This window comes from Candidatus Nitrosopumilus sp. (genome assembly GCF_029882185.1).
GTDB lineage: Archaea > Thermoproteota > Nitrososphaeria > Nitrososphaerales > Nitrosopumilaceae > Nitrosopumilus.
Window position 1 is genome coordinate 1 of record NZ_JAOULD010000005.1, and the last position, 57671, is coordinate 57671.

The following is a 57671-nucleotide window of genomic DNA, read 5'->3' on the forward strand; positions in this document are numbered from 1 at the left end:
AATTTCAAATTTTTAGATTCAAGCCATTTGCGACTTGAACCTTCATAAGAAGAAACTGTTTTGTTAGGCATAAAATGTAGTAAATTTTGTATCGAAAAAAGGACATGGGCCCACGGGGATTTGAACCCCGGATCTTCGCCGTGTAAGGGCGACGTCATAACCGACCTGGACTATGAGCCCAGAAATCTACCTTGTTAAAATCCATTTAAACTTTCAGACAAGAGAAAATCTAGAAATTTGATAAAAAATTAAGAAAATCATGGATGTTTTCAGTTTTTTTTCTAGTCCAATTGGTTTAGGTCATGTGACTCGTGATATTGCAATTGTGAATAATTTTGAAAATATTTCAACAAATTTTGTCACAGGAAGTGGTGCTGCAAAAATTCTAAAAAAATTAAATTATAATGTCCAAGATGCATACAATCCTCCTTCATTTATTATTGAAAATGGATCTCTAAAGAATCCTGCAAAATGGTTATGGAATTATTATCAATATTATAGAGACTGTAAAAATATTTCAGATAAAATCCTGCATAAAGACAAATCCAATTTAGTTATTAGTGATGAAGATTTTGCATCGCTCATCATGGCACAAAAAATGAAAATTCCAACAGTACTAGTTACAGATATCTTAGAAACTCATTTTACTAAAGGAATTGGATCGTTTATAGAAAAAAAGATGAACAAATCAATGCAAGACATTATTAAAAAATGTGACATGGTAATTATTCCTGAAATAGGCAATGATCAAGACAATATTAAGAGAGTTGGACCTATTGTTAGAGAAACTAATAACACTAGAGACGAGTTAAGGAAAAAATTTTCTTTTGAAAAAAAGACAATAATTATTTCTGTAGGAGGAACTGATGCAGGATTGTTTCTAATTGAAAAAGCAATAAAAGATATTTCAAAAATCAATCAAGACATAGATGTGGTTTTAGTTTCAGGTCCAGCAATAAGTAAAAAATTTGATAATGTGAAAAATCTGGGATTTGTTGATAATTTACATGAATTAATTTTTGCAGCAGATTTGCTTATTTCATTAGCAGGAAAATCAACCATAGATGAGGCAAATGCATATGGAACTCCTGCAATATTCATACCAATCAAAGGGCATTTTGAACAAGAAGATAATGCAAAAGAAGAAGGATTTGAATTCGAAGACATAAACAGATTAGAAGAATTGATTTTGGAAAAAATAGAGGCCAAAAGAAATCAAGTAAATACAAATGGTGCTAAAGTTGCAGCTGAAATTATTCAGAAATTGATGGATTAACAACCTAATGCTTAATAGAAGGTCATTTAGTTTTGATAAAATACTATGACTAATCTAATAGTTGCCAAATTTGGCGGTAGTGCTATAGGTAGAAATGGTGAGACAATTCCAAAAATTATTCAAAGAATTTTAGATTTAAGAGTAGATTCAAAAGTAATTGCAGTTTTTTCTGCACCTTTAACGGTTCATAATGAAAAAAAGCGTTCATTGACGGATGTCATTTTAGAACAGGGCAAAAATGCAGAAAATGGAATAAAACCATCTTTAGATATTGTAAGATCAACTTATCAAAAAATTCTAGAGATGGTTGATGAGAATAATAGAGAAAAATGTAAGAAAACGATTGACTTTCACCTAGAAAAGGCACAAAAAGCACTTGATGAGGCATTTAACAATAAAGAATTTGTCAATGAGGTACGTTCAAAGGCATTAGCATTTTCAGGAGAAATTTTGATGTCGCATGTAATGGCCTACATTCTAAGAAGCAATGGTATCAAAACTGAAGCAGTAGAATTTAAGGATTGGCCAATAATCACTGATCATAATATAGAATTTACAAATTTTCTCGCAGTAGAATCTAGAGAAAGAATGGACAAAGTAGCAGAATTGGTAGAAAACAATCAAGTAATAACCATCGGGGGATTTATTGGTAAAACAGTTGATGGTATAACTACGACATATGAGCGTGGGGGTTCAGATAGAACAGCAGCTGATTTAGGCATATTGTTTCATAAAAAATATGAAACCAGCATAGATTTTGAAAAAGATAGTGCAGTAGTTTCTGCAGATCCAAAAGTAGTAGATTCTAAATTAAGAGAAGTAGTTCAATTATCATATAATGAAGCAAGATTGGCAGGAATGTTCGGAATGAAAATTTTAGATCCGATTGCAATTAAAGAGATTGTCGAGAATGGAGTAGACATGCCAATTATAATTACAAATATGAAAAACCCTGAAAAAATTACTATAATTAAAAGAAATCTTCAAGAGCAAAAAGGACATCCAATCAAAATAGTAACAGGGAAAAAAAATTGTGCAATATTTAGAATTGAAACAAACTCAATTCAGAGATTATTGACATCTTTAGAAAAAGACAAGCATTATAGTGAATTTGTCATTTTGTCACCATTTACAAAAGACGGGATAGAATTCTCCAGAATATTATTCTTAGATGGGGAATATGTTAAGAGAAACGAAAAATATCTTTTAGCGTTTGATTCACTTGCCACGATTACATACAACAGAGGAGTCATTACATTGATTGGAGATGAGATGTGGAGGGTTCAGCAAGTAGCTTCTAGAACCAGTGCAAAGATTGGTGAATCAGGATTAAACATTTTGAATATGGATGCACAGGAAGAAACATCACGAATAATCATTGTTGTAGAAGATTCACATGATAACATCACAAAAGCTATCAAAGCAGTCCACCAAGAAATTTCAAAGATTAATTTTATTTAATGTAAAAGTGGCGTTACGGGCTTTCACCTGTAAACGCCATCATGGGTTTGTTCTTGGACCTTTATCTAGAGTTAGTCCGGCGTTACCCAAAACACGCATACTATTGGTTACAATTCATAGTATTTAGAGATGATCTATATAGATCCATTCACATACGCTCAGCTGCAAACCACAAAATGATTCCAATTCCTAGTATGGCATACCACTTGAAATTTTTCTTATTCATGAAAATATTGGATGAGCCTAGATCTTCATCTTTGTATGCAGTCAGACGGATTTTCCTCATTTCAAATGCCTGACCAACCAGGCCTACAACAAGACACACAATACCAGCAAAACCCAGAATCCACTCCATACTTGAATTAATGATTAATGAGATATGAAGTTTGAGATTCTTTAACAACAAAAAAAGATAATTCTTTAAATTAGCATTGTTTTTTTGCTCTCCTATGCAAGAAATTGGAAAAATATGGATGAATGGAAAACTAGTTCCATTCAAAGATGCCAAAGTTCATGTATTAACTCATGCCTTACATTATTCAACATCAATTTTTGAAGGGATCAGATGTTATGACACACCAAATGGATCAGCAATTTTTAGATTGCCTGAACATGTTGATCGATTTTTCAAATCTGCTAAACTCTATTCAATGAAAATGCAGTTCTCAAAAAAAGTAATTTCAGATGCAATCATTCAAACTGTAAAAGCAGGAAGACTCAAAGAATCATACATTAGACCATTAGCATATTATGGATATGGAACAATGGGATTGACACCTACTACCAATAATGTAGATGTTTCAATTTCATGTTGGGAATGGAAGATGGGAGAATCAAAAGCAGGTAAATTTTCAGGAGCAAAATGCAAAGTATCAAGCTGGACAAAAATTGATTCAAGATCCCAACCAATGCAAGCAAAAGCTGCATCAAACTATGCAAATGCAGCTCTTGCAAGAATGGAGGCATTAGACAACGGGTATGATGAAGCAATAATGCTAAACTATCACGGTAAAGTTGCAGAAGGTAGCGCAGAGAATATTTTCATAATCAAAGACGACATTATTCAAACACCACCTCTTTCAGCAGGAGGATTAGAAGGAATTACTAGAGATAGCATTATACAAATGATTAAAAAGAACGGAGGATTCGTAATTGAACGTGATCTAGAGCGAGATGATCTTTATAACGCAGATGAAGTTTTCATGACAGGAACAGCAGCTGAAGTAAAATCTGTAACTCAAATTGACAAAGTAAAGATTGGAAACGGGAAAATGGGAAGTATCACCAAAGCATTACAAAAATCATTTTCAGATGTAGTGATGGGAAAAGATGAAAGATTCTTGCCATGGTTGACATTTATCTAGATTCCACGAGGTTTTTTACCCACAAGATAGACTAGAAAATATGGATTCATGTGCAACTGGAGATACACAAGAAATATGCTGGTTTTGTAGAAAAGGTCGTCATGATGATTGTATGAAAGAGATTCCTACTCAAGGAAAATCAGATGGACCTCATGATTGTACTTTTGATACAAAACTTGTTCTATGCAAATGTCAGCATTAAACAACTAGTATCAAATACAGCTTTGTTTGAAAAATTTTATGAATTATAATGAAGAATTTTGGAACAAATACTCTGATGAAAACGAAGTAAGGTATAATGAAGAATTTTCTAAATTTGTTCGAGATTTAGCAACTTCTTTGAGATGTACAAGTATTCTAGAGATTGGGTGCGGTACAGGAATTGATTTAAGGCTATTTCCGAATACATTTCAAGTCCATGGTGTAGATTTAAATGATAATGCATTAAGCATTGCAAAAGAAAAACAACCCATTGCAGACTTTAAAAAAGGATCTATTACTGAATTGGCATTTGATGATAATTCAGTAGACTTTGTGTTTACACATGGATTAATGAATTACTTGGATGATGATACACTTGAAAAAGGAATTGCAGAGATGTTTAGAGTTGCATGTAAATACATAATGAATTGTGAAAAGTTTGAAGAAAATGAAAAACAAATCGACGAAAATCAAAAGTTTCGTAATATGAAAAAAAGATGGCTTGAATATAATGTGAAATTTATTAGTAATGTAGACATGCATGAAGATATAGAACCTGAAAAGTCCAGATTCACTTTATTAAAAAAATTGTAATTTTATCTATTTTTACGTTCAACAGAAGATATTTTTGGTAGTATTATAGTAAAAGTTGTAGGATTATTTGTTATGCTGATTTCTTCTCATGTTGTTTAATGGTATTTTTACAACTTGCCAAACCTAATCCATTATAGAAAAGTAGGTAATTATACAATAACTTAGGTCTCGATACTTTACAGAAGAAAATTACAAGCCTTGTTGACTTTACAGTACCATAATGAGCAATATGTAATAATCAACACTGACTTGTTCTTTAATAATAAAGTATGATTGTATTATTTAGGCATGAAAGATACTATTTTAGTTGTAGAAGATGATTCAGATCTAATTATAATTTACAAAGAGATTCTAGAAATGCATGAATTTAATGTTGAAACGGCATTAGACGGCATATAAGGAGTAAAAAAATTCAGAATTCAAACCACACCTAGTAATCATAGATGGAGACATGCCATTTTAGATGGATGCCAAGCATTCAAATCAAAGAAATTGACAAAAAGGCAAATGTGGTAATTGTTACTGGATTTTCAGAATTTGACTCAAAAAATAAAGATGTAATCAAACAAAGATTAATCAAAATCATTTCAAAACCATTAGGAGTAAACGAATTGCTTGCTCTTGCAAAAAAATACAATCAGATTAAAGCTTGAAAAAGAATTCAACAACATTATCAAATCTAAAAATTTATTTCAAAATTAAAGAGCGGGTCTAAAGGGATTCGGACCCTTGACAACCGGATTAAGAGTCCGGTGCGCTACCTGGCTGCGCCATAGACCCACCAAAATAGATAGGCCTAGAGTTGTTATTAATCTTAAGATTTTAAAATAAATGAAAATTTTTAGTTTTGTGCTTTAGCTTCAATTTCATTGTACTTTTCAATGATTGCTGTAAGTGCAGTTGAAACTGGAACATCGTTCATCTTTTTCTTTTCGGCTAGAAGTTTTTGGTATGCATCTAGTGTAATGTATACTGGAATTGAACCGTTTCCTTCTAGTAGTCCTCTAACGTTGTATAGAGCAGTTTCCATTCCTTTCTCAGCAGATTTTGCAAACTTTGCTTTATCCAAAATTGCTCCTAAAGGACCAAATGGCATCTCATAATCTACTGACATGGTTACTCTTGTGAGATTATTACCTAATGCTTTGAATTCGTTGGTAATTTGCCAGTTCTTGAAAGGACCTTCAATTTGTTTGGCAGTGATTTTCTCATTTCTGATGAATTCAGTTGTTTCACAATCCCACTCTAAACGTTTTCCGCTAAAGTCACCGATAACTCTAAAAGTTGTACCAACACCCATGCCTTCTTTGATGTCCATAGGAACTACAGTCATACCTACAGTGTCATTTTTGATTTGATCAGAAACATGTTCTGGTCTTGCAAAGTAGGTAAAAACATTCTCTACAGGTGTCTTGATATCGATTGATTTTGTAACGAGGGTCAACGATTGAGTTTCTTGCCAATAAGGATTTAAAGGTTTTGAAGATTTTCCTGAAGAAATAGACTTACAATATATTCATCCATAGCATACAGTAAATTGAATGACTAAAAAGCGATCAGGTTTTTTGATCTTTATTTTGATATTTTCATCATTTTCAGGATTTAGTTCAGCATATGCACATTCCATGTTTAATTCTGCTGAGCAGTCATATGGCAATTATAGAGTCCAAGTGGCCACAGCCCCAGAATTTCCACAAATTGATGAACCATCTCAATTTCTCATCAAAGTCACTAAAGGATTTGATTATGAAGAAGTAGATCGTTTTACAATGGGGATCAGAGTCTTTTATCATGATCAGCAAGTAGATGCCATTCCACCTACCTCAATAGAGGGATCCCATTGGGATTTTGATTATGTTTGGAGGAATGTGGGAAATCATATTGTTAAAGTGGATTTGTATGATATGGAAGGAACTGAGGGGGTTTTGACTTATACATTTAACATGGGAACACAAAGTCCATTTGGAGTAATATTCATTGGTGCAATTACTACAGGCGCTTTGGTATTTGTAGGGGTAATGTTGTATATTTACTTGCCAAAAATACTAAGAAAAGCTAAGCAGTAATTGTTTTAGAAGACTTTGTAATTCTAAATGCAAATATCACAGTTAACAACACCATAGCAAATAGCCATATTCCAATGCCCAAGTGAATTGCAACTAGTACTGCATGTAGTTTTGTGTCAATGACTAGAGCTCCTAATGTAATTTGTGTAATTACTAAACCTGTTGCAAGTGAACTAGTAATTTTTATTTTCGAGTCTGAATTTTTGTTGATTAGACTTGCAACCATAGTAGCAATAATCAACACCCCAGTAGTTGCAGCAACTGTTCTATGAATCCATTCAATAAGATATTCTTCAGAGGGCATTACTCCATTAGGACATAGAGGCCATTCAGGACAAGTCAAACCTAGGCCAGCTGCTGAAATATATCCACCAATAAACATCAATGAATACAAAACAATCAATGTTGCTAATGCTAGATATTGAATGGCCAAAATTTCTCTACTAGTTTACTGTAACAATACCTGTCATCCATGGATGGACCATACAAAAGTAAGGGTATTCACCTGCTTCATCTAATGTAACTGAGAATGTGCCACCTGCCATAAACAAACTGCTATCAAAGATTCCATCAGGACCGCCTGCTGGTGTTCCACTTGTAACTGTATGAGCTGCTGAATCATCATTTGACCAAGTAATTTCTTCACCTGCTGAAACTATAACATGGTATGGAATGTAACATTCGTTTGTTGCATCACATCCAGGAACTCCAGAACCTTCTGGTAGAGATATCACTCCATCATATGCTACTGGTTCTGATACTGCAACTTCTTTCTTTACCTCTGGTTCTGGTGCCTGCACTTCTTGTAGAACCTCTGGTTCTGGTGCAGCTTTCATAATCTCTTCTTCAACTGAAACATCACCTACAATGATTTTACCTACCATTCCTTGTTCTCTATGACCTGGAACTGTACAAATGTAATAATAAACTCCTTCTTCACCTGCAACAAACTCGGATGTTCCAGCCTGGCCTGGTTTAAGAGGATTGGATGCAGTTGCAACTTCACTTCCTGGAATAATTCCTCCAAATCCTTCTTCTTGGGCAGTCACACCAAAGGAGTGGAATGATCTACCATCATTGACAACATCAAAGACAACCTTGTCTCCAACTTCCATATTGATTGTTGGATTGTTATCAGGATCTCCTGGTAATGCGTTAAATGCCAAAGTCCTAAAGTCTGATGATTCAATAAATGAAAGAGCAGACATTATAGTTGCTCCAGTGTGTGCTGCTGGACCTGCTGACGCAGAATCTCCAGCCATCATTGCTACAACTGGGGCTGGTTCTGATATCCAATAGTCCCACATTCCAAAGAAGATTGCTCCACCTACAATGCAGATACCCAACATGATTATCATCATTTTTCCAGTTCTAGCTGGAGTTGTTCTGTAAATTTGGGAATTATCGTGACTCATTTCATAAATCTCCTAATGTGATGGGTTCTTTGCCTCAAATGGATAATAGTATTTCCCACCGACTCCAAATGGATCTTCGGTATTTGCAGGTTTTCCTCTTGCAGAACTGTAAATCATGTTTGCTAAGAATATTGCCATACTGACACCAATAATCATTGCACCAACTGTTGCAATTTGGTTCATAGCAATCCATTCTGGGATTGGTGGATAATCAAAAATTCTTCTTGGCATTCCATACAAGCCAAGTACGTGTTGTGTAAAGAATACCAATACAGTACCAACAAAGGACATGATAAAGTGAATCTTACCCATTGTTTCATTGTACATTCTTCCAGTCACATATGGGAACATGTAGTATAGGAATCCAATTGAACCAAATGCAATTGTTCCCATCACAAAGAGATGGAAGTGTCCAACTACCCAGTATGTATCGTGTGTTGTAAAGTCTAACGGCATAGCGGCATTTGCAACACCACCTGCACCTGCAGAGAAGAATAATGCAATACCACCAACAGACCACATCATTGGTGTTAAGAACTTGATTCTTCCATTCCACATTGTTGCTACAAAGTTGAATACGTGCATCGCAGATGCAGGAACTGCTGCTAGAGTTCCTACCATGAATACGGTTTTTTCTGTAAATGACATTCCGGTTGCATACATGTGGTGTGCCCATGATGAGAAACCGACAATAGATAGCAAAACAAATGCAAAGACACCAGAGTTGTAACTGTAAATTGGTTTTCTTGAGAATCTTGGAATTATTTCATACATCATACCAATTGCAGGAATTACCAGTACATACACCTCAGGATGGAATGTAAACCAGAACAAGTGTGCATATGCTATTGGATCTCCTCCCATTGCAGGATTGAAGAATCCACTTACACCAAGTCTGTCAGTAAGTAGCATTAAGAGCGCTGCAGCAAATGTTGGAATTGCGACAAGGATAATCAAAGATGAGGATAAGAAAGACCATGCCAACAATGGAACTTGTCCAATTGACATGTCTGGATGTTTACATTTTAGAATTGTAACGATAAAGTTGATTGCTCCTAATACGGATGAAATACCTAGAATCTTTAATCCAAAAATCCACATGTCAGCAGCTGGACCAGGAGCACTGATGATAGAGTATGGCGGTGTTGCATACCAAGTAAAGTCTGCAAAGCCTAGCCAGATGAGTGCTCCACCAGGAGGAATCATCCAAAATGCAATTGCATTGAGTTTTGGATATGCCATGTCTTTGTATCTAACCATAATTGGAACATAATAGTTACCAACTGCAGATGCAAATGGAATGATAAACAAAAAGATTAACGTTGTTCCATGAACTGTAAAAATTCTGTTAAAGGTCATTGCATCACCAATAATTTGTGCACCTGGTAAGAACAACTCTGCTCTGATTGCAAGAGCCAATGCTCCACCTAAGAACAAGAATCCTAGGGATGTAATTAGATAAAGTAAACCTACATCAGTATGATGTGTTGAAAACATTATTTGCCAAATTGGACGTGGCTTTTGTAATTCAAGAACCATTAGTTAATCTCCTCAATGTTTACCAATGAAAGTTGTGATAAAAGCGTTGTCAAGATGATGGATCCTCCACAATCAATTTTCCTCTCATGTTATAGTGAATCAATCCACAGTATTCTCTGCATTGAATGTCATGTTCTCCTGCATCAGTTGGAGCAAACCACACTGTGTTTACTCTGCCAGGAATCGCATCCATCAAAACTACATAATCGTGAATATTAAAAGAATGATTAACGTCTTTAGAGTGAATTTCAAATTTGTAAGCTTTACCAACTTCTACATGTAGTTCACCGGTTTCTTTAGTTCCATCTTCATGTTCAAAAGTCCAGAACCATTGCTGACCAGTTACAATAATCGTTTCAGCATCTTCTGGGGAATGTTCAACTAATCGTTCTGCTTCCCAAGCTTCGGCACCTACCCAAACCATTAGAGCTACAACAACACCGATGTAAATCCATTCAGGCCAATTAGAGTGTCCTCCCATGATTACCAGTCCGTGCCCTCATATGGTGTTGGCTTTGCTTTAGGATGAGATTCTCTGAATCTCCAGCATTGCCAAATAATTGTTCCAGATACTACTGCACCAACAGTAAATCCGACTGTCATTAATCGATAAAATAAATTCCAAATAACTACTCTACGATCAAGATATTCACCAGGCTCATCACCAGCTGCAAATACCAAGTCTACAGCTGGAACTATCATTAAAACTGCCAATACCAAAAGCAACCCAACGAATTTCTTCATAGTAATTGAATGACGTGAACTATAATTTCTATTTAAGGGTTTTCAAGATTATTAGCTACCAACCCTGATCGAATCGAGAAGGATGCATTACATTCAATCCAGAAAGGGAGAATTTCCGTTCTTTTTCCCTAAAGATGTTAAGAGAGGCATTTGCAATGATCAGTTCAAAGAGATTAGTAGCAGATAAATCGACAATTGTTGAAAGCATTGCTTTTATTGGATCCATATGGGTCACTAGGACAACATTTTCGTCTGGATGTTTTTCAGCTACATGATTTACTATTCCTAAAACTCGTTTTTTGACTTGATCAAATGTTTCTACTCCATTGTGAGCAATTTCCAATTCACCTTTATAGAATTTCATAAAGACATTACCATGACTAGTAAAGATCTTATCATAAGGCATTCCAGTAAATTTTCCCATATCAAGTTCAATTAAACGATCATCAATTGTTACATCAATTGAATTATGTTTTCCAACAATTTCAGCAGTGTGTTTTGCTCTTTGAATGGGACTAGAATAAATTGCTGAGACATTCATGTGTTCAAGTAATTCAGCAGTATGTTCTGCTTGTTTGATTCCAGTTTCAGTTAATGGGATACCTTCTGTTCGTCCAGCTAGAATTCTTTCAGTGTTATTTTTAGCTTGTCCATGTCTAAGAAAGATAATCTGTCCCAATTTGATCGATTTTCAAATAAAGATAATAATAACATTGTTAGATAGATAAATCATGAAAATAGGAATTATCGGTGGAACTGGTGGAATGGGTAAAGGATTTGCTTTGAGATGGTCACAAAACAATGATGTAATAGTTGGCTCTAGAGATGCTGCAAGAGCATCAGATTCAGCTGTAGAATATACAAACTTGGCAAAAGAAGCATTTGGTGAAATCAAAGGATCAATTACAGGAAATGATAATGTTTCAGTTGCAAAAGAAAGTGATGTTTTAATTTTATCAATTCCATATGAGAATATTGATTCTGTATGTTCAGGAATTTTATCACAAGTCAAAGATAGTTGTGTTGTAGTATCACCAATTGTTCCAATGACAAAAACAGATGTAGGGTTTGAATGCGTTTCAATTAAAGAAAACAAACCATTCTCATACAAACTTGTCTCAGAACATATGAAAGATAAATCAAAACTTGTTTCAGCATTTCATGTAATTTCTGAAAAAAAACTTGTCAATCCAACTCTAGAACTAGATTATGATATCTTTGTTTGTGGAGATGATATGGAATCAGTTACAGTTGTAAATAGCTTAATTGATCAAATCAAAGGATTAAGATCAATATACTTGGGACCAATCGAATTATCATATCTTGCAGAAATGTCTACCCCATTGTTGCTCAATGCGATGATTAGAAACAAGATAAAGAATCCAGGCATCAAAATTATCTGAGTCTCATTTATCATGAGTCACGAGTATTATAGACGGGGCAGAAATTGGTTTACAGCCATAGGTGTGTTGTTTTGCGTGATGGGAGGAATAGTTCTTGTTCAACAATTATTGATTTGGGGAATAGATTTTGTGGGAGATTTTTTGTTTAATGCTGAATTTACAAACGAAAAAGTTTCAGTTGCAATGATATGTTTTGGATTTTTTATGATAGCATTAGGATTTAGAAAACATGAACAAAAAATATGAATTTCTATCAGAACAAAAAATATTACATTTAGCTACAATAGGCAAGAACAAAACCCCCCATATCTCACCAGTTTGGTATAGGTATAGTAGTAAAAAATTCTATATTGGGACAAACACAAGCAGGCAAAAAATTAAAAACATCAAAAAAAACAGCAGAGTTTCATTTTGTGTAGATGTAGGGATTAATGCTCCAAATATCTATGGAGTGATGGGGCAAGGAAATGCCAATCTTATTTTAGAAAATTCCAAAGTTAAATCAATCGCAAAAAAGATTCTTTTGCGATATTTTAAGACACTTGAGAACAAATCAGCAATAGAATTACTAGATGATACTGATTGTATTATTGAGATAATTCCAGATAAAGTTACAGTTTGGAATTACTGAGTTACAAATTCTTCAATTTTATTCATTGCTGAATCTAATATTTTGAGATCAGGAAGATATACTAGTCTGAAATGTCCACTGCCGTATTTTTCTCCAAATCCAGAACCATGAACAGTAAGCACACCTTTTTCTTCCAATAATTTTGTAACAAATTCTTTGTCAGTTCCAAATCTAATATCTTCAATTTTTGGAAATGCATAAAATGATCCCTTTGGATTCGGACATGATAATCCAGGTATTTCATTTAGTCGTTTAACAACAAAATCTCGATGTTTCTTCATTTCTGAAACAAAGGTGCCAATGTAATCCTGAGGTCCGCGAAGAGATTCCAAAGCTGCATATTGTACAGGAAGACTAGTTGCAATTCTCACTCTTGCTAATTTTGGAAGATGTTCACGTAATTGTTCAAGTTGCGGTGATTGATTAAATGCAATGTAGCCTATTCTCCAACCAGACATTAGGTGTACTTTTGAGAATCCGTTTAGAACAATAACTGGAGAGTCTCCGGCAACTTTTCCAATTCCTACAAATTTTTCATCAAATACGATTTGATCATAAATCTCATCACAGATGATGTAGAGATTGTGCTGATTTGCAATATTTACTAGTTCTTTGAGTGCATTTTCATTAAACACAACACCTGTTGGATTATTTGGGCTGATTAGACATATAGCTATAGTCTTTGATGTGATTTTGGATTTTATATCTTCAATATCAGGAGTTGAATTATTCAGATCTACTGCAAACTCTACAGGAACACCACCATGTAATCTAACGTATGAAGCATATGGAGGATAGTAAGGTCCTGGAAGCAATACCTCATCTCCTTCTTCAACAATCGATGAAATCACCATATCAAGTCCTTCTGAAACTCCATTAGTGATCAAAATATCATCAGCTCCAATTGATAGTCCTTTTACATTTTCTTTTTTAGCGATCTCTTGTCTTAATTCTAAAAGACCTTCAGATGTCGAATAGAAATTATCTCCTCTGTTAATTGCATCAATCAAAGCTTGTTTTACATTATTTGGAGGTTGAAATCCAAACTGGACAGGATCACCAATGTTAAGATAATCAACTTGTATTCCTTTTTGTTCTACTTTTCTAGCAGCAAGTACGATATCTCTAATTGCATATTCTACTCCAACAACTTTTTTTGATACCTTCAAAGTATCTAGACAGATATTTACACCTGTTAAAATCTTACTTGTTTGGACTCGTTGCACAGTCTGGATAGTGCGAGCGGCTTCGAACCGCTAGGTCGAGGGATCGAAGCCCTCCGAGTCCTTTAGATTATCTTATAAAGTAAATAATTTCTCAGCATGATGAATTGAAGATATCTCCATTCAAAATTGGATTGATATTGATAATAATAGGAATAGTTTGGACAGTGATTATTTTTGATGAGACTGGAAAAAAATATGATGCAGTAGTTCTCAAAGAATCAAGTTCTTTTCAAACAAAACAGGAATTTTCAGGTATAGGTATAGGATATTTCAAATTATACATGCCTGAATTTTCAGGAGAAGAAGTGTTTGTTCAGATTTTAGATACGAAAGATAATGTGATTCAAGAACAAATGGTTCAGACAAAAATGTCAGTAGGATATTTTGATTTTAATGAAGACGGCAAATATACAATGAAAATTACAAACATTGGAAAAAACCCAATTAATCTAAAAACAGAATTTGGAAATACAAACTCTCAGAAAATGTTTGCATCAGGGATAATGATATTTGTTGGAGCAATAATCATTATGATAGTATCATACGTTAAAATTAAAAATTATAGTATAGAGCAACCAGAGGAAAATATTTCATAGATTTGGATACATTGGATTGTATGTCCAAAGAATAATACTAGATTAAAAATCAGCCAAGTTGTAAAAAATAAAAATGCTATAATCGAGAAAGGCAAGAATATTTTGAGTCTTGTATGCTCTCTATTTTTTAATATCAATACTGCCCCCAATGATGCAAGAACTAGTCCTAACTCTAGTGGTTGATGCGACCATGAAATTAATCCATCAATTCCAAAAACATCATGAGACAAAGAATCACCAAAGCCTGAAACAATCTGTAAGATAGATCCTAAAATTACCAGTTTGATTCCAGTTTTTAGAGAACCGCGAACTGATTTTCTAATTACTAGTATGCCTCCCATTATTGCTGCACAACTAGTCATGGAAACTCCAAAATACACTACAACATGAGAAGGACTCCAAAAGAATTCAGGTTCTTTTTGAATATGAGATATGGCATCCCAAAATCCCGCTGAAACAATCACAATAGGACCAATTACTGCTAAAATTGATGCAAGTGAAACAAGCGTACTAGATTTTGCAATTGCTGAATTTGATAATTTTTGAATCAGTTTCATTTTGTTTTTATAATATTATTGGATTATTTGAGATATTGTAAGAGTAACATTTGAAAAATTCAACATGATAGGTAATTTTATGAATTAACTATATTAGATGAGACAATCTAGTCTGATTATGAGTCCAGGTATAGGATTGATGAAGAGGCGCCTAGAAAAAGAAAAAGATGCAATTGCACTGGCAATTTCAGGCATTGCAAAAAAATATGATGTAAAACCAGAAGATATCAAAACATTGGAAACAAAGTATCATAATGATGCAGGGGATTGGTATGTTGCATTAGGATGGAATGAGAAAAAGGCGATAATTCAGATGGATTCAGTGTTAGGTATAATAACAGAAATCAAAGAAATTTAATTATCAAGAGTTTTTTAAAATATTATGAACAGAGCAATTGTTCTTGGAGGTTCCCGCGGAATAGGAAAAGCAATTTCTGATTCACTAAAATCAATAGATATTGATGTTTTTGCAACATCAAAAAATGATATTGATACATCAAATTTAGACAGCGTTAGAAAATTTTTAGAAAAACATAATGAAACAGAGATTCTTGTTTTAAACACAGGAGGGCCTGCGCCAAAACCTTTCTTGACTGTTACAGAAAAAGATTGGAAACTATACCACAATCAACTATTTCTGGGGTTTGTCACCATTCTACAGAAAATCAAAGTTAATGATGGAGGATATATCTTTTTGATTAGTTCTAATGTAATCAAAGAGCCAAATTCAAAATTGATAATATCTTCAGCATACCGTGCTGCATTTGCTGAAGTTTTCAAGGTATTAAGCAAAGAATATGCTCAAAAAAACATCAGTTGCATCAACATTGCACCAGGTCCAATCAACACAAATAGAACTCAGGAATTAATTGAGAACATACAAGAATTTGAAAAGACATTGCCTATGAGGAGACTAGGTGAGCCTGAAGAGATTGGAAATTTTGTAAAATCTATAATTGAAAACAAAATAAAATATCTTTCAGGAGTTACAATAAACTTTGATGGTGCAAATTCAAACTATATTTTTTAAGATTATTTTTTAAATTCAACATTTGGTGTGTCTGGTTGACCTGCAATTGCAATGAGTCCACCTTCACGTAATTGTTGCAATAACTGCATGACTTCTTTTTCAACTTGATTTCTTTGCAATCCAGTTTGCTGTGCAAATACTTCAACTAGTTCTGTTACTTTACGCTGACCATTACAAGACTTCCAAAAATCTACAATTGCCTGATTGACCATAAATCCCTGATCATGTTCATTAGCTAGTACCATAGAACCGTCTTCTTGTTGCACTAGTTTGCCAACTCCTTGAGGTAATGCAGTTTCATAGTTAATTGGTGCAGGAGTATTCATTGCTGCACCCATGTTTTTGATTTTCATTTTCCCCTCCTCAGTCATTTTATCCATTGTCCATGCAGGCTCCCAGACGATATCTATTTTGACATTATTCACTCCAGGAACTTTTTTTGCGTATCTTGTTGCGTCCTGAACAAGAGTTTCATGTAATGGACAACCTTGTGTAGTCATTGTCATTTTGATGTTTACATCATTGTTTTCTGTAACATCAATTCCATAGATTAATCCCATTTCCACAATGTTTAGAGGGACTTCAGGATCCATGCATTGTTTCAAAGAATCCTCAATTGCCTGAACAGAGACAGTACTCATATTGTATGCAGCAGTTTGAAAAACAATAAAAACTTTCTAATTATTAGCTTCAAATAATTTTGGGATGGATTCTTCATAGGGTGCAGTAGCCACGCCTTTTTCAGTAATTATTCCTGTAATTAGTTCAGGTGGAGTCATATCAAATGCTGGATTTATTACTCCAATATCATCAGGTGCAGTTTTTTTATCTCCAATTCCTGTAACTTCCGCTCCATTACGCATCTCTATAATGACATCTTCAGCCTTTGTTTGCAAATCAATGGTAGATAATGGTGCTGCCACATAAAATGGAATCCCATGTTGTTTTGCCATTGTTGCCACTTGATAAGTTCCAATCTTGTTGAATACATGACCTGTCTTTACAATTCTATCAGCTCCAACTACAACTTTGTTTACTAGTCCATTTGCCATTGAATATCCAACTGCAGTGTCTGGAATTAGACTAACATCAAATCCATCATGTTTTAACTCAAATGCAGTTAATCTTGAGCCCTGTTGAATTGGTCTAGTCTCAGTTGCAATTACTTTGACATTTTTTCCACTCTCTCTAGTTGCTCTAATTACACCTAATGCTGTTCCATATGCAACAGTAGCTAGTGCTCCTGCATTACAGTGAGTCATTATAGTATCATTATCATCAAAAAGAACAGAGCCATTCTTCCCCATTACTTTGTTTATTTCAATATCTTCCTCGGCCATTTTTTTAGCTTCAGAAATTACTAATTGTTTAATCTGTTCAACTGAGTTTCCAGACTTCGCAATATTCATGACTTTCTTTAACCCCCAACCTAAGTTTACTGCAGTAGGTCTAGTTGCAAAAAGAATTTTTCTTGCACTATCTAAATCTGAAATTAATTCATCCTTTGTTGTGGCTTTACTTTGTAAAACTGCCAATGCCAATCCAAATGCCCCAGAAACACCTATTGCAGGAGCGCCCCTTACTATCAAATTTTTAATAGCATTTGCTACTTGATTAAAATCGTCATATTCTACAAAAACAAGTTCGTTAGGTAACTTGGTTTGATCAATCATTATTACCTTATTATCTTTCCAATCTACTGTTCTTAACGAAGGATGGATTTGGATATCGATATTTTCCATTTAAGATAGAATTTTTAGAACTATATTTAAAATCAACCTAAGAAATTTTTATCAAATGTTATATCCTCATCTGATTTTTTAAAAGTACTTGCTTGATTTGCTAACATTACAAAAATTTGACAGTCAAAAAATGTATGAGGTTTACGATAGATGGCCAGAAATTGCCCAAGAATCCTATAATGCATCGTTAGAAGCAATAAAATTTCAAGGTATAGATCATATAGTTTTTGCAGGTATGGGTGGTTCTGGTGCTATTGGTTCAATATTTTCCTCAATTTTATCAAAAACAAATATTCATGTTTCAATTGTAAAAGGGTATATTTTACCAAAAACTGTTGATTCGGATACTCTTGTTGTGACTACTAGCGTTTCTGGTGATACTGATGAAACTTTGACAATACTAAATTCTGCAAGCAGACAAGATTGCAAGGTCATCTCTTTCTCATCAGGAGGGAAAATGGAAAAATTTTGTATGAAGAAGAAAATAGACTATAGAAAAATTCCCAAAATACATTCCCCTAGAGGATCATTTACGAGATTTTTGTATTCTATGTTAAAGGTGTTAAATCCTGTAATACCTATTCCTGCAAACGATATTTCTGAGTCAATAATCGAGATGAAGAAATTAAGCAGTAGTATAAATTCAGAAAATTTAACAGCAGATAATCCTGCATTAAATTTAGCAGAGTGGATATCAGGAATTCCATTAATTTATTATCCTGCAGGATTGCAAGCAGCTGCAGTCAGATTCAAAAATTCACTACAAGAAAATACAAAAATGCATGCAATAACAGAAGATGTGGTTGAATCATCCCACAATGGTATTGTTTCATGGGAACAACAAAGTAGTGTAATTCCAATAATGATTGAGGGAGCTGATGATTATATCAAGACGAAAGAAAGGTGGGAAATCCTAAAGAGATTTTTTAATGGGAGAAATATAGAATATAGAGAAATTTTCTCAGGAGATGGCAATATTTTAACAAAATTAATGAGATTGGTGTATCTTTTAGACTATGCTTCAATTTACAGAGCAGTATTATCAGAAATTGATCCAACACCTGTAGAATCAATCAATTTTATTAAAAATAATTTGTAATTTTTACCACTATTTCGAATCATATGATTGTTTTATCTGAACATATTTTTTGACGATTGATTTAGCATTTTAATTTTCTTCTAGTCCAAATTATTGATTTTATCAATTTACCAAAAGGATTCTTCATCAATCAATAAAAAATTGAACAATATACAATGTTATCCAATAAAACTTTGTAACGTTTTTGGTTAATTTCTCAGAAATTTATGAATTTCTTCTGAGAATTGTCACATTTCATCATTATCCATATCGTAATCTCTAAACATACTATTACTAAGATGCACATAATTAGATAACCAATGCTATTGAGGAATTATTTTTTAATCAAATATTTTAAAATTAGATATTCACTATCTTCTAAGTTCGCATATTATTGATTCGAATAATTGACGAGTTTTCTGATCAATGATGTAAGTGATCCCAAGATAAACAGCAGCACAAAGGATTAATTGTAAAAGTAATGGAGGTAAGAATTTGAAAATACTGCTATCATAAGTTATCAGATAATTAGATGTCAGAAAATAGACAGATGCTAATCCCAAAGATGCAAATAAATATTTTAAGAAATTAGAGGTTGGAAATTTGAATTGAATATGTTTTTTTGTTAAAAATATCACAAAAATAAAGAAGGGAACTTCAACAATTAGAGAAAGGGCAGCCCACATTGTCACAAGTTCATTTTCAGGTAAATTTTGAGATGAAAGTAAAACTAACAGAAGGGTAAAAACCGCAAGATAGATTCCTATTTTTATGTATCTGATTGTAGGAATAAATATCAGTTTGCTTTTTGCTAGTTCAGAAAATGTTGAATTTTCTTTCAAATCAATTTTTTCTATTGCTAACAATGAAGTTTGAAGTGTTAAACCTAATGTAAAGAAAAATGTCTTAAAAGCAAGTAAAATCACAACAAATGATGATTCTTGATATATTGGATTTAGCAAAAAAAGAATAGGTTTAGAAAAAATTATGGATATAGTCAATAAGGGAATTGCAAAGTATAACAAAAGTGCAAAGTTTTCTTGCATATGTTTGGATTTGCCTCCTCCGAGTAATTTTGAATAAAGACCTTGAGAAATTAGATTGGAATGATATGTAAGGAAAGCTATTGTATTTGAAACACTAAAGAAAGCAAGACCAACAACAGAACCCATAATGATCGAATATAGTAAAATATCTAACCACTGAAGCATGTCAGGAAATGTCGAATACATTGACACCCAAGAGTTTTTGAGCCATCTTTTAACAACATCTAGATTGAATCTATTCCGGATATCTTCCCTAGTAAGAAAAACCTGAATGCTGATTTTTAGAATATTTGCAATTAAGAGTGCAAAAATTGCTCCATCTAGACCCATCTGAAGGAAATATACAAAAGATAAACCTGTGGGAATTTTTGATATTTCAAATGCTATTATGCCATAACTGATAACTTGAGGTTTGGTACCAAGATTTATTGCAGTTATTCCTTTGTTTATAAGATATACTGGTACAAGAATTGTTGCCAAAATCATCGAGCTTAGAATTGCATTACTAGTGTCTGCAATCACAAAGACAATTACTAGGAAAATTGGAATGCATAAAATTGAATATACAATACTTGAATAAACAGTTGTTCGGCCAATTTTTTCACCTCTTGCTATCTGTCTTACTGTCCAATAAGTGATCACACCTTCACCAATTATGAAGTAAGTGATAATATTTCCAATCAAAGACCATGTACCGAATTCTTCAACAGATAGTTGACGGGTGACGATTGTTGTGAATATTAATCCAGTAAATACACTAGAAAGAGCTACTGCAAAAGCTATAAGTCCAGAATATGTTACTCTAACATTGTTCATTATCAGTACTTGATTATAGAGGTTTTAAGCATAATTCATTGTCTTTAGTTTTACTAGATAGACTTTCGATTTGTTGATTTATTGAAATAGATTTGGAAATACTTAAAAACATAAGATCGTTTACAAACAAAACTTTGATATTATTTTTCTTTTAATTTCATTGAATTGAAATTTACATACATCTGATGCAATATCATATTTTTTAACACGTAAATGTAAATAACCTAAAAGCATGTTCATTGCTCCTTTTGGATTATTTTTAATTGTCAAAGTAATTCGGCCTATTGCATATAACGGGTGATATCCTAGTGCCCTCATTGCTTTACCATAACTTTTGTAATTAGTAGTTTTCCCAGTTGGTCTTTGCGACCAGCTAACAGCATTTCTAACAACTTGAATTTTATATGACTCAATAAGTGCCTTATAGACAATATAACTTTCAAATCCATACCAAGTAGGATAATGTAATCCTAATTTTTTCCAAAAATCATATTTTATGATTCTGCCTGAACCTCTAGGAGAGGTGTCTCTCTGTGATTCGCCGTTGATTATACCAGATGTAATAACAAGTGATCTATTTGCATCCATAATTGCAATAAGTTTGGACATATAATCAGGTGGAAGTATATGATCAGCACCAAGTATCATAACATATTGGCATTCATTATCAAGTATGTTTTCTAATCCTTTGTTAATTACATATGCTAAAATTGGTTGGCCGGTAGCTCTAAATCCCCTATCATCAAGATCAAGGACTTCAACATGAGATTTTTTTGCAATGTCATGAGTATTATCAGTGGATCCGTCATTAACGACGATTATTCTATATGGAGTCAAAGTTTGTTTTTTTAGAGCTGCCAAGGTAAAGTTTAAAAATTGACTCTCATTTCTAGCAGGAATTATTACAATAACTTTTTTGTCTATGTTATTCAAATTAACATCAACATAAATTTAGATTGAGCATGTATGAATTGACCTATTCATTACCGTACAATAAATAATCTTTGTTAACTTCATAGACAAATACTCCAATTACTGGTCCAATTTTCTGTTCTGTAAAAGAGGATGAAGCATAAACTAATAGAAATGGACCATTACCATCAGAAGGATATTTTATGTTATCTGTATATACAGCAGTAAAACCAGGAATGTGCTCTAGTGAGTGTTGATTGTTGTTATTCGGGTTTATGTAGCCTACCAGAGAAAATGGAAACATTTTACTAAGTAATGTTTCATTCCAAAAATAATCGGTTCCGCTAATTCCATCGGAATAAAGATATTTTTCCAGTGGTGCACCAACTATACGCATAAACCATTGTTTCTTTGATTCATCGCCTCCTCCAGAGAGAGTATGAAGAGATTTTTCATCTTGAAAGTTCAATTTTTGTCCAGCAACAAAAACTATCATAGTCGCTCTTCATTTCTTGAAGCATTTTCCATGCATCTTTAGGAATACTAAGGAATATTTCAGATATTTTTGAATTTGTGATGTATTAATTGTAGCATTATCTACCATAGTTCTTTGAGACATTGTGGATATCCAATAGCCATAATCCCACCACGAGGCAATTACTGAATCTGGCGGAGTGTTTATCTTTATCCATTCTAAGGTTTACTTTCAATCATTTGTTGAAACAGAATATGTAGGTCCGCCATTCAAGATTGTTGGCGGGGTATTAATAGAAGTAATCCAATTTCCATTTGCAGGAAATGTCAAGGGAATAACAATTAGAATTATTATTACCATACTAAAAGAAATCTTTAACATATTACCTTGAATTGGGTAGATTAGTTTTTTGTAGTGCATTATCTCCCTTGTAAGAATTGATAGACCAATAGAAGAAAGAATGATTATAGAGATTGAGGCAAAAAGTTCTAACCTTACAAAAGCGGAGCTTACATATGATCCGGTTAGTGCAAAAATTATGACTACCGTTAATAAGCCAACAACTACTGGAAATAAAATTGTGAAGTCATATAATGAAAAGTCATCTCCAAAAAGTTGATAAGTTACTGCAGTTGTTATATGTAACATTACTTGTGAACTTCCGGACACATTACGTCCTTCTGGATACCAGCTCATATTAGCATGCCACTGAAAATATTCAGAAAGACCGTTTTCTACAATAAATTGAGTGGCACGGAAATTAAAAAAAAGAATCAAATTCATTTGATTCAAACCCATATTCCGCAGGTTGATAACGAATTAGAAAAGAGATAGAAAATGCTAGAATTAATATTCCAAGTATTAATGGATGATTTATCTTAAAATCAAGATTCTTTATTTTAAATAATTGAAATTGTGTAATCAACAAGTTTGTTTGAGACTGAATAGTTTACTCTTTTTAAAAAGAATAATGGATTTTTTAAGAATTAGATTTACATTGTTGCTTGTGCTGCATCATGGAACATCTGACTCTTTGCACAGCCAGCAGCAAGTTCATCACCTGCTCCACGTCTCATTAGACCTCTATATAGACCGTCTTCTAATTTGACACCTTCTCTTTCTTCCCATTCCTCTACAGTGATAGAGTATTTCTTTTGGATTCTGTCTCTGTACCATTCTGGGATTACATTAAATGCACAAAATGGGACTATTCTGAGATCTGGAGTCACATAGTGAATATCACATCTTTGTAGTCTTTCCAAGTCTTCATTGTATTTGTCTTGAAAGTGCATCATGCCAAGGAACAATCCTTTGACGTGCCATGAACCAACTGAATCAAATGATCTCTTCATGAGTATGTTGCCAAACATCTTGGCCAAGTCTAATCCTGCTGGTTGTTTCTTTGTATCAACAAAGCCTTTGAGTTTTCTTACAACTTCAAGCATTGTAAAATACTTATTTTTACCAGAACGGATTTCCTCTGCTTTATCTTCAAATAATTCTAACATTCCTTGAATGTCACAGAATTTAGTTAATGGGACAAACTTCTTTGTATCTGCATCCTCAAAGATGTATGTTCCTGCACCACAAGCAAAATGAATCGATAATTCATATTTTGGTTTGCTTGAGAATGCTTCAATTACATTGGTTAGTGGCATGCAACTTGGAACTGGGAACCAGTCATCAACAGTTACTTCACCGTTTGTTTGTTCTTCTATTCTTTGGACACAATCAGGAACTGTGATTCTGTATTTTTCACGTTCGGATTTACCCATTCTTCCAGTTAATGATACTGGTTGAAAGTTAACAGCATGGACTACATCCATGTTCTTTTGTGCATATCTGATAATTCCACCTAGTTCGTGATCGTTAATTGATTTGATTACTGTTGGGACAAATACTACAGTAGTACCTGTTTTTCTGCAACTATCAAGAGCATATGGAATTTCCCAGTGGTTCTTTGGGTTTGTTCTTGCAGTTACACCGTCAAATGAAAGATACAGGTTATTACATCCAGCAAGTCTTACTTCTCTTGCAGCTTCTGGATCCATTGCATGTCTGATACCATTGGTATTCATTTGAATATGGTCAACACCTTCTTCTTTCATAATTTTGATAACATCAGCAATATCTTCTCTAAGCATTGGTTCACCACCAGTGATTTGCATAGAATTTCCTGGAATTGGTCTTTCTGCTCTGAGAGTCTTCATCATGCTTCTAACTTGAGTATGGTCTGGCTCGTACATGTAAGCACCTTCAAGGCCTTTCTTTACATAAAAGAAACAGTACCAGCATGTCAAGTCACATCTGTTAGTTACAATCATGTTTGCTAGTCCACTGTGAGACAGATGGTTTGAGCATAATCCACAGTTATTTGGACATGAACACTTGTCAATCATTACGTTTGGAGAATGGGCACCTTTACCATCCATCCAATATGTACTGAATTTCTTGTACATTTCATAAGAACCAAAGTATAATTCCTCACATTCACCGTGAGTTGGACATACCTTTGACATGAAAACTTGATTGTCTCTCTCAAAAACTTCAGCATCCAGAATCATGTTACAGTCTGGACAGATACTTTGAGTGAATCTAATTGTGGATTTTTTACCTAAATTTTTAGTTGATTGATTTGATATCTGAATTAGTGCCATTATGTAATTGAAATTTTTCTGAGATAGTATATAATCGATTTCATACTTGCCCCCGGGTGGAATTTAGGAGGTAGGCATACCTGATTTAAATATCAAAACTGATCGACTAGATCGCAGATGAGTATTTCTGATAAAACAAGAAAGGCATTGGAAAAAATTGGTCTTACCAGTTATGAAATTAGAACATTTTCAGCTTTACTCAAATCAGGGGAATTAACAGCATCAGATCTTAGTCAAAAATCAGGAGTACCATATTCAAAAATTTATGAAGTATTGGGAACTTTGGAAGAAAAAGGTTGGATTGGTTCAGATGATTCAAGACCAACAAAATACTTTGCCAAGTCTCCATCTACAGGTCTAGAGACTACAAAACAAAAAATGGAAAGTGATTTTTCACAGAATCAAAATGTTATCTTAAATGAATTAGTGCCATTGTATGAGAAAAGCGGGACTAGTGAAAGACCAGATATTTGGGTGTTATCTGGTGCAGTAAACATTGCAGCTAAAATTTTAGAGATGGTAGAGACTTGTAGAAATGAAGTAATGATTGCATTACCTGAGGCAGGAGTGGAACTTGTAAAACAAGCATTACCAAAATTAAGATCACTTCATGATAAAGGTGTAGAGATTACAATTCTAACATCAGATAAGATGGATAAGGAATCAATTAAGGCAATCAAGAGAGTAGCTACTGTAACAATCAAGAAAGGATTGTTTGGAGGAGGTATAATTTCAGATAAAAGATATGTTGTAATTCTTTTAGGGCCAGAAATAGGAGGTGTAAATTCTTCAGAAGTTGTTGCAATCTGGGCGGATCATGCAGGATTGGCAGGATTTGCACGTCAATATTTTGAATATTTATTAAAAGATTCAAAGAAGGTATAACATGGATGCATTAGATGAAGAAGCATTATTCGTAGGAACTGCAGAAGCTGAACATGTAGAGATGTATCTTAAAGCAATTTGGCACATAAAAGAAAGAGGAGAAGATGTTAAAATTAGCACCATTGCAAAGATGCTCAATGTAAGACAGCCTAGTGTTGTTCAGATGTTAAAAAAACTAAATAGTAAAAATCTTGTAAACTACAACAAAGCAGGTGTGAAACTTACAGATGATGGTGAAAGAATAGGGTCAAGCATGATGAGAAACAGTAGACTATTAGAAGTTCTAATGGATAGTGCATTAAAAGTAGAAATTGATGAAGAGATGGTATGTGGAATTGAACATCACATGAATAAACAATTCACTGATGCCCTCTGTGTAATGTTAAAGCATCCAAGAAAATGTCCACATGATCACGAAATTCCAATGGGCGAATGTTGTAAATCAGCATAACTGAAATTATAACCCAAAAGATATATCATCTTAGAAAATATATTTAATCATGGCATGTTTCTGTGGCTGTAAGACATATGAAAAAAACGATGACGGATTCAAAATCGCATGTGTAAAATGCGGACACGGACCTCAAAACCATAATGATGAATTCAGAGATGCAGCAAGAAAGAACGAATCACAGAGTCAAAAACGTGATGCAGACTTTGGATAGTTATTCGCCAATAATTTTAACTAAAACTCTTTTTGGTCTTTTTCCATCAAATTCACCATAGAAAATTTCTTCCCATGGTCCAAAATCTAATTTGCCATTAGTAATGGCAACAACGACTTCTCGTCCCATTACTTGTCGTTTCAAATGAGCATCTGCATTATCCTCCCCAGTTTTGTTATGATCATATTGTGTAATCGGTTCATGCGGAGCTAATTCTTCTAACCATTTTTCATAATCATGTAGTAATCCACCCTCATTGTCATTAATGAAAACACTTGCAGTGATATGCATTGCATTGACTAGGCAGAGGCCTTCCTGAATTTTGCTTTTTGTAACCAATTTTCTTACATCAGATGTTATATTGACAAAGGCTCTTCTAGTTGTAACTTCAAATGTCAAATATTCAGTTAGAGATTTCATATTTTTATTTGAAATTCCATCCATTAAAATCCTAATGCAGGCTCAGAACTCAAGATCCTCATCATCAATCAAAGGGATAGGTACATCATGGCCTGCAAGGCATGTTTCAAGCAGATTCCTATTGAGTCTTTCAAGAAGCTTGATAAATGGCCAATAGTTCATTCTTTCAAAATGGTTACAATAGACACTCCTGCCTCATTGGAAAGTTTTAGAAGATTTGTCATCTCTAGTACTTGCAAATCTTATGCACCAAGAGCTTATTTGGAAGATTTTGAGGTTTTTGCAGAAAGAGAAGATAGTCTAGGAGCAATCTATGTAGAAGCAGCAGATAAAGTTACTTTAAAAAAAATTAGAGACATCACATTTGTCAATGCTAAAGATATCTTAGGAATAATCTATAATTCAAAAAGTGGAAATACATCTCTCAAATGGAGACAAATTAGAAAAAACAGTGGAAAAGTAACAGGGGAAGCATCTGCAAACTCTCTTACAAATTTGTCTGAATCAGGTGTTCTAACTTTAGAATGGGTTGAAAATTATCTGAAAAAGAAATCACAAGAAACAAAAACTAAAGAAACAAGCTAAACTCTTTTCTTTTTATAAATTAGAATAATATCATGATTACAAAAGAAATAGATGAAAATTCAATATCAGTCATACCAGAAGATTCTGAAGATCTTTTGAATTTACGGCGCATAATCAAAGAAAATGACAAAGTGATTGGGGATACAACAAGAGTGCTAAAACAGGATAGAGATTATTCAAGACCGGATAAGGGTGAGAGAATCAAAGTCAGGATTGCATTAATTGTGGAAAAAATTTCACTTGACGATGTTCTAGATAGATTAAGAGTAGGCGGTACAATTTCTGAATCAAGCAACGAATCAGTTCCTCATGGCTCACATCATTCTTTTATTCTAAAACTTAATGATGGAATTACAATTTCAAAGAAAAAATGGTTACCAATTGAAAAAAAACTTTTAGAATCAACTAATAACCAAGTCAGTTTTGTTCTAGTTGCAATTGACACCAGTGATAGTGGGATTGCAAGGTTAAGAGGTACTCATTTGGAATTTATGCCAAACATCTATTCAGGTTCTGGCGGAAAAAGATACAAAACTAATTTTAATATTGAAAAATTCTTTGATCAAGTGCTACAAGCAATATCAAGTATTTTCAAAGAGGGAGATACAATAGTTATCTTTGGTCCTGGCGAAACAAAAAAGAGATTCGCAAATTTTGTTGAAAAATCACAAAAGTTACAAAAATACAAAATTCAAGTGGTCGATGGGATTGATTCTGGGGGAGAAGATGGAATTTACACATTTACAAAATCCCAAGCAATGCAAGAAATAATGTCAGACAGCAAATTAGCCAGAGCATCATCAATAATTGATGAAGTGATGATTCTTGCAAACAAGAAAAGTAGGAAATTTACTATGGGGTATAATGAAACATTTAACGCCAATCAGATGGGAGCAGTTGAATCACTGGTATTTTCTGACAAAGCAATTCAGGAAAATGACGAACAGACAATGATGGATTTTCTAAATGATGCAGAAAATAAAGGAGTGACAATTTACAGTGTAGATTCATCTACAGACATTGGTCTTAGAGTGACAGGTTTGGGTGGAATTGTTTCTTTGTTACGATATCCAGTAGAATCTTAGTTTGTTGACTCTATTACCCATTTCAGATAAGAATTATTAATTGAATTAACATCGATTTCAGCTATTTCAGGAACATCATAAGGATGAGTTTCTTTAATTTTCTTTTTTAATAGACTCTTGTTTTTTGGAACAGTTTTAAAAATAGCAATGTATTCTGATGAGTTTTCTACTTTACCCTTCCAGGAATAAATTGAGGATATTTTAGAAATATTGACACAAGCAACTGTTTTATTTTTTACAAGCTGATTTGCAATTTTAGAGATGGATTTTTTGTCAGGATATGTTGAGATAATTACAACTAGTTTCATAGTAAACGATAAATGGCCGTACCTTAAAAAATTAACAATTAGTTTGGAACTTGATTTTATTACCCAGAATTCGATAATCTATGTCTTAATGGCATGGGTAGTCATTATTGTAATTGCAAAAGCTCTCAAATTAGAAAAATATGGTTTTGAATTAAAAGCATACAGTCTAGTATACAAAAACAAGGGAGTTAATCAAGTTCTCATAAAAATATTAGGTCGAACAAAACGAGGGATTAGGGTTTTTGCAGACACAAGTGTGATTGCAGGTTTTATTATGATGGCCTTTGCATTTTGGTTTTTGCTAAATAATGTATCAAACTTTTTTGTTGCACAATCAGAATTTTCAGAATTGACAGTATTGATTCCAGGAGTTACATTAACGTCTGCATCATCAATTACATACTTTTTGCTATCTATACCCATTGTACTTGTAATTCATGAAGGAGCGCATGGTATTGTAGCAGCTCTAGAAAAAATTAAAATCAAAACTGGTGGATTTGCAATATTTATTGCAATGTTTGCAGGATTTGTAGAGCCTGATGAAGAAGAATTTGAAAAAGCCAAAAAGATTTCAAAATTAAGAGTGATTGGAGCAGGTGCTACATCAAATGTAATGTTTGCATTTGTGTTGGGTGCTATTTTGTTAACAAATCCATTTTTTGCAATGGTATTACCAGAACCACTTTTGAGTGTATTTTATGAACTACCTGAAGGAGTTTTGATACTTTCTATAATAGAGAACTCTGGTGCTGAGCAAGCAGGATTGCTTGCAAATGATATAATTACTTCAATTAATGACATACCGATATACAGTCCAGTTGATTTTCCTGCTCTTAGTCCTGGAGAAACTGCAAGTATTTCAGTAATCAGAGATGGTCAAACATTGAACTTTGGTGTAGAAATAATGCCTGCACCGGAAGATCCTGAGAGAGGCCTGATTGGCATAATGAGAGACAATTCATTTGCATACAAACCCGTAATGAATTTCATAGAATGGAATGATCCAAATGTTTCAATGTTCTTGCTATGGTTGTGGATGATTTCATTTTTCATTGGAATCATCAACATGCTACCATTGCCAATTTTGGATGGAGGGAAATTCATTCACACAATTATTGATAAAAGAATTTCAGACAAATCAGTCAATATCGTAATGTGGGGAATCTATGCATTCACCTTTGTATTATTTGGCCTCAATATTGCCTTGTCATATTTGAAATCTGGATGGTTTACAATCTAAAATCACCTAAAGAATCATTAATGAAAAAAATCAATTCATTTTATGAAATGTGACAGATGTGAAAATCCTCCAGCATATACAAGAAGATACTCTGGAGAAAGGCTTTGTTCACAATGTTTCTCAAGGTCAATTGTAAGAAAAACTGCAAAAACTATTTCAAAATACAATATGATAAAACATAATGAATTAGTTGCAGTTGCAGTGTCAGGAGGAAAAGATTCTCTAGCATTATTAAAAATCATTAATGAAATGGCATTAACTCATAGTTTTAGAATAATAGCAATAACTATTGATGAAGGGATTCCAGGATATAGAAATGAAGCATTAGAAATAGTTGAAAAGTTTTGTTCTGAACTTAATGTAGAGCATAAAGTTTATTCTTACAAGGATCTGTTTGAATTAACACTTGATGAAGCATTAGACTTGAGAGAAAATGAAAAAACTTCATCTTGTTCAATTTGTGGCACGTTAAGAAGAAGAGCGATTGATCATGCAGCCAAAGATATAGGTGCAGATGTAATTGCCACAGGGCATAACTTAGATGATACATTGCAAACATTTGTGATTAACATGATTTCAGGAGACACCACAAAGGTCGGTTGGATGGATCCTGATACTTCTACAAATGATTTGAGAAAAATAAAACCATTCTGTGAGATTTATGAATCTGAAATTGTATTTTATGCTTTTACAAATAATATGCCATTTCAATCAGAACCTTGTCCACATATGAATGAAGGAATAAGAACAGAAATTCGTGAATTTTTAAATTCATTAGAAAATCAACATAGTGGAATTAAAAATAATTTTTATCAATCAATTCTCAAAATTTCACAGACAGTAAAGAATTCAAATTCAAAAGAGAAAATAAAATGCGAAAAATGTGGAAATGATTGTACAGGTAATGTATGCTCAGTGTGCAGTGTAGTTTTAAAACTAAAAGAAAATCAAACCTAATGCAAATATAACATACTTTCTTAGGAAAAATGGTAGTAGGTAGGATCAGGGTGCCAGCCGTGCCCTATTCTGAAACCGGCTATATGCAGAGATCAGCAACTGTTGGGTAAATCTCTAGAAGGGTAATTCCCGCTTGGTGTGCGGAAATGAAATCACGCCGAGGCGGGTGGTTGCAGGACTAGAAATATCCGAAGGGATAACTTCTAAGACCGAACCATCGAAAGGGATGAGGTCCGGGAGGGAGCAATCCTAAGGTGGAGCATCCACGCTTCCTCGTCAACGTGGCGGATCTTGTATGCCTTGAAATGGGGCTATTCGTCTAGACTGGAGCCAGCAGATCTACTACCTTTATAATTAAAATCAGATTTTCAAATTTATGGAAGGAATTATCTCATTTGGGAATAAAAGAAGTTATGAGGACTTTAAAAAACAAATTCCCAGTTCAGTGCTACCATTATTTGATTCAATAAGAGAATTTTGTTTTTCATTAGGGGATAAAGTAATTGAAGATGTTAGAATGCATAGAGTGGTTTTTTGTAAATCAATGACATTTAGATGGTTTGCAGATGTTGAACCTGTAAGAGAAGGAATAATCATTAAAATCCAAAAAAGCAGAAAAGAACCAATACAGATAATTCAGATTAAAAAAGATCATGAAATTTTAGAATGCACTCAAATCATTAAAAACGCATTTGAAGAAATTCACTAGTACAATACATCAAATTTAGAAAATTCTGCGGCAAATTTTTCATTACGTATCTCTACATCCTCAACTCTTGCATTAGCAGGCCCTCCATGAGCCCATTCTATAATTCTGCTAATATTTTCTTCATTACCTTCTAGAACGGCTTCTACTCTACCATCTTTAAGATTTTTAACCCAACCAAAAACATTATTTTTTTTTGCCATAACTTTGAGAGACTGACGGAAAAAAACACCTTGTACTTTTCCAGTAACAAAGAGTCTAACACGATAATTTGACATTATGAAAATATTTCTTAGAGTTATTAATCAATTTTAGGTTAAAAGAAAAACTACTTTCTTTCTTTGATTCTTGCTCTACCAGTCTTTCGTGCAGCAATACTACCTACCTTTGCACCAGGAGGAGCATCTCTTGAGACTGTAGAACTTTGTCCAACGTGTTGATGACGACCACCACCGTGTGGGTGAACATAAGCTGCTTGAGCAACACCTCTAACAATAGGATATTTCTTTCCTTTAGCTTTAAAACTACGCCACTTGTTACCTGCACTCATAAAGTGTCTTTCACTAGCTCCACCACCAGCAAGAGTACCAATCATTGCTCTGTTTTTAGGATTTAGAGTAGTAAACTTTCCTGAAGGAAGTTTTACAGTAACACCATCATCACCATGTGAGAAAACAGTTGCATTAGTACCTGCTGATTTTACAATTGCACCGCCATCTCCAAAGTGTTTTTCAATATTACATACAATTGTACCATCAGGAATATTTTGAACACTAATGACATTTCCTTTTTCTATTTGTGATTTTAACCCAAATTGTAAAGTTGTACCAACGGTAGTTCCAAGAACTGCAGGTACAAATGAAACAGAGCCATCTTCAAATCTAACTTTGGCTAAGGGTGCTTCCCTACCACGTTCGTGAACAAGATCAATAATTTCACCCTCATGTTGTTCTGCTAGTGGAAAACGTGGATAATTGGCTTTTACTCCTACTTTACCAGTAGAAGTAGATCTAAATTGATTGCCTCCTCGGCCTCGTCTTCGAACTAATGGTCTCTTACCCAAGTTGATCGTTTCCGACCTAAAGAGAATTTTAAGCTTGTGGTATTCTTACTGTTAGTTAGAGAAATTACCACAAAGGTATAAAAATTAGAATTGAGGCCATTGAGTATGAGTCAAAATGCTCTTTCTCTCAAAGTTCTTGAAGCATATACAAGAGATGTTGGACGAGGAGTAGCAAGAATTGATTATGATTCTATGGATACATTAAATGCCTCTACAGGCGATGTAATTGAAATTAAAGGTAAAAGAAGAACAGTAGCAAAATGTCTACCGCTTTATCCTTCAGATGAAGGAAAAGGAATTATCAGAATTGATGGACTAGGAAGAAATAATTCAGGAATTGCTATTGGTGATACAATTTCTGTTAGAAAAATAAAAGCTGTAGCTGCAGAAAAAGTAGTAGTTGCACCACTAGAAGCAATTCCTCCAATAGATGAAAGATATCTTGCAGATGCATTAGAGAGTGTTCCTTTGATCAAAGGAGATAATGTAATGGTTCCATACTTTGGTGGACGTTTAACTTTTCAAGTAATCGGAGTCAATCCAGCAGCTGATGCTGTTTTAGTAACTCAAAAAACTGTTTTCCACATTGCAGAAAAAGGAGAAACATTACGTGGAGTTCCGCAAGTAACCTATGAAGACATTGGTGGAATTTCAAATGAGATTAAAAAAGTAAGAGAGATGATTGAGCTCCCATTAAGACATCCAGAAATTTTTGAAAAATTAGGTATTGAAGCTCCAAAAGGAGTATTATTGTACGGTCCACCAGGTACTGGTAAAACATTACTTGCAAAAGCAGTAGCAAATGAAAGTAATGCACATTTCATTAGTATATCGGGTCCAGAAATCATGAGTAAGTTCTATGGTGAAAGTGAAGCAAGACTAAGAGAAATTTTCAAAGAAGCAAGAGAAAAGGCTCCATCAATCATCTTTGTTGATGAAATTGATTCTATTGCTCCAAAAAGAGAAGAAGTTACTGGTGAAGTTGAAAGAAGAGTAGTTTCTCAAATGTTATCATTAATGGACGGATTAGAAGCAAGAGGTAAAGTGATTGTCATCTCTGCAACAAACAGACCAAATGCAATTGATCCTGCACTTAGAAGACCAGGAAGATTTGATAGAGAAATTGAGATTAAAGTTCCAGATAAAAAAGGAAGAAAAGACATTCTTGCAATCCACAGCAGAAATATGCCTTTAGGCGAAGATGTTAATTTAGATAAAATATCATCTGTCAGCCATGGATATGTTGGTGCAGATTTGGAATATCTATGTAAAGAAGCAGCAATGAAATGCTTGAGAAGATTATTACCTGTTTTAAATCTAGAAGAAGAGAAACTCCCACCAGAAACACTAGACAAACTAATTGTAAATCATGATGATTTCCAGAAAGCATTGATTGAAGTAACACCATCAGGCATGCGAGAAGTATTCATTGAAAATCCAGATGTGAAATGGGAAGATGTCGGAGGGTTAGAAGATGTCAAACGAGAATTACAGGAAGCTGTAGAATGGCCAATGAAATATCCAGGTCTTTACGATAAACTAGGTCACAGGATGCCAAGAGGAATATTACTTCATGGTCCTAGTGGTACCGGTAAAACATTACTTGCAAAAGCAGTAGCTACTCAAAGTGAAGCTAATTTTGTTTCAGTTAGAGGTCCTGAACTCTTATCAAAATGGGTTGGAGAATCAGAAAGAGGAATAAGAGAAATTTTCAAACGTGCACGACAATCAGCACCATGTGTTGTATTCTTTGATGAAATTGATTCTATTGCCCCTATCAGAGGAGCTGGTGGTGAAACAGCAGTAACAGAAAGGGTTGTCAGTCAATTACTAACAGAATTAGACGGAATGGAAAACATGCATGGTGTCATCGTATTAGCTGCAACAAATAGAGCAGACATGATTGATCCAGCATTGTTAAGACCAGGAAGATTTGATAAAATTATTCAGATTCCACTTCCAGATAAAGAAAGCAGAAAGAGCATATTGGTAATTAACGCTGAAAAGATTCCAACTATTAGTGAAAAAAGTGATCCTAATCACATTGATTTCGATAAACTTGCAGACATTACTGACGGACTCAGTGGAGCAGATACAGCATCCATTGCAAACACCGCAGTATCTCTAGTAATTCATGAATTCTTAGACTCACATCCAGATGTAAAAGACATAGAAAAAACTTCAATAGATGCCAAAGTTACGATGAAACACTTTGAAGAAGCAGTTAAGAAAGTAAGAGAGCAAAAAGACCTTAAGATGGGAGAAAAATTAGTAGCTTCCTATTACAGATAGTTTTAATTAAATTACGAATCTAATCCTCATAAATGTCACAATATACAGGCTATGATGGAAAATCATTAGAATTTCTAAAAACAAACCATCTTTCAATTGGAGATTCTGTTAAAATTTTAGCGGATATAACGTATTCAGGCATAATTATGCCAAGATATGAACACAGTGATGACAAACATATTGTTTTAAAATTAAAGAGTGGATACAATATTGGTTTAGAGATCACAAAAATTGAAAGGATTGAAAAAAATCCATCTTTAGAAAAAATAACAGAAAAAAATGAAAGAATTGAAAAAAATGAGACTTTGCCAAATGTCCTGTTATTATCAACAGGGGGTACAATTGCAAGTAAAATTGATTATAGAACGGGTGCAGTTACGCCAGTATTAACAGCTGAGGAATTGAATTCGTCTGTTCCAGAGTTGGCAGAAATTGCAAATATAGACACAAAAGTACTCTTTTCAGAGTATTCAGAAAATATTATGCCTGAACATTGGTTAAAAATTGCTGAAACATTAAAAAAATATTCTAAATCGGAATATTCAGGAATTATTATTGCACATGGTACAGATACAATGCATTACACATCATCTTATCTTTCTTTTTCACTTGCAGGTTTTCCAATACCAATAGCACTAGTAGGTTCACAAAGATCATCAGATCGGGCATCATCAGATGCTGCATTAAATCTAATTGGAGCTACAAAATTTCTAACTGAATGTAAAACAAATGGAATCTATATCGTAATGCATCAAGATGAAAATGATGAAACAATTGCATGTCATCTTGGTACAAGAGTAAGAAAAAACCATACAAGCAAAAGAGGAGCATTCCAAACAATTGGAGATGATCCTGCATTTTTAATTGTAAATAATGAAATTCATGATAATATGAAAACAGATTTTTTCACATCTAAAGAATTTGAACCTAAGATCAAAATAAATGAAAAAGTTGCACTAGTGAAGTATCATCCAGGATACGACCCATCTTTATTAAAAAATATTATAGATTCTGACTATAAAGCAATAATTTTTGAAGGCACCGGACTAGGACATATTGGAAAAAACATGTATTCAATGGTAAAAATGGGAAATGAAAAAGGCATCTTTATGGGAATGACCTCTCAATGTATAGATGGAAGAGTCAGAATGACAGTTTATGAAAGCGGTAGAGATTTACTTGATTTAGGAATAATTCCTTTAGAAAACATGATTCCAGAAATTGCACTAGTCAAAGCAATGTGGGTTACTGGAAATACTGAAAACCTAGACGAAATTAAGAAAAACATGCTTAATAGAATTGCATCTGAATTTTCTGTATAATTAGGAATCAAAATGGAGAAATTTTTAATCAAAGATGTAGGTGTCAAAGTTGGATTAGAAATTCATCAGCAGCTTGCAACGAATAAAAAATTATTCTGTAATTGTACCCCTATTGAATCAGACGAATATTCAATTAAATTCCAAAGAAAATTACGAGTATCTAAAAGTGAGTTAGGTGAATTTGATCCTGCCGCATTATTTGAAAGTACAAAATCTAAAACAATAATGTATTATGCCAACCCTCAAAGTAGCTGTTTAGTAGAACAAGATGAAGAGCCTCCACATGAATTAGATGAAGATGCAAGAAAAATTGCTCTAGTAATTTCTTCTGCTTTAAAATCAAATGTTTTTAGTGAGATCTATCCTATGAGAAAAACAGTAATCGATGGTTCCAATACAACAGGATTTCAACGTACTATGTTAATTTCACAAGGGGGGTTTTACAATGCAGGAGATAGAAAAATAGGAATTCAATCAATTTGTTTAGAAGAGGATGCAGCAAAAATATTAGGTGAAGAGGGTTCCACAAGAAAATTTGGCCTAGAAAGATTAGGAATTCCATTGATTGAAATTGCAACAGAACCTTTTGAAGTAGAATTAACCGAAATTAAAAAAATTGCATTATCTCTAGGAAGAATTTTACGAAGTACAAAAAAAGTGAAAAGAGGACAAGGATCAATTAGGCAAGATGTTAATATTTCAATTAAAGATGGAGGTGGTGTTGTAATTGAGGTTAAAGGGGTTCAACAATTAGATCAATTAGAAAAAGTTGTGGAATATGAGGCTAAAAGACAACATGGTTTGTTAGTAATCTCAGAAAAAATTCAAGAAAGAAATTGGAAATTTGATAATGAGAATAAAAAAGACGTTACAAAATTATTTTTAAAATGCAAATCAAAGATTATTCAAAATGCGATAAAGAAAAATCAGAAAATTATTGCAATACATTTTAAAAACATGACCGGAATATTTGGATTTTTACCATATGAAGGAATTAGATTAGGAAAAGAAGTAGCAGAATTAGTAAGATTTTATGGAATAGGAGGAGTATTTCATTCAGATGAGCTTCCTAATTACGGAGTCGAGGAATCAGATTTGGATGAATTAAAAAAATCCATAGGAATTAAAGAAAATGACGGATTTTTAATTTTGGCAGCACCTGACGAGAAAGTGGATACTGTTGTAAAACAAATTATTTTAAGAATTGAGTACATTAGAGACACAGGTATTCCAATAGATACAAGATTAGCTACCCAGACAGGAGAAACAAAATTTCTTAGACCAAGACCAGGATCTGCAAGAATGTATCCTGAAACAGACATTCCACCAATAATCATTACAAAAGAAGAATTAACACAATCTGAAAAAAATATACCAAAATCTTGGGATGATTCTATAAAAGATTTGGAAAACAAATACAAAATTAATCCTCAACTTGCAGAACAGATTTTTGATTCACGATATATTGTATTATTTGAAAGAATTGTTGAAGATATTAACATTAATCCAACCTTTGTTGCATCAATTCTTTGTTCTTCAATTACAAATTTGGAAAGAAGTGGATTGGACTCTAATTTATTAAGTAATGAAGAAATCTTCAAATTATTTCAATTATTAGAAAAAAGAAAAATTGCCAAAGAATCTATTGAGATAATATTTGAAAATATAATGGCTGGAAAATCAAAAACTATAGAAGAAGCTATGAAAAACACTTCAATACAATCTGTTAATGAAGATGATTTAGAAAAAATAATCGAAGATATTGTAAACAATAATGAAGAGATAATTAAAAATCAAAAAGAAAGAGCAATTGGACCACTGATGGGAATTGTTATGAAAGAGTTAAGAGGTAAAGCTTCTGGTGAAACAATTAACAATCTTCTTTTAAAAAACATCAAGAAAAAATTAGATAGCATATTCTAGATAGGTGCGGGAAGTGGGATTTGAACCCACGAACTCCTAAAAGATAAGGATCTGAACCTTACACCGTTGACCAGGCTGGGTGACTCCCGCATAGAAAAATCTTGAGATCTAGAATAAGTTTCTTTATTATATGAAACACACATACAAAATTAATCGAGATAAAATGGAATTTAGAGAAGTTTATTGTTCAAATTGCAAAAAAATACTAGGACGGTATAATGTAAAATTCTATACAGAAGACAAAATTGGTGAATTAATAAACACATCACATTCTACACATATCAGAAACGGTCATCAAGTAAACATTAGAAAATTTGAAAAAATCAAATGAGTTTAATTTTTTCTATTGCTTCAGAAAGATTAGAAACTCGAATTATTTGATCATCAGAAACATGTTCATTCCAAGGTTGTGAATACAAAATCACTTTTTTGTTATTTGTTAGAAATTTTTCTACATTTAGTGGTGAATCATCAATAAATACATCATAATCTAATTCTGCCTTCATAGGACCATCAATTACTGAGACATAATTATTGTATGATATATCATGATGATCTAACCAAGATTTTACAAACGAATCAGTAGAACGTTCTCTTGCAGTAACAACATCCACTTGACCAATAGAAGATAGAGATTTTGTAATAGATGACAAGTTTTTTTCTGTGGTAGGTATTGACATCCAGTTTTTCCAACATAAACTAAGTTCAGCATAAAAATCAAATGGATTTATTTGGAATTCCTTCCAAAATTCCCAATTTGTAATTTGATTTTTAGTTATTTTTTGCCTAATAGAATTACTATAATTCATCCAGGATATGATCACATCTGCAAGTACGCCATCAACATCCAAGGCAATTTTCATTTCAGTCATTTAGTCACTTACTTTTCTAAATTCATCTAAGAGATTTTTTTGATGTTTATTGAGTTTTTTAGGCACATTTACTACAATTCTAACAAACTGATCACCTTTTCCTCTTGAATTAATGTGTGGTACACCTTTTCCTTTTAGTTTAATAATTGTATTTGGTTGACTACCAGAATCAACTTTAATTTTTTCTGTTCCCTCTAATGTTGGAACCGTAATTTCACAACCTAAGGCAGCATCAATCATAGAAATATCATGATCATAAAAAATATCTTTTCCATCTCTATTGAATTTAGAATGAGGTCGAACTCTTACTCTAATAATTAAATCACCATTTACTCCATCAGGAATCTCATTTCCTTCATCAGGAACTGTATAATCACCTGAATCAATTCCAGGAGGAATGTCAAAGGTTACTATTTTTGTTCCTTTTTTCTTTCCTTGTCCTTTACATTCATTGCAAGGAGTTTCAATTATTGATCCTTGACCTCGACAAGCAGAACAAGGTGCGGCAGTTACAAATGAAGCAAATTCCATATTACGAGTTTGTCTAACTTGTCCTTGACCATTACATGTTGTACATGTTTTTTTATTGGTACCAAGTTTAGCACCAGAACCATTACAAATATCACATTGAATTTGTTTTTGTAAACTAATTTCCATTTTTTTACCATGAAGAACATCTTCTAAAGTCACAGAGGTTTGATAAAGGATATCTGAACCTCGTTGCTGTTGATTAAACCCAAATCCTCCACCTCCACGACCAAAAATAGATTCAAAAATTGAATCAAATCCTCCACCTTGTGCTCCTTGAAAAATATCATCTGTGGAATATCTGCCATCTACACCTGCATGTCCATGTTGATCATAGATTTGTTTTTTTTCAGGATCTGAAATTACTGCATATGCTTCAGAAATTTCTTTGAAATGTTCTGCTGCTTCTGAAGATTTGTTACGGTCAGGGTGAAATTTTAGTGCTAATTTTCTATATTGTTGCTTAATTTCATCCGGTGTGGATGTTTTTGAAACACCTAAAACCTCATAATAATCTCGTTTTGCAGCCATGAATCATACCTTTATCATAATTATAGTATAAATGATTGAATTTGGATCTCAGTTAGATTTTGTTTGATCGGTTTGAGATGATTCAGAACGTCCATCTGCGCCTTGTTGTCCATCTGCGCCTTGTTGTCCATCTGCGCCTTGTTGAGGTGAGGCATTTTTGTAAAGTTCTGTAGTAATTTCATTTACCAACGTTTGTAATGTCTCAAGTTTAGGCTTCAATTCTTCTGGTTCTTTATCTAAAACTTCTCTGACTTCTTTCACAGCATCGGTGATTTTGATTCCTTGTTCTTGTGAAATTTTATCTTTAAGATCATGATTGACCAGTTTCTCTGTAGTGTAAATATAACTTTCTGCTTCATTTCTCAAATCAATTTTTTCTTTCTTCTTTTTGTCTTCATCAGAGAATTTTTCTGCATCTTCTTTTAGTTTTTCAATTTCTTCTTTAGATAATTTTGAAGTAGATTCTATTGTAATTTTAGCTTCTTTTTGTGTTCCAAGATCTTTTGCTGCAACATTGATAATTCCGTTTGCATCAATATCAAATTTTACTTCAATTTGGGGAATTCCTCTTGGAGCAGGTGGTAAATCGGTAAGATTAAAGCTTCCCAAAGAAACGTTGTCTGTTGCCATTGGTCTTTCACCTTGAACAACATGAATAGTAACTGCTGTTTGATTATCAGCTGCAGTAGTGAAAACTTTACTCTTAGAAGTTGGTATGGTAGTATTTCTTTCAATTAGCGGTTCTCTCACACCACCTAAAGTTTCTATTCCTAATGTGAGTGGAGTAACATCAAGTAAAACAATATCACTGCTAACATCTCCAGCAATAATTCCTGCCTGAATTGCTGCTCCCATGGCTACAGCTTCCATAGGATCTACACCAGATTCAGATTCTTGTCCAACTAACTGACTAACAAATTTTTTCACTAGGGGAATCCTTGTTGGTCCACCGACCATTACGATTTTACTAATATCAGAATTGGAGAGCTTTGCATCTTCTAATGCTTTGAGTACTGAAGGCTTACATCGTTCAACAATTGGCCCAATTAATTCATCTAATTTTGCTCTTGTAATCCTTAATTCTAAATTTTTAGCACCTGATGATGGATCATGTGCAATGAATGGTAAATTGACATCAGTTTCCATAACTGTAGATAATTCAATTTTTGCTTTTTCAGAAGCTTCCCTAATTCTTGTCATTGCAGTTGAATCTTGAGTGAGATCAACGCCTTCTTTTTTCTTGAATTCATCAACAATAAAATCAATTAGAACTTTATCCATATCTGTTCCACCCAATTGAGTGTCACCAGATGTGCTAAGAACCTCAAAAACACCTCCACCCATTTCCATGATGGTCACATCTAATGTGCCACCACCAAAATCAAAGACGAGTATTTTCATGTCTTCTTTTGATTTATCTAATCCAAATGCCAATGATGCTGCAGTTGGTTCGTTAATTATTCTAACAACATCAAGTCCAGCTATGGTTCCAGCATCCTTTGTTGCCTGACGTTGATTATCGTCAAAATATGCAGGGACAGTAATTACTGCTTTTTGAACAGGTTCGCCTACAAATGCTTCAGCATCTTTTTTGATTTTTTGTAAAATAAATGCTGAAATTTGTTGAGGTTTGTATTCTTTATCAAGAATTTTAAAAGTATGATCTGAGCCCATTTTTCGTTTAGCTGCTACAATTGTTCTATCCGGATTAGTTACTGCTTGTCTTCGTGCAGGTTCTCCGACCAAAAGATCGCCATCTTTGGAAAATGCCACCACAGATGGAAATGCTTTGCCACCAACAGTTGCACCTTCAGCTGCAGGGATAATAGTTGGTTTTCCACCCATAACTACTGCTGCTGCAGAGTTGCTTGTTCCTAAATCAATTCCAATAATTTTAGTCATTTTTTTATCATCATCCTTTTTTTGAAATTTCTACTAATGTCGGTCTTATAACTCTCTCATGAGAAATATATCCTTTCCTGATCTCTTTTGTAATTGTGTTATCATCTAAATCTGGATCATTGATAATTGATATTGCCTCATGAAAATTGGGATTAAAAATTTCTCCCAATGCGTCTATTGGTTCAATATGATATTTTTTCAATAAAGAGTCCATATTTTTTAAAATAGAATCTAAACCTTCAGAATTAACTTTACTTTCAGAGAAAACTTCTTTTGCTCTAACAAAATCATCATAAATTTTTAGAAAATCCAATGCAAATTCATTAATTTTTGAATTAACTCCATTTTTAATATCAGTTTGAGTTTTTCTACTAAGATTTTGATAGTCTGCTAATGCAAGTTTTAATTTTCCTTCATATTCAGATGATTTTTGTTTTTCCAAAGACAACAATTCAGAAAGTTCTTTTAAGCTAGATTTTGAATCTGTTTTAGATTCATTATTTTCTGTTTGATTTTCAGTGATGACATTAATTGGAATGTCATCAGAATTAGATTCGCTAGACAATTCAATTAAAATAATAATTTAGCTAATTTATACTATTATTGATTGTTTCACATAAAGGATTAGCTTTGACAATAATTAGATCAGAATCTTGTTTAGTTTTTTTTATATTGTCAAAATCAGATTTCGAACATGCTACTACAATCGTAGTTTTATCACTATGAAATAGATCAAAGTTTGGGTCTTCATACGCTTCGACATCACCTATATAATCACGTAACCTCGATGTTAAGTTTTGTAGCATTTCAATTTTATCTCCACGCATCGCATGTTGATCAAGTGTCCAAGATAAAGCAATTTTTGTTCTACTTGCTTTAAGATCATTTTTCTTTAGTGTTGAACGAATTTCATCTATTAATCGTTTTATGTAGCCATCAATTCCTTTAACACTTCCATTAATTAGATACATGAGTGTGTTTGCTCCTTCAAAAGAAGAGCCTAAAGATTTCAAATCAAATAATCCACTAACCATATTATCTAAGAACATTTCTTGAAAATCATCAGATGAAAGATCATTTTTAGTAATATCATCTTGAGCATATTTACAAACTTCTAAAACACTACAAAGACTTGAAAATCGTGATAAGACATCAATTGCATGAAAATGTTCAGATGATGAAATTGCTACAAATTTTTTCTCTTTTTTACCTACAGTAAGAAGTTCAGATAAAACAGGATCCGCTTTTCCATTAAATGAACCGATGATTTTCGGTTGTTCTTTAAGATCTTCTAGAGGATAATAAAAATATGAAATATGCTTTCCAGTTTCAAGACCAGTTACATGTTCAAGTAATGAAATATTTTCATTGTTACCCCCAAATCCTGTTGGAAGAGTAAAAATTACTGAGCTGTTCTTTTTCATTGAAGAAACTGCATCCTTGAATTTTGAATGAATTTCAGTTTTGATATCTTGTCCAGTTTTTCTTATTCTAGGAGTAAAGAATAGATATTGTGCTTTAGAAATTGCCACATCTATTGGTTCCATTGCCAATAATGGTTCATCTTCTTTCAGAGAAGAGACATTTGGATATGTTTTTGCAATTTCAGCTTTGAGTGAAATTGCAGAAGGTGTGGATTCATCAATGATGTAGACATCTGCTCCTTTAATTGCCATTTGGGATGCGATAGCATATCCTTCAGTACTAAGGCCATAAACAACTACTTTTGCTCCTCCCATTACATTTACAGCTAGGATTAGACTAAGAAAAACTTATTGAACTTACTATAATTAGGAAATTACTTGAAAATTTGGATTGATATTCTAACACCAAAACAATTATTGTTTTCTGAACCAATTATTGAGAAATTAGGAAAAAAATATGATATTTTGTGTACTTCAAGGGACTACAATGAAGTTTCAAAATTGGCAAAAATACGCAATTTTGACCTTATTTTTATCGGAAAACATGGTGGTGGCGATGAAAAAAGTAAGCTAAAAGCAAGTATTGATAGAATGGAAAAGATGTCTAAAAAAATTAAGACATTTTCGCCTGATGTTGTGATTAGTTTTTGTTCTCCAGAAGCAGCAAGAATATCATTTGGATTGGGAATAAAACACATAGCCTTTTGTGATTCACCACATGCAAATGCGGTTATGCGATTAACGTTGCCATTGATCGAAAAACTATTGATCCCACATGTAATATCAAAAAAGGAATTTTCAAAATATGGTATCGATGAAAAAAATATTATTCAATACAAAGCAATTGATGCAATTATCACAATAAAAAGAAGAATAAATAGAAATGCAAAATTACCATTCAAAAAAAACAATAAAAAGAATATTTTGATAAGAGTTGAAGAAGAACAGGCATCCTATACATCAAAACCTAGTAAGATCATTCCAATAATAAAAAAAGTTGTAAGTGAATTTGAGAAAGAAAACGTCGTAGTTTTGGGAAGATATGTTGAACAAATTAAAAATTTACAAAAAATAGTAGGCAATAAAACAAAAATTGTAAAAATGTCATATGATGGAAAACATTTGTTAGAAAATACAGATGTTTTTGTTGGTTCAGGTGGAACAATGACTGCAGAATCTGCATTAATGGGAATTCCAACAATTTCATATAATGCAGTTCCAAATATTATTGAAAATTTCTTGGTAAAGAAACATTTGGTAAAACGTGAAACAGATCCAAATAAGATTTCTATGCAAATAAAGAGAATTTTTGAAGCAGATGATAAACAGAGTCAAAAAAGAGCAAAGATAATTAGAAGTCAAATGGAAGATCCTATTCAAAAATTAATCAAGATAATTAAAGAATAGAAAATTTTTGTTTATTAGACAAATTCAAATAAAAAGTTCATTAAGGGAATGAAAGTGCTCGATTTAGCAGCCCGGTAGTGTAGCGGTCAAGCATAGAGGCCTTTGAAGCCTTTGACCCCAGTTCGAGTCTGGGCCGGGCTACTTTTTTAATAAAAAATAGTATTGTGACACGAATATAATATAGATAGTTTTTCTGAAATTAGGCAGCATGACTGATATAATTTTAGGAATGGGAGAAGTGGGAGAAACACTGTTTCACCTTCTTGAAGAGAGAAATTTTGATAGTGTTGGAATTGATATAGATTCTTCAAAATGTAAAAATTATTTTGAGAATCAAAAAATTGTTAACCCTGAATATCTTCATGTATGTTTACCAGGAGAATTACCGGATTTTGTAGATATCACATTGAATTGGATTAGTAAGATTGAAGAACTAAAAGTTGTCATAGTACATTCAACAGTAAAACCTGGAACTACAAAAAAGATTCAGGAAAAAACAAAAGTGTTGATTTTATTTTCACCAGTTCGTGGTGTACATAGAAGATTTTTAGACGATATTAAAAAATATACTAAATTTATTTCATCAGATGAAAAAAACATAGATCCTAAAATAAGATTAGATTTAGAAAATAGATTTGAGAAAATAGATTGGATGTCAACTACAAAAACTGCGGAATTAGCAAAGATTCTCGTTGATACTACTTATTATGGATGGTTAATCAATTATGCACAAATTACAAAAATGATTTGTGAGAAGGAAGGAATTGATTTTGACGAGATGTGGAAATTTGCAGATGAAATACACAAAAATTTGGGGAATAGACCAAAAATGTATCCTGGAATTATTGGAGGACATTGTGTAATTCCAAATCTGAATTTGATTGATTATGATGAATTAGATATGATTAAAAAAATTAATGAGGCATATGAAAAATTTGAAAAATAGTTTCAAATTCTAAAAATCTAATTTTGTCAAAAGTCTTGAGGCAATAGCAAATAAAACTGATGCAATGATAACTAAAATTATCATTTCAATAATTATAAATTCTGTTATGGTTCCAAAAATGCCTGCTCTAATCACATCTACAAGATAGGTTAATGGGTTTAGATAAAATGCTATTCGCAATGGTTCAGGGGCACCATCTGCAGGGTAAAATGCAGTACTAACAAATGCAAAGAAAAGAAAAACGGTATTAATTATTACATTGAATCCTTCACTTGAGCGTAATCTAGTAGATATTATTGATGCTAGAGAACCAAAAAGTACTGAACCAGTAATAGCCCCAAAAATGATTATTGGGATTGTTACCAATGAAAATTCTACAGAATCAAAAAATACAGGATATCCAACAGCTGCAATTAATACAGCACTAACTAATCCGATTATTCCTATAGTGCAGATATTACTAAGAACATAATGACTTCTAGTGAACGGGCCGGACATAATTTGTTCAAACATTCCATGTTTTCGATCATTCCAAATAATGATACCAGAAATTAAAGTACTATTCATAATATTAAATCCAATCATACCTGAAGCTAAAAATGCAGGATAGTCAAGATCCTTATTTCCAAATGGAACTGCATTAATCAATGGAGCATATGCAAATCCTGCTACAAAAATATAGATTAAAGGAAAAATTATTTGCCAAATTAAAAATCCAGGATTAAGAGAAATCGTAAGATTTCTATTAGTTAATCTAATTATTGGATGCATTTTCTTTTACCATGTTTAAAAATATCTCCTCAAGATTTGTTGGTACAGCAGAGAGGTTGTCGATATCGATTTTATTATCATAAAGCACCTTTAGAATTTGTAACAATACTAATTCAGACTGTTCTGAATGAATAATAATATTAGTTCCAGTTTCAAAATCAATTTTACAGTCTGGTATTTTGGATAAAAGAGAAATAATTTCAGATTTTTTTTCTAACAAATGAATTTTAATAGTTTTTTCTTTTCCAAATCTATTTTTTAAAGCATCTGGAGAATTAACAGTGATAATTTTACCTTTATCAATAATTGCTATTTGATTGCAGAGATATTCAGCTTCAGATAGAATATGTGTTGTGTAAAATATTGTTAAACCTGTTTTAACTTTATTTTTTAAATAATCTAATAACTTTCTTCTTGCACTAGGATCTAATCCAACTGTTGGTTCATCTAAAAATAACAGCTCCATATCATGCATGAATTCTCGTGCAACTTGCACTCTCCTTCTTTGACCAATTGATAGATCCTCATTTCGTTTCTTACGAATCTCAACAAGATCAAAGTCTTTCAAAAGTTGTTCCATTCTTTTTTTACGCTCAATTTTAGGAACATTCCACATCATACCGTACTTCTCAAGTGATTTTTCAACTGAGAGTGTAGGCTCATAGCTAGGTTGCTGCAAAACTACACCAATCTTGTGACGAACTTTGAGAGGATTTAAGATAGCATCAATACCTAAAATAGTTAATGAGCCAGTAGTAGGCGGAATAAGAGTAGTTAGAAGTTTAATAGTTGTTGATTTTCCTGCTCCATTAGGACCTAAAAATCCAAAAACCTGACCTGCTTTTACAGATAAAGTCAGATCAGACACTGCATTAACTGAGCCATATAATTTTGAAAGATGGTTGACATCAATACAAGACATGATAAAACTGCGATCTCCCTATTAATTTAGTTAGTGAGATAAGTGACGGCATATTTTAGAATAATTGAATTAATCAAGATAAAACAATGTAGAAAATTAACAAAATGATTATAGAATTTTTTAAAAATACAAAATCAGTACGATGTAGCGATCATTTTTTCATTAAATCAAATTGACAAAAGAATGAAATTTTTATTAATAGAATGAATTTAGCAAAACTGAGTTGTCAGAATTTGAGAATCTTATCAATAAATTTTTAGAACAAAAACCGGAATTAACTAAAGAACAACTTGAAAACAAGATAAAACATAAAAAAGAAAAGATCGGTGCAGGTTATTTGACTGATCAGGGTGCATTATTTTTAATCGCTTCAGACTATGGAATAACATTATCAGAACCGCAAAAAACGGAGATTAGTTTAAAGGATCTGTATGCAGGAGCAAAAGAAATTTCATTAGAAACTAGGGTTTTGAATCTTTCACCTGCCAAACAATTTTCTAGGAAAGATGGTTCTCCATTTTATCTAAGGACAATGACTGTCTATGATACAAATTCAACTGCCAGTGTAAAATTATGGGATGAGAAAGCAAATCTTCCAGGAATTGAAAATCTAAAACCAGGGGATTTAATCAAAATTATCAAAGCTTATGTTAAATCAGATCTTGATGGTTCTCCAACCATAAACATCGGTTCTGGATCAAACATAGAAACTACAGATACGAAAAGTGAAATTCCTACTATAGACACTATTACAAAAGATGTGAGTGAATCTCATGAGGGAGAAAAAGATTTAGTAGTTTCAGGAACAATTGATGGAATAATTACTGGAATGGAATTTACAAATTCTCGGGGTATGCCTGGAAAAGCTCTGAGAATGAGACTGAAAGGAAAAGATGGGAGTGCAATGAGAGTAGTGTTATGGGGTAAAGATGAGTCAACTATCCCAAATATGATTTCACAATCAGCTAAGGTGAGATTACTAGGTGTCAGAGTAAAATCAGGAAATCAAGGATTGGAAATTCATGGAAATGATGCAACAATTATTGAAATTGAGGGGGGCAAAGAAGCAGAACCAGTAATTGCTAGAATTCTATCTATATCACCAACAGAAAATGGAAAAAATCTAATTTTAGCAGTTGACAATAAAAAGAATTTATTCAATATTAGTGATTTTTCAAACTCAACTATTATCTGTGTAGAAGGAGATGTAATAGAATGCATGCCATCAAAAGTTTACGGAAATTCAATTACTTTGGATGAAAATTCATTTGTTAGAAAATTAGATAACGATGAATCAATTCCTTCATTATCTCAACTCAGAACAAAAATTAATGAAATCAAGGCGGATGGAAATTATTGTATTGAAGCAATTGTGTTAAAAGTTCCTGAAAGACGTGAAGTTCAGACAAAATCAGGAGAATCAATAGCACTTTCAGAGATGTTTGTTGAAGACGACACAGGGCAAATTTGGGTTAAGGGTTGGAGAAATCAAGCAAGAATAATTGATAAGTGTGAATTAGGAGAAATTATTTCTATTACAGGACTAAATGCAAAAGCAGGATTAGAAGGAAGAATAGAGTTGTTTATCACCCCATTCTCTAAAATTACAAAGAAGAATTAAGAATCCCAAAAACCCCTGGTTACTACATATTGTCTTTCTGCCTCATAGATTTGTTTGAATAAATGTTCTTCATCAACCATGTTTCTCAAGATTCTTGCTGCAGTATCTGCACCAACTCCATATCCAGATATCACAGTAATGGCAATCTTTCCAAAGTTTTCTACTAAAGATGCAACTTTCCATGCACGATCAAATTTGTGCCTTTCATCAGCAGACAGTTTTTTTCCATCATGTTTTTTTCTTATGATTTTAGGTAAATCATAATCAGAATAATATGTTGCAGTAATTTGTCTAGCTTTACAATATGGACACATGGGTGAATTTTTTACCTCAAATGTTTGAAACACACGTTCCCATTTTCCACAACGAGCACAAATCAGACGATGTTTTGTCTTTTCTAATCTAGCTTTTACAAGATCAAGAATCCCCTTGTCAAGATTTACAGGAGAAGAATAATATTTTGTAGTATGATCTAATATGGGTTCTGCTAATTTTGAAAATTGATCAACTTCCAACCATATGACATGGATTTTATTATCTTTGATCTTTTTTAGAATTATTTCAGAATTTTTGAGATCATATTTATCATGAAATAATTCTCGAAGAGCTTCATTAACAAGTACTGTTTTAGAATATCGCTCATACAAAAATCTGGCAGATTTTTTTTCATATATTGCACCTCTACCAACCACACCAAATTTTTTTGCAACACACCATGTTCTCCAATTTACATTGTGGGTTCCTGTTAAAGATGCACTAACTATAGACTGTAAATCATAATCATCTTTTAGAATATCCATGAATAATTTTTCTGAAATTCTAGATCTAGAAGACAAAACAATTCTATATCCATCAGAACGAGAATCAACCATAGTTCCCAACATTGCCGAAAACATTGAAGAAAGTAATGTGGCTAATGTTGAATTAATTTTGCTCCCCAAACAAGAATGGATTACAATTGATCCTTGTGATCTATTTGACTCAATTACAATATTGTTTTCATCGGGAATTACATCAAAATTTAATTTTTCAATTATTTTGTTAATTAGTTTAAAATTTCCATTCTTAACTTTGCTACGAAAATTTCCTACTTTACTTGCAGTTTTGTAATCAATTGGAATATTTTCACCCTCCCAATATGGAACAGTGATTCCAGCTCCTCTAAAAGGTTCAACATTTACACTAAGCGATTTTTCATCAACATTGAGAATTCTCCATTGAGAACCTTTTAAGACAAAAATATTTCCAGAGTCGCCAAAATCACCTACAAATCTTTGATCTAAAGATCCAATGATTTTTTTTCCAACGCTGTCAAAAACCTTGAATTTGAGAATATCTGGAATGGTTGAAAGATTTTCAAAATAATATTTGAATGAGCGGCCTTTTTTCCAGAAAGTCATTTTTATTCTATCAAAAAATATCAAATAATTTGAATCAAGTAAATCTAAAACATCGATTAGATCTTTAATTTTTAAATTCCTAAAAGGATATGCCTTTGCTACTAATTCAAAAGCTTGCTCAACTGAAATTTCACCAATTTGCATGGATAATCCTACTAAATGATGTGCTAAAACGTCAAGGGAGCCATCGTGAATTTTTTGTTCTTCTATAGAACCCTCTTGAGTTCGATCAAGAATTGCTTGTGCTTCAAATTCATCATCAGGATTATTTGTGATAATTAATCCTTGAGCTGATTCATTTCTATTGTGCTTACTTCTACCTATTCTTTGTACAAATTTTGAGACTTGTCTTGGAGAACCGTAATGGATTACTAATTCAACTGAACCAATGTCTAATCCCAACTCCAGTGAAGAAGTACACACTACAATACCACTTTTTCCTTCACGCAGAATTAATTCAGTTTCTTCTCTTACTTCTTTTGAGAGAGAGCCATGATGTAATTCAATAGGAATAGATGATTTTTCTTTTAATATTGATGCTAAAAATTCAGCTTCTCCTCGAGTATTTGTGAAAAGAAGAATAGGTGAATCTAGATCCATTTTTGATACATATTCAGTAATTTTTTCTGCTACGTCTGAAATTGTTCCATCAACATATTTGATTTCTACATCATATTTTCTTACAGAAGTATCTCTAATTATCTCACACTTACGCTTGGTTCCTACAACAAATTTTCCTGCTTCATCAAAATTTCCAACAGTTGCAGATAATCCAACTTTTGAAAGTGGAAATTTTGAGTTCAATTCGAGTCTTTCAATACTTAATGATAATTGAGAACCACGTTCACTAGATAGTAACTCATGAACTTCATCAATTACAATCCATTCCAACTCAGATAATGCATTTAACATTTTGATCTGAGTTAAAAGAATCATCAAAGTTTCGGGTGTAGTAATTAGGACATCTGAAGGATTTTCAGTAATCTTTTTTCTGTCTTTTTGACTAGTATCTCCATGACGAATTTCAATCGTTAACTGATTTTCATGTGCATATGTTGTAATTCTCCTAAATACATCTCGATTTAATGCTCTTAGTGGAGTAATATAGAGAGCTTTAATTTTTCCAATCTTTTTAGAATTTTTTAAAAGCGAAAAAATTGGAATTACAGAACATTCAGTTTTTCCTGAACCCGTTGGTGCAATCACAAGACAATCTTTCTTTTGTAAAATTATTGGTGATGCTTTTTTTTGAATTTCAGTTAGCTTAGAAAATCCAAATTTCCCAAATAAAGAATCAAGAATTGGATTCAGTTGATTCATTTGATCTTGCTTTTTCATAAACAATTACACCAACTAAGCCAAGTGCAAATAAAGCTACAGTAATAATTGGGATTGAATCAAAAATTCCTGCCATTATTTAACCTAAAAATAGACCATTAAAAATCTTCAGTATGATCAACAAGTCCAATTTTTGTAATGGTATAAGAAAAAGTTTCTTTTTTTAATGCCCAATAAATTTCACCATTGAATTTTGATGAATTTTTAAAAAGATGAATTTTGATATGTGTAAAAGGATCAATTGCATTTTGCATATTTTCAATCTCTTTGCCATCCATGTTCCTGATCATATTACTAACAATAATTGGAATTTTTTTTCTTATGGCTAATTTTGATAATTCATGCATGTATTTCATAAACAGTGAATTTTTTTCAAAAATAGATTTTTCATTTTGATATTCATAAGAGAATAAATCAGTAATATTATCAATTACTATTAAGGTAAAATTATTTTCTTCGATATTTTTGATGGACTTGATTTGATCCGAAGTATTGGTAATTCTTGATACTGTAATTTTTTCAAGTAAATCAATCTCCATTTTAGATTCTTTTTGAATTTCCAATATACGTTCAGGTCTAAATCCACCAGATGTATCTAGATACAAAATATCACCACCATTTTTAATTGAATTAATCAATAATTGGAACAATAGTAGAGTTTTTCCAGTTCCACCTCCACCGAAAATATCTACAATCACACTATGAGGAATTCCTCCAGACAAGAATTTGTCTAATTTTTGTAAACCCGTAGAAATCATTTGGATAATTATTAGAAAAAGGAGAAAAAATTTAAGGAATTTCAATTTTTGCAAAAGAGGTAAGGCTTTTATGCTAGATAACAAAGTTGCAAAACAAGTGAACAATTAGTGTCCCAATCAAACAGTGCAAAACGACCTCTAACAACTCTTCAGAAAAGTACTAAGAAGAAAGTAACTGTAAGACTGAAAAACGAAGTCGAGTATAAAGGTAAAATGGATAATGTTGATTCTTACATGAATTTGATTATGACTGATGCTGAAGAGATTCATGAAGGTAAAACAATTGCAAATTATGGCAGAGTAATTGTAAGGGGCAACAATGTATTATTTATCAAACTAGAAAATGAACTCTAGTTAATGGTGTGGTTGTATGACCAGTAATTTTCTATTTACATCTGAATCGGTAACAGAAGGTCATCCAGATAAAATATGTGATAATATTTCTGATGCATTCTTAGATGAATATCTTAGACAAGATCCAGATTCAAGAGTAGCTGTTGAAACATTGGTTACTACTGATTTTGTAGCAGTTGCAGGTGAAGTAACATCTAAAGCAAATTTTGATAAAAAAGCTCAAGAAGAATTAGTTAGAAAAACTATCAGAGAAATTGGGTATGATAACAAAGATTTGATGTTTGATACTGAATCTTGTGAAGTAACTTTACGCCTTCATTCTCAAAGTCCAGATATCAGTCAAGGTGTCACAGCAACTGAAGATAAAGAACAAGGTGCAGGAGATCAAGGATTAATGTTTGGATATGCTACTAATGAAACAAAAGAGCTCATGCCGATGCCGATTTTGCTTTCACAAAAACTAGCACAAAAATTAGCTGAAGTTAGAAAAAACAATGTTCTTCCTTGGGCAAGACCTGATGGAAAAACACAAGTTTCTGTTAGATATGAAGACAATAAACCTACCAAAATTGAAACAGTAGTGGTTTCCACACAACATGCACCAGAGATTTCTCAAGAGGAAATTTCAAGAGAGATTATTGAAAAAGTTATCAAACCAGTTTTAGGTGATCTATGGAATGACGATATTAAAATTCACATTAATCCTACAGGAAAATTTGTAATAGGTGGTCCACATGGCGATGCAGGATTAACTGGAAGAAAGATTATTGTTGACAGCTATGGTGGATTTGGAAGACATGGTGGAGGAGCTTTTTCAGGAAAGGATCCATCTAAAGTAGATAGATCTGCATGTTACATGTGCAGATATATTGCAAAAAATTTAGTTGCGGGAGGATTAGCTGATAGATGTGAAGTTCAACTTGCATATGCAATTGGAGTTGCAGAACCAGTATCGCTTTATGTCAATACGTTTGGAACAAACAAAATTCCTGAAAATCAGATTGAAGATTTAGTAAGAAAGAATTTTGATATGAAGCCATCAGGAATTATTTCACAATTGGATTTAAAGAGACCAATTTACCGAAAAACTGCATCTTATGGTCATTTTGGAAGAAATGAGCCAGAGTTTACGTGGGAAAAAACAGACAAAGCTGAAACATTAAGACAATCAGCCAGATTGTAATGATTCCATTACAGATTGAAATTTAATTTTAGATATTTTAGATAATTTTTTATAATTTCCTTTAAAATTGCCTATTAGAATATTTAGATCATCAATTCCAAAATCGGATTTTTGATTAGTGATGGCATCACGATATACATCTTCTAGATTGACTTTTCTAATTTTGGTATTAGTTCCTTTAGAAAAGAGTTTAACATATTTTTCAAAAGAGACATGATCAGGTCCTACAAGATCAATGATTTCATTGTTAAATTTTGATGTATATGTTGATTCAAAAATTACTTTTACAACATCAGATATAGATATTGGTTGAATTAGATATTTTCCAGAACCTGGAATTTTGATTTCTCCAGATTTCATTTGTTTTTTAAGATATTTTGATAATAAATCATCTTTTCCAATAATGTAGGATGGTCTAAAAATTATAAAATCCAAACCAGAATTAGTGATTTGTCTTTCCGCATTATACTTTGAAATAAAATAACCTAAAGATGTATTTGGTGAAACTCCTAGTCCACTCAAATAGATAATTTTTTTGATTTTAGCTTTCTTACATAGATTTACTATATGTTTTGTTAAATCTGTATTTATCAAATCAAAATCTGTATTTACAGACTGTTTTCCTATTCCAGCGAGATGAATTAATGCATCTGAATTTTTGATCTTTTTTAGAATATCTTTTTCGTTATAATTTTTTGAAATAATTTTAGTTTCACATTTAAAATTCTTAAAGTCACTTCTAGATATTGACATCAAATCAATATTTTTTTCTGATAAATATTTTCTAAGATTTTTTGCAACAAAACCACTAGCTCCAGTAACAACAATCTTTAGATTTTTTACCATAATAGAACAAAGTTTGTTTTAATTTTAAATCTATTTGAATAATCTTCAAAAATTGTGAAATAAGAGTTAATACTACAAAATGAATACAATTAATGTGAAAGAAGAAAAGACAAAATTAAAGACAGGTTATACTACAGGAAGTTCTGCAACTGCAGCATCAAAAGCAGCATTATTATCAATAATTAACCAAAAAAAAATTGAGAATATAGATATTTTATTGCCAAAAAGATCATATGTTCAAATCCCAATACATTCATGCCATTTTGAATCAGATAAAGCAAAATGCTCAGTAATAAAAAATGGAGGAGATGATCCAGATGTTACTCATGGAGCAGAAATCATTGTAGATTTGTCATTTACTAAAAAAATAGATGAAATTGAAATTGATGGTGGAGAAGGTATAGGTATTGTAACTAAACCAGGATTAGGTTTAGAAATTAACAAACCTGCAATAAACCCAGTTCCTAAAAAAATGATTACTGAAAATCTAAGAGAGATTGGAAAGGAAATTCTTTTAGAAAAAGGAATCAGAATAGTTATTTCAGTTCCTAAAGGAAAAGAATTAGGGCCTAAAACAGATAATCCAAGATTAGGGATCATAAATGGAATTTCAATTTTAGGAACTAGTGGAATTGTAATTCCATTTTCTACAGCATCATATGCAGCATCAATAAGACAAAACTTGGATGTTGCAATTGCATCTGGAAATGATACCGTTGTTCTAACAACAGGAGGAAGAAGTGAAGATTTTGCAAAGAAAATTGTAGATTTACCAGTTCATTGTTTTGTGCAAATGGGTGATTTTTCAGGATATACGATTCAACAATGTAGTAGAAAGAATATCAAAAGAGCGTATGTTGTTGGTTTTATTGGCAAGATAGCAAAAATGGCAGCTGGTGTAAAACAAACTCATGTTAAAGGGTCTAAAGTGGATATGAGCTTTCTAGCAGAGTTAGCTAGAAAATGCAATGCGAGTGAAAGTGTAATTCAAGAGATAAAAAAAGCAAATACAGCAAGGCATGTTTCAGAGATTGTTCAAGAAAATAAAATCAAGGGGTTTTTTGATTTGATTTGTGGCGAGACGTATAAACATATGAGAAAACATTCTGAAGAAAAAGTTCCAATTGATGTAATATTGTTTGATTTTGAGGGAAAAATTTTAGCTAGAAAATCTGAACAGTAAGGTATTTTATTAAAGTCAAAAGATTTTGAATATGGAAAAAATTTCAGTTCTTGCTATTACTAAAAATGGGATAAACATAGGAGCAAATCTAAAAAAACTTTTTCCAGATTGGGAGATATTTGTTCCTGCAAAACTTACAAATGAATCCGTTGGAATTACATGGTATTCTGAGCCTACTACAGAGAAAATTGTTGAACTTTTTAAAAAAAATAATGCATTAATCTGTATTTTTTCATTAGGAGCAGTAATTAGACTAATTGCTCCATATTTGAAAGACAAAAAGATCGATCCTGCTGTAATTGTAATTGATGATCAAACAAATTTTGTGATCAGTGTTTTATCTGGGCATATAGGAGGAGGCAATGAACTAACTCAAGAGATAGCAGACAAGCTTGGAGCCATACCTGTAATTACCACTGCAGCAGATGTTAATAAAACAATAGCAGTTGATCTAGTTGGAAGAGAATACAATTGGAAAATAGATGATGATTCAACTGTGACAAAAATTAGTGCACATATGGTAAATGAAGAACCAATAGGTGTTTTTCAAGAGGCAGGAGAGAGAAACTGGTATAAGAAATTGCCAAAAAATGTTGTGACATATGATAATATGGAAAGTTTAAAAAAATCAAATTCTAAGGCTTATCTTATAATTTCAGATAGAACTATTGAAAAAGAAATTTCTAGAGAATCTGTGATATATCGTCCACCAAGCTTGGTTGTTGGAATAGGATTACATTGGGATACGACAAAAGATACCATAAGAGAAGGAATAGAACATTGTTTAGAAAAATTTAATCTTAGTCCAAAATCTATTGGAAAGTTGGTATCAATAAAAAAACCTCAAGATGTTCAAGGATTGATTGATCTTGGCAAGGAGATGAATATTCCTATAGAATATGTAAATAGAGAAGATTTGGCAGAGATTACTGCTCCAAATCCCTCTAAAATAGTAAAAGCATTTGAAGGAACTGCAAGTGTTTCAGAAGCTGCTGCTATCAAAGTATCAAAAGGGGAATTAATAGTGGAAAAGCAAAAATTCCCACCAAATTTGACTATATCTATAGCGAGGAAAATGAATTGAGAAGAGGATTGCTGCTAATTGATAGAGGAAGTAGAGAAAGAGAGGCATCTGAAGAACTGGATGTAATTTGCAAAGGGATCAAGGCAAAAGGGGACTATGTTATTGTGGATTATTGTTTTCTAGAGGTTGAACCCCCATATATCGAGGATGGAATTGCTAAATGTCTCAAAGAAGGTATTGATTCTTTAACCATTGTGCCTTACTTTTTGTATCCAGGTAAAAAAGTAAAAAATGCAGTTACGTATGTTATGAAACTACAAGAAAATACCAAAGTGAAATTTGTGGTTACAAAACAAATGAGCATGCATAAAACACTGGTGA

At 32.7% G+C, this 57671-nt stretch carries 64 protein-coding genes, 5 tRNA genes and 1 other RNA gene (1 of these 70 running past the window's edge); 36 read left to right on the forward strand and 34 right to left on the reverse strand.

All coding sequences use genetic code 11. From position 1 onward, the window contains the following. Positions 1-105: 105 nt before the first annotated feature. Positions 106-180 (reverse strand) — tRNA-Val (locus OEW78_RS02515). Positions 181-259: 79 nt separating this feature from the next. On the opposite strand from OEW78_RS02515, the gene OEW78_RS02520 reads away from it, so the two are divergent. Beyond that, positions 260-1276, forward strand: coding sequence for a glycosyltransferase (locus OEW78_RS02520; RefSeq protein WP_300323581.1), 1017 nt, complete (start codon positions 260-262; stop codon positions 1274-1276). 45 nt (positions 1277-1321) lie between these two features. Beyond that, positions 1322-2737 carry an aspartate kinase gene (locus OEW78_RS02525; protein ID WP_300323584.1) on the forward strand — a complete coding sequence of 472 codons (1416 nt, stop codon included), beginning with the start codon at positions 1322-1324 and terminating at the stop codon, positions 2735-2737. A 148-nt stretch (positions 2738-2885) separates the two neighbouring features. On the opposite strand, the gene OEW78_RS02530 is transcribed toward OEW78_RS02525, so the two are convergent. Further along, the gene (locus tag OEW78_RS02530) at positions 2886-3092 is read right to left on the reverse strand and encodes a hypothetical protein (protein WP_300323586.1); all 207 of its coding nucleotides are present in this window, start codon (positions 3090-3092) and stop codon (positions 2886-2888) included. A 94-nt stretch (positions 3093-3186) separates the two neighbouring features. Here OEW78_RS02530 and OEW78_RS02535 point away from each other — a divergent pair, with 94 nt between their 5' ends. From OEW78_RS02535 to OEW78_RS02550, 4 genes are all read left to right on the forward strand, one after another. Further along, the gene (locus OEW78_RS02535; protein WP_300323589.1) at positions 3187-4101 is read left to right on the forward strand and encodes a branched-chain amino acid transaminase; all 915 of its coding nucleotides are present in this window, start codon (positions 3187-3189) and stop codon (positions 4099-4101) included. Between the two features lie 40 nt (positions 4102-4141). After that, a complete protein-coding gene (locus OEW78_RS02540) occupies positions 4142-4303 on the forward strand; it encodes a hypothetical protein (RefSeq protein ID WP_300323591.1) in 162 nt (53 codons plus the stop codon). A 38-nt stretch (positions 4304-4341) separates the two neighbouring features. Next, entirely contained in the window at positions 4342-4896 is a 555-nt protein-coding gene (locus tag OEW78_RS02545; protein ID WP_300323594.1) for a class I SAM-dependent methyltransferase, read from the forward strand. 467 nt (positions 4897-5363) lie between these two features. Next, positions 5364-5549, forward strand: coding sequence for a hypothetical protein (locus OEW78_RS02550; protein WP_300323597.1), 186 nt, complete (start codon positions 5364-5366; stop codon positions 5547-5549). A 53-nt stretch (positions 5550-5602) separates the two neighbouring features. On the opposite strand, the gene OEW78_RS02555 is transcribed toward OEW78_RS02550, so the two are convergent. After that, a tRNA-Lys gene (locus OEW78_RS02555) sits at positions 5603-5676 on the reverse strand. A gap of 61 nt (positions 5677-5737) precedes the next feature. Next, positions 5738-6340, reverse strand: a complete 603-nt coding sequence (locus tag OEW78_RS02560) for an SRPBCC family protein (RefSeq protein WP_300323600.1) — start codon at positions 6338-6340, stop codon at positions 5738-5740. Positions 6341-6437: 97 nt separating this feature from the next. Here OEW78_RS02560 and OEW78_RS02565 point away from each other — a divergent pair, with 97 nt between their 5' ends. Next, positions 6438-6962 carry a hypothetical protein gene (locus tag OEW78_RS02565; RefSeq protein ID WP_300323603.1) on the forward strand — a complete coding sequence of 175 codons (525 nt, stop codon included), beginning with the start codon at positions 6438-6440 and terminating at the stop codon, positions 6960-6962. On the opposite strand, the gene OEW78_RS02570 is transcribed toward OEW78_RS02565, so the two are convergent. From OEW78_RS02570 to OEW78_RS02595, 6 genes are read right to left on the reverse strand one after another with little or no spacing between them, the layout of a single operon-like run. Next, positions 6952-7395, reverse strand: a complete 444-nt coding sequence (locus OEW78_RS02570) for a COX15/CtaA family protein (protein WP_300323605.1) — start codon at positions 7393-7395, stop codon at positions 6952-6954. The two genes, OEW78_RS02565 and OEW78_RS02570, sit on opposite strands and share 11 nt — an antisense overlap. A gap of 10 nt (positions 7396-7405) precedes the next feature. Continuing rightward, positions 7406-8377: a plastocyanin/azurin family copper-binding protein gene (locus OEW78_RS02575; protein ID WP_300323607.1), complete on the reverse strand. Its 972-nt coding sequence runs from the start codon at positions 8375-8377 to the stop codon at positions 7406-7408. A gap of 12 nt (positions 8378-8389) precedes the next feature. Then, complete coding sequence (locus tag OEW78_RS02580) at positions 8390-9916, reverse strand: cbb3-type cytochrome c oxidase subunit I (protein WP_300323609.1); 1527 nt, start codon at positions 9914-9916, stop codon at positions 8390-8392. Positions 9917-9965: 49 nt separating this feature from the next. Next, the gene (locus OEW78_RS02585; protein ID WP_300323612.1) at positions 9966-10397 is read right to left on the reverse strand and encodes a cupredoxin domain-containing protein; all 432 of its coding nucleotides are present in this window, start codon (positions 10395-10397) and stop codon (positions 9966-9968) included. A gap of 2 nt (positions 10398-10399) precedes the next feature. Next, positions 10400-10660, reverse strand: coding sequence for a heme transporter CcmC (locus OEW78_RS02590; RefSeq protein WP_300323615.1), 261 nt, complete (start codon positions 10658-10660; stop codon positions 10400-10402). A 55-nt stretch (positions 10661-10715) separates the two neighbouring features. Continuing rightward, entirely contained in the window at positions 10716-11339 is a 624-nt protein-coding gene (locus OEW78_RS02595) for a histidine phosphatase family protein (protein ID WP_300323618.1), read from the reverse strand. Between the two features lie 52 nt (positions 11340-11391). On the opposite strand from OEW78_RS02595, the gene npdG reads away from it, so the two are divergent. From npdG to OEW78_RS02610, 3 genes are read left to right on the forward strand one after another with little or no spacing between them, the layout of a single operon-like run. Further along, positions 11392-12063 carry an NADPH-dependent F420 reductase gene (gene npdG / locus OEW78_RS02600; RefSeq protein WP_300323621.1) on the forward strand — a complete coding sequence of 224 codons (672 nt, stop codon included), beginning with the start codon at positions 11392-11394 and terminating at the stop codon, positions 12061-12063. Between the two features lie 12 nt (positions 12064-12075). Then, positions 12076-12309 (forward strand): hypothetical protein, encoded by a 234-nt coding sequence (locus OEW78_RS02605; RefSeq protein WP_300323624.1) that lies wholly within the window; start codon positions 12076-12078, stop codon positions 12307-12309. Then, entirely contained in the window at positions 12293-12694 is a 402-nt protein-coding gene (locus tag OEW78_RS02610; protein WP_300323627.1) for a pyridoxamine 5'-phosphate oxidase family protein, read from the forward strand. The genes OEW78_RS02605 and OEW78_RS02610 overlap by 17 nt, the downstream gene beginning before the upstream one ends. Here the strand turns inward: OEW78_RS02610 and OEW78_RS02615 are convergent. Then, the gene (locus tag OEW78_RS02615; RefSeq protein ID WP_300323629.1) at positions 12688-13863 is read right to left on the reverse strand and encodes an aminotransferase class I/II-fold pyridoxal phosphate-dependent enzyme; all 1176 of its coding nucleotides are present in this window, start codon (positions 13861-13863) and stop codon (positions 12688-12690) included. The genes OEW78_RS02610 and OEW78_RS02615 overlap by 7 nt on opposite strands. 44 nt (positions 13864-13907) lie before the next feature. Between OEW78_RS02615 and OEW78_RS02620 the strand changes: the two genes are divergently transcribed. Continuing rightward, positions 13908-13982 (forward strand) — tRNA-Arg (locus tag OEW78_RS02620). 42 nt (positions 13983-14024) lie between these two features. After that, complete coding sequence (locus tag OEW78_RS02625) at positions 14025-14516, forward strand: hypothetical protein (RefSeq protein WP_300323631.1); 492 nt, start codon at positions 14025-14027, stop codon at positions 14514-14516. On the opposite strand, the gene OEW78_RS02630 is transcribed toward OEW78_RS02625, so the two are convergent. Next, on the reverse strand, positions 14480-15073 hold the full coding sequence (locus OEW78_RS02630; RefSeq protein ID WP_300323634.1) for a hypothetical protein: 594 nt from the start codon (positions 15071-15073) through the stop codon (positions 14480-14482). The two genes, OEW78_RS02625 and OEW78_RS02630, sit on opposite strands and share 37 nt — an antisense overlap. 118 nt (positions 15074-15191) lie before the next feature. Between OEW78_RS02630 and OEW78_RS02635 the strand changes: the two genes are divergently transcribed. Both OEW78_RS02635 and OEW78_RS02640 read left to right on the forward strand, forming a co-directional pair. Continuing rightward, complete coding sequence (locus OEW78_RS02635) at positions 15192-15431, forward strand: hypothetical protein (protein ID WP_300323637.1); 240 nt, start codon at positions 15192-15194, stop codon at positions 15429-15431. Positions 15432-15455: 24 nt separating this feature from the next. Further along, positions 15456-16103 (forward strand): SDR family oxidoreductase, encoded by a 648-nt coding sequence (locus OEW78_RS02640; RefSeq protein WP_300323640.1) that lies wholly within the window; start codon positions 15456-15458, stop codon positions 16101-16103. 2 nt (positions 16104-16105) lie between these two features. On the opposite strand, the gene OEW78_RS02645 is transcribed toward OEW78_RS02640, so the two are convergent. Continuing rightward, on the reverse strand, positions 16106-16744 hold the full coding sequence (locus OEW78_RS02645) for a PqqD family peptide modification chaperone (RefSeq protein ID WP_300323643.1): 639 nt from the start codon (positions 16742-16744) through the stop codon (positions 16106-16108). A 36-nt stretch (positions 16745-16780) separates the two neighbouring features. Further along, a complete protein-coding gene (mtnA, locus tag OEW78_RS02650; protein ID WP_300323646.1) occupies positions 16781-17845 on the reverse strand; it encodes an S-methyl-5-thioribose-1-phosphate isomerase in 1065 nt (354 codons plus the stop codon). 88 nt (positions 17846-17933) lie between these two features. Between mtnA and OEW78_RS02655 the strand changes: the two genes are divergently transcribed. Then, positions 17934-18944 carry an SIS domain-containing protein gene (locus OEW78_RS02655; RefSeq protein ID WP_300323649.1) on the forward strand — a complete coding sequence of 337 codons (1011 nt, stop codon included), beginning with the start codon at positions 17934-17936 and terminating at the stop codon, positions 18942-18944. 350 nt (positions 18945-19294) lie between these two features. Here OEW78_RS02655 and OEW78_RS02660 read toward each other — a convergent pair whose 3' ends face one another. From OEW78_RS02660 to tes, 5 genes are all read right to left on the reverse strand, one after another. Continuing rightward, positions 19295-20785 (reverse strand): hypothetical protein, encoded by a 1491-nt coding sequence (locus tag OEW78_RS02660; protein WP_300323652.1) that lies wholly within the window; start codon positions 20783-20785, stop codon positions 19295-19297. 120 nt (positions 20786-20905) lie between these two features. After that, the gene (locus OEW78_RS02665; protein ID WP_300323655.1) at positions 20906-21718 is read right to left on the reverse strand and encodes a glycosyltransferase family A protein; all 813 of its coding nucleotides are present in this window, start codon (positions 21716-21718) and stop codon (positions 20906-20908) included. A 43-nt stretch (positions 21719-21761) separates the two neighbouring features. After that, on the reverse strand, positions 21762-22193 hold the full coding sequence (locus tag OEW78_RS02670) for a hypothetical protein (protein WP_300323658.1): 432 nt from the start codon (positions 22191-22193) through the stop codon (positions 21762-21764). Between the two features lie 210 nt (positions 22194-22403). After that, positions 22404-22970, reverse strand: a complete 567-nt coding sequence (locus OEW78_RS02675; RefSeq protein WP_300323661.1) for an STT3 domain-containing protein — start codon at positions 22968-22970, stop codon at positions 22404-22406. 194 nt (positions 22971-23164) lie between these two features. Then, the gene (tes, locus tag OEW78_RS02680) at positions 23165-24829 is read right to left on the reverse strand and encodes a tetraether lipid synthase Tes (RefSeq protein ID WP_300323666.1); all 1665 of its coding nucleotides are present in this window, start codon (positions 24827-24829) and stop codon (positions 23165-23167) included. A gap of 117 nt (positions 24830-24946) precedes the next feature. Between tes and OEW78_RS02685 the strand changes: the two genes are divergently transcribed. Genes OEW78_RS02685 through OEW78_RS02695 form a run of 3 tightly spaced genes read left to right on the forward strand, consistent with a single transcriptional unit; the run spans position 24947 to position 26379 of the window. Next, on the forward strand, positions 24947-25714 hold the full coding sequence (locus OEW78_RS02685) for a helix-turn-helix domain-containing protein (protein WP_300323669.1): 768 nt from the start codon (positions 24947-24949) through the stop codon (positions 25712-25714). A gap of 1 nt (position 25715) precedes the next feature. Next, a complete protein-coding gene (locus tag OEW78_RS02690) occupies positions 25716-26165 on the forward strand; it encodes a metal-dependent transcriptional regulator (RefSeq protein WP_300323672.1) in 450 nt (149 codons plus the stop codon). Positions 26166-26214: 49 nt separating this feature from the next. After that, on the forward strand, positions 26215-26379 hold the full coding sequence (locus OEW78_RS02695) for a hypothetical protein (protein ID WP_179362856.1): 165 nt from the start codon (positions 26215-26217) through the stop codon (positions 26377-26379). On the opposite strand, the gene OEW78_RS02700 is transcribed toward OEW78_RS02695, so the two are convergent. Beyond that, positions 26380-26799, reverse strand: coding sequence for a secondary thiamine-phosphate synthase enzyme YjbQ (locus tag OEW78_RS02700; protein ID WP_300323676.1), 420 nt, complete (start codon positions 26797-26799; stop codon positions 26380-26382). A 171-nt stretch (positions 26800-26970) separates the two neighbouring features. Here OEW78_RS02700 and OEW78_RS02705 point away from each other — a divergent pair, with 171 nt between their 5' ends. Then, on the forward strand, positions 26971-27384 hold the full coding sequence (locus OEW78_RS02705) for a hypothetical protein (RefSeq protein WP_300323680.1): 414 nt from the start codon (positions 26971-26973) through the stop codon (positions 27382-27384). Positions 27385-27416: 32 nt separating this feature from the next. Next, on the forward strand, positions 27417-28469 hold the full coding sequence (locus tag OEW78_RS02710) for an mRNA surveillance protein pelota (protein ID WP_300323683.1): 1053 nt from the start codon (positions 27417-27419) through the stop codon (positions 28467-28469). On the opposite strand, the gene cutA is transcribed toward OEW78_RS02710, so the two are convergent. Further along, on the reverse strand, positions 28466-28777 hold the full coding sequence (gene cutA, locus OEW78_RS02715) for a divalent-cation tolerance protein CutA (protein WP_300323686.1): 312 nt from the start codon (positions 28775-28777) through the stop codon (positions 28466-28468). The two genes, OEW78_RS02710 and cutA, sit on opposite strands and share 4 nt — an antisense overlap. 88 nt (positions 28778-28865) lie before the next feature. Here cutA and OEW78_RS02720 point away from each other — a divergent pair, with 88 nt between their 5' ends. The 4 genes from OEW78_RS02720 (at position 28866) to OEW78_RS02735 (ending at position 31683) form a co-directional block, all read left to right on the forward strand. Continuing rightward, a complete protein-coding gene (locus tag OEW78_RS02720) occupies positions 28866-30017 on the forward strand; it encodes a site-2 protease family protein (RefSeq protein ID WP_300323689.1) in 1152 nt (383 codons plus the stop codon). A gap of 42 nt (positions 30018-30059) precedes the next feature. Then, positions 30060-30974, forward strand: a complete 915-nt coding sequence (locus tag OEW78_RS02725; protein WP_300323692.1) for a TIGR00269 family protein — start codon at positions 30060-30062, stop codon at positions 30972-30974. Between the two features lie 33 nt (positions 30975-31007). Continuing rightward, positions 31008-31319, forward strand: an RNA gene (ffs, locus tag OEW78_RS02730) — signal recognition particle sRNA. Between the two features lie 31 nt (positions 31320-31350). Next, complete coding sequence (locus OEW78_RS02735; RefSeq protein WP_300323695.1) at positions 31351-31683, forward strand: DUF5655 domain-containing protein; 333 nt, start codon at positions 31351-31353, stop codon at positions 31681-31683. On the opposite strand, the gene OEW78_RS02740 is transcribed toward OEW78_RS02735, so the two are convergent. Continuing rightward, complete coding sequence (locus tag OEW78_RS02740) at positions 31680-31958, reverse strand: acylphosphatase (protein ID WP_300323698.1); 279 nt, start codon at positions 31956-31958, stop codon at positions 31680-31682. The two genes, OEW78_RS02735 and OEW78_RS02740, sit on opposite strands and share 4 nt — an antisense overlap. Before the next feature lie 50 nt (positions 31959-32008). Further along, a complete protein-coding gene (locus OEW78_RS02745) occupies positions 32009-32743 on the reverse strand; it encodes a 50S ribosomal protein L2 (protein WP_300323701.1) in 735 nt (244 codons plus the stop codon). A 105-nt stretch (positions 32744-32848) separates the two neighbouring features. Between OEW78_RS02745 and OEW78_RS02750 the strand changes: the two genes are divergently transcribed. The 3 genes from OEW78_RS02750 to gatE are packed head-to-tail and all read left to right on the forward strand — an operon-like array spanning position 32849 to position 38280. Continuing rightward, positions 32849-35035, forward strand: coding sequence for a CDC48 family AAA ATPase (locus OEW78_RS02750; RefSeq protein ID WP_300323704.1), 2187 nt, complete (start codon positions 32849-32851; stop codon positions 35033-35035). A 32-nt stretch (positions 35036-35067) separates the two neighbouring features. Then, positions 35068-36357 carry a Glu-tRNA(Gln) amidotransferase subunit GatD gene (gene gatD, locus OEW78_RS02755; RefSeq protein WP_300323707.1) on the forward strand — a complete coding sequence of 430 codons (1290 nt, stop codon included), beginning with the start codon at positions 35068-35070 and terminating at the stop codon, positions 36355-36357. Positions 36358-36369: 12 nt separating this feature from the next. Next, positions 36370-38280 (forward strand): Glu-tRNA(Gln) amidotransferase subunit GatE, encoded by a 1911-nt coding sequence (gatE, locus tag OEW78_RS02760; protein ID WP_300323710.1) that lies wholly within the window; start codon positions 36370-36372, stop codon positions 38278-38280. A 5-nt stretch (positions 38281-38285) separates the two neighbouring features. On the opposite strand, the gene OEW78_RS02765 is transcribed toward gatE, so the two are convergent. The 6 genes from OEW78_RS02765 to OEW78_RS02790 form a co-directional block, all read right to left on the reverse strand. After that, a tRNA-Leu gene (locus OEW78_RS02765) sits at positions 38286-38370 on the reverse strand. 233 nt (positions 38371-38603) lie between these two features. Further along, the gene (locus OEW78_RS02770; RefSeq protein ID WP_300323824.1) at positions 38604-39143 is read right to left on the reverse strand and encodes a hypothetical protein; all 540 of its coding nucleotides are present in this window, start codon (positions 39141-39143) and stop codon (positions 38604-38606) included. 9 nt (positions 39144-39152) lie between these two features. Next, positions 39153-40211, reverse strand: a complete 1059-nt coding sequence (gene dnaJ, locus OEW78_RS02775) for a molecular chaperone DnaJ (RefSeq protein ID WP_300323713.1) — start codon at positions 40209-40211, stop codon at positions 39153-39155. A 48-nt stretch (positions 40212-40259) separates the two neighbouring features. Continuing rightward, positions 40260-42113 carry a molecular chaperone DnaK gene (dnaK, locus tag OEW78_RS02780; protein WP_300323716.1) on the reverse strand — a complete coding sequence of 618 codons (1854 nt, stop codon included), beginning with the start codon at positions 42111-42113 and terminating at the stop codon, positions 40260-40262. A gap of 10 nt (positions 42114-42123) precedes the next feature. Then, positions 42124-42678: a nucleotide exchange factor GrpE gene (locus tag OEW78_RS02785; protein WP_300323719.1), complete on the reverse strand. Its 555-nt coding sequence runs from the start codon at positions 42676-42678 to the stop codon at positions 42124-42126. Positions 42679-42700: 22 nt separating this feature from the next. After that, positions 42701-43852 (reverse strand): hypothetical protein, encoded by a 1152-nt coding sequence (locus OEW78_RS02790; protein ID WP_300323722.1) that lies wholly within the window; start codon positions 43850-43852, stop codon positions 42701-42703. A gap of 63 nt (positions 43853-43915) precedes the next feature. On the opposite strand from OEW78_RS02790, the gene OEW78_RS02795 reads away from it, so the two are divergent. The 3 genes from OEW78_RS02795 to OEW78_RS02805 all read left to right on the forward strand — a co-directional run bounded on the left by OEW78_RS02795 (position 43916) and on the right by OEW78_RS02805 (position 45890). Beyond that, entirely contained in the window at positions 43916-44944 is a 1029-nt protein-coding gene (locus OEW78_RS02795; RefSeq protein ID WP_300323725.1) for a DUF354 domain-containing protein, read from the forward strand. A gap of 68 nt (positions 44945-45012) precedes the next feature. Next, positions 45013-45085, forward strand: a tRNA-Gln gene (locus OEW78_RS02800). A gap of 67 nt (positions 45086-45152) precedes the next feature. Continuing rightward, the gene (locus OEW78_RS02805) at positions 45153-45890 is read left to right on the forward strand and encodes a GDP-mannose dehydrogenase (RefSeq protein ID WP_300323727.1); all 738 of its coding nucleotides are present in this window, start codon (positions 45153-45155) and stop codon (positions 45888-45890) included. A 9-nt stretch (positions 45891-45899) separates the two neighbouring features. Here OEW78_RS02805 and OEW78_RS02810 read toward each other — a convergent pair whose 3' ends face one another. Together OEW78_RS02810 and OEW78_RS02815 are read right to left on the reverse strand one after the other, a co-directional pair. Then, a complete protein-coding gene (locus OEW78_RS02810; protein ID WP_300323730.1) occupies positions 45900-46661 on the reverse strand; it encodes an ABC transporter permease in 762 nt (253 codons plus the stop codon). Then, the gene (locus OEW78_RS02815; RefSeq protein WP_300323733.1) at positions 46645-47583 is read right to left on the reverse strand and encodes an ABC transporter ATP-binding protein; all 939 of its coding nucleotides are present in this window, start codon (positions 47581-47583) and stop codon (positions 46645-46647) included. Before OEW78_RS02815 ends, OEW78_RS02810 begins: the two co-directional genes overlap by 17 nt. 223 nt (positions 47584-47806) lie before the next feature. On the opposite strand from OEW78_RS02815, the gene OEW78_RS02820 reads away from it, so the two are divergent. Continuing rightward, complete coding sequence (locus OEW78_RS02820; RefSeq protein WP_300323736.1) at positions 47807-49204, forward strand: single-stranded DNA-binding protein; 1398 nt, start codon at positions 47807-47809, stop codon at positions 49202-49204. On the opposite strand, the gene OEW78_RS02825 is transcribed toward OEW78_RS02820, so the two are convergent. After that, a complete protein-coding gene (locus tag OEW78_RS02825) occupies positions 49201-51942 on the reverse strand; it encodes a DEAD/DEAH box helicase (RefSeq protein WP_300323739.1) in 2742 nt (913 codons plus the stop codon). The two genes, OEW78_RS02820 and OEW78_RS02825, sit on opposite strands and share 4 nt — an antisense overlap. Before the next feature lie 98 nt (positions 51943-52040). Beyond that, on the reverse strand, positions 52041-52700 hold the full coding sequence (locus OEW78_RS02830; protein ID WP_300323742.1) for an ATPase domain-containing protein: 660 nt from the start codon (positions 52698-52700) through the stop codon (positions 52041-52043). Between the two features lie 108 nt (positions 52701-52808). On the opposite strand from OEW78_RS02830, the gene OEW78_RS02835 reads away from it, so the two are divergent. Next, the gene (locus OEW78_RS02835) at positions 52809-53054 is read left to right on the forward strand and encodes a U6 snRNA-associated Sm-like protein LSm6 (protein ID WP_300323745.1); all 246 of its coding nucleotides are present in this window, start codon (positions 52809-52811) and stop codon (positions 53052-53054) included. 16 nt (positions 53055-53070) lie between these two features. Further along, entirely contained in the window at positions 53071-54237 is a 1167-nt protein-coding gene (gene metK, locus OEW78_RS02840) for a methionine adenosyltransferase (RefSeq protein ID WP_300323748.1), read from the forward strand. Here the strand turns inward: metK and OEW78_RS02845 are convergent. Continuing rightward, positions 54223-55083 (reverse strand): NAD-dependent epimerase/dehydratase family protein, encoded by an 861-nt coding sequence (locus OEW78_RS02845; protein WP_300323751.1) that lies wholly within the window; start codon positions 55081-55083, stop codon positions 54223-54225. The two genes, metK and OEW78_RS02845, sit on opposite strands and share 15 nt — an antisense overlap. Positions 55084-55162: 79 nt before the next feature. Here OEW78_RS02845 and OEW78_RS02850 point away from each other — a divergent pair, with 79 nt between their 5' ends. The 3 genes in view from OEW78_RS02850 to OEW78_RS02860 are tightly spaced (at most 31 nt apart) and all read left to right on the forward strand, a layout consistent with a single transcriptional unit that may run on beyond the window. Beyond that, a complete protein-coding gene (locus OEW78_RS02850) occupies positions 55163-56266 on the forward strand; it encodes a cobalt-precorrin-5B (C(1))-methyltransferase (protein WP_300323754.1) in 1104 nt (367 codons plus the stop codon). 31 nt (positions 56267-56297) lie between these two features. After that, complete coding sequence (locus OEW78_RS02855; protein ID WP_300323757.1) at positions 56298-57350, forward strand: cobalamin biosynthesis protein; 1053 nt, start codon at positions 56298-56300, stop codon at positions 57348-57350. Further along, on the forward strand, positions 57347-57671 hold the 5' end (the start) of the coding sequence (locus OEW78_RS02860) for a CbiX/SirB N-terminal domain-containing protein (protein ID WP_300323760.1). It continues 428 nt past the right edge of the window; the window shows 325 of its 753 coding nt (coding positions 1-325); the start codon lies at positions 57347-57349; the stop codon falls past the right edge of the window. Before OEW78_RS02855 ends, OEW78_RS02860 begins: the two co-directional genes overlap by 4 nt.

Bases quoted from the DNA above. Each gene is read 5' to 3' on its own strand.
- OEW78_RS02520 (WP_300323581.1), top strand. From the start codon at position 260: ATGGATGTTTTCAGTTTTTTTTCTAGTCCAATTGGTTTAGGTCATGTG.
- OEW78_RS02525 (WP_300323584.1), top strand. From the start codon at position 1,322: ATGACTAATCTAATAGTTGCCAAATTTGGCGGTAGTGCTATAGGTAGA.
- OEW78_RS02530 (WP_300323586.1), bottom strand. From the start codon at position 3,092: ATGGAGTGGATTCTGGGTTTTGCTGGTATTGTGTGTCTTGTTGTAGGC.
- OEW78_RS02535 (WP_300323589.1), top strand. From the start codon at position 3,187: ATGCAAGAAATTGGAAAAATATGGATGAATGGAAAACTAGTTCCATTC.
- OEW78_RS02540 (WP_300323591.1), top strand. From the start codon at position 4,142: ATGGATTCATGTGCAACTGGAGATACACAAGAAATATGCTGGTTTTGT.
- OEW78_RS02545 (WP_300323594.1), top strand. From the start codon at position 4,342: ATGAATTATAATGAAGAATTTTGGAACAAATACTCTGATGAAAACGAA.
- OEW78_RS02550 (WP_300323597.1), top strand. From the start codon at position 5,364: ATGCCAAGCATTCAAATCAAAGAAATTGACAAAAAGGCAAATGTGGTA.
- OEW78_RS02565 (WP_300323603.1), top strand. From the start codon at position 6,438: ATGACTAAAAAGCGATCAGGTTTTTTGATCTTTATTTTGATATTTTCA.
- OEW78_RS02575 (WP_300323607.1), bottom strand. From the start codon at position 8,377: ATGAGTCACGATAATTCCCAAATTTACAGAACAACTCCAGCTAGAACT.
- OEW78_RS02580 (WP_300323609.1), bottom strand. From the start codon at position 9,916: ATGGTTCTTGAATTACAAAAGCCACGTCCAATTTGGCAAATAATGTTT.
- OEW78_RS02585 (WP_300323612.1), bottom strand. From the start codon at position 10,397: ATGGGAGGACACTCTAATTGGCCTGAATGGATTTACATCGGTGTTGTT.
- OEW78_RS02590 (WP_300323615.1), bottom strand. From the start codon at position 10,660: ATGAAGAAATTCGTTGGGTTGCTTTTGGTATTGGCAGTTTTAATGATA.
- npdG (WP_300323621.1), top strand. From the start codon at position 11,392: ATGAAAATAGGAATTATCGGTGGAACTGGTGGAATGGGTAAAGGATTT.
- OEW78_RS02605 (WP_300323624.1), top strand. From the start codon at position 12,076: ATGAGTCACGAGTATTATAGACGGGGCAGAAATTGGTTTACAGCCATA.
- OEW78_RS02610 (WP_300323627.1), top strand. From the start codon at position 12,293: ATGAACAAAAAATATGAATTTCTATCAGAACAAAAAATATTACATTTA.
- OEW78_RS02630 (WP_300323634.1), bottom strand. From the start codon at position 15,073: ATGAAACTGATTCAAAAATTATCAAATTCAGCAATTGCAAAATCTAGT.
- OEW78_RS02635 (WP_300323637.1), top strand. From the start codon at position 15,192: ATGAGTCCAGGTATAGGATTGATGAAGAGGCGCCTAGAAAAAGAAAAA.
- OEW78_RS02640 (WP_300323640.1), top strand. From the start codon at position 15,456: ATGAACAGAGCAATTGTTCTTGGAGGTTCCCGCGGAATAGGAAAAGCA.
- OEW78_RS02645 (WP_300323643.1), bottom strand. From the start codon at position 16,744: ATGAGTACTGTCTCTGTTCAGGCAATTGAGGATTCTTTGAAACAATGC.
- mtnA (WP_300323646.1), bottom strand. From the start codon at position 17,845: ATGGAAAATATCGATATCCAAATCCATCCTTCGTTAAGAACAGTAGAT.
- OEW78_RS02660 (WP_300323652.1), bottom strand. From the start codon at position 20,785: ATGAACAATGTTAGAGTAACATATTCTGGACTTATAGCTTTTGCAGTA.
- OEW78_RS02670 (WP_300323658.1), bottom strand. From the start codon at position 22,193: ATGATAGTTTTTGTTGCTGGACAAAAATTGAACTTTCAAGATGAAAAA.
- OEW78_RS02675 (WP_300323661.1), bottom strand. From the start codon at position 22,970: ATGGGTTTGAATCAAATGAATTTGATTCTTTTTTTTAATTTCCGTGCC.
- tes (WP_300323666.1), bottom strand. From the start codon at position 24,829: ATGGCACTAATTCAGATATCAAATCAATCAACTAAAAATTTAGGTAAA.
- OEW78_RS02685 (WP_300323669.1), top strand. From the start codon at position 24,947: ATGAGTATTTCTGATAAAACAAGAAAGGCATTGGAAAAAATTGGTCTT.
- OEW78_RS02690 (WP_300323672.1), top strand. From the start codon at position 25,716: ATGGATGCATTAGATGAAGAAGCATTATTCGTAGGAACTGCAGAAGCT.
- OEW78_RS02695 (WP_179362856.1), top strand. From the start codon at position 26,215: ATGGCATGTTTCTGTGGCTGTAAGACATATGAAAAAAACGATGACGGA.
- OEW78_RS02700 (WP_300323676.1), bottom strand. From the start codon at position 26,799: ATGAAATCTCTAACTGAATATTTGACATTTGAAGTTACAACTAGAAGA.
- OEW78_RS02705 (WP_300323680.1), top strand. From the start codon at position 26,971: ATGGTTACAATAGACACTCCTGCCTCATTGGAAAGTTTTAGAAGATTT.
- OEW78_RS02710 (WP_300323683.1), top strand. From the start codon at position 27,417: ATGATTACAAAAGAAATAGATGAAAATTCAATATCAGTCATACCAGAA.
- cutA (WP_300323686.1), bottom strand. From the start codon at position 28,777: ATGAAACTAGTTGTAATTATCTCAACATATCCTGACAAAAAATCCATC.
- OEW78_RS02720 (WP_300323689.1), top strand. From the start codon at position 28,866: ATGGCATGGGTAGTCATTATTGTAATTGCAAAAGCTCTCAAATTAGAA.
- OEW78_RS02725 (WP_300323692.1), top strand. From the start codon at position 30,060: ATGAAATGTGACAGATGTGAAAATCCTCCAGCATATACAAGAAGATAC.
- OEW78_RS02735 (WP_300323695.1), top strand. From the start codon at position 31,351: ATGGAAGGAATTATCTCATTTGGGAATAAAAGAAGTTATGAGGACTTT.
- OEW78_RS02740 (WP_300323698.1), bottom strand. From the start codon at position 31,958: ATGTCAAATTATCGTGTTAGACTCTTTGTTACTGGAAAAGTACAAGGT.
- OEW78_RS02750 (WP_300323704.1), top strand. From the start codon at position 32,849: ATGAGTCAAAATGCTCTTTCTCTCAAAGTTCTTGAAGCATATACAAGA.
- gatD (WP_300323707.1), top strand. From the start codon at position 35,068: ATGTCACAATATACAGGCTATGATGGAAAATCATTAGAATTTCTAAAA.
- gatE (WP_300323710.1), top strand. From the start codon at position 36,370: ATGGAGAAATTTTTAATCAAAGATGTAGGTGTCAAAGTTGGATTAGAA.
- OEW78_RS02770 (WP_300323824.1), bottom strand. From the start codon at position 39,143: ATGAAAATTGCCTTGGATGTTGATGGCGTACTTGCAGATGTGATCATA.
- dnaJ (WP_300323713.1), bottom strand. From the start codon at position 40,211: ATGGCTGCAAAACGAGATTATTATGAGGTTTTAGGTGTTTCAAAAACA.
- dnaK (WP_300323716.1), bottom strand. From the start codon at position 42,113: ATGACTAAAATTATTGGAATTGATTTAGGAACAAGCAACTCTGCAGCA.
- OEW78_RS02790 (WP_300323722.1), bottom strand. From the start codon at position 43,852: ATGGGAGGAGCAAAAGTAGTTGTTTATGGCCTTAGTACTGAAGGATAT.
- OEW78_RS02805 (WP_300323727.1), top strand. From the start codon at position 45,153: ATGACTGATATAATTTTAGGAATGGGAGAAGTGGGAGAAACACTGTTT.
- OEW78_RS02810 (WP_300323730.1), bottom strand. From the start codon at position 46,661: ATGCATCCAATAATTAGATTAACTAATAGAAATCTTACGATTTCTCTT.
- OEW78_RS02815 (WP_300323733.1), bottom strand. From the start codon at position 47,583: ATGTCTTGTATTGATGTCAACCATCTTTCAAAATTATATGGCTCAGTT.
- OEW78_RS02825 (WP_300323739.1), bottom strand. From the start codon at position 51,942: ATGAAAAAGCAAGATCAAATGAATCAACTGAATCCAATTCTTGATTCT.
- OEW78_RS02830 (WP_300323742.1), bottom strand. From the start codon at position 52,700: ATGATTTCTACGGGTTTACAAAAATTAGACAAATTCTTGTCTGGAGGA.
- metK (WP_300323748.1), top strand. From the start codon at position 53,071: ATGACCAGTAATTTTCTATTTACATCTGAATCGGTAACAGAAGGTCAT.
- OEW78_RS02845 (WP_300323751.1), bottom strand. From the start codon at position 55,083: ATGGTAAAAAATCTAAAGATTGTTGTTACTGGAGCTAGTGGTTTTGTT.
- OEW78_RS02850 (WP_300323754.1), top strand. From the start codon at position 55,163: ATGAATACAATTAATGTGAAAGAAGAAAAGACAAAATTAAAGACAGGT.
- OEW78_RS02855 (WP_300323757.1), top strand. From the start codon at position 56,298: ATGGAAAAAATTTCAGTTCTTGCTATTACTAAAAATGGGATAAACATA.